Source organism: Mycolicibacterium sp. CBM1 (assembly GCF_054073305.1).
Genome location: NZ_JBSXPP010000009.1, coordinates 57,672 through 115,342 on the forward strand (window position 1 = coordinate 57,672; position 57,671 = coordinate 115,342).

The 57,671-nt window shown below is 68.3% G+C and carries 49 protein-coding genes (2 of these 49 cut by a window edge); 23 read left to right on the plus strand and 26 right to left on the minus strand.

Annotation, left to right across the window (positions count from 1 at the left end):
- Window positions 1-417: the final stretch of an amidohydrolase family protein gene (locus ACXDF8_RS13995; RefSeq protein ID WP_457223866.1), read on the plus strand. The gene continues 882 nt to the left of window position 1, outside the view; 417 of the gene's 1,299 nt are visible here — the last part of the coding sequence; the start codon falls outside the window, past its left edge; its stop codon occupies window positions 415-417.
- A gap of 68 nt (window positions 418-485) precedes the next feature.
- Here the strand turns inward: ACXDF8_RS13995 and ACXDF8_RS14000 are convergent, their stop codons facing one another.
- The 4 genes from ACXDF8_RS14000 to ACXDF8_RS14015 form a co-directional block, all read right to left on the minus strand.
- Complete coding sequence (locus ACXDF8_RS14000; RefSeq protein ID WP_457223867.1) at window positions 486-1,388, minus strand: hypothetical protein; 903 nt, start codon at window positions 1,386-1,388, stop codon at window positions 486-488.
- Window positions 1,389-1,853: 465 nt separating this feature from the next.
- Complete coding sequence (locus ACXDF8_RS14005; protein ID WP_457223868.1) at window positions 1,854-3,020, minus strand: acyl-CoA dehydrogenase family protein; 1,167 nt, start codon at window positions 3,018-3,020, stop codon at window positions 1,854-1,856.
- The gene (locus ACXDF8_RS14010) at window positions 3,014-4,114 is read right to left on the minus strand and encodes an acyl-CoA dehydrogenase family protein (protein WP_457223869.1); all 1,101 of its coding nucleotides are present in this window, start codon (window positions 4,112-4,114) and stop codon (window positions 3,014-3,016) included. Before ACXDF8_RS14010 ends, ACXDF8_RS14005 begins: the two co-directional genes overlap by 7 nt.
- A gap of 6 nt (window positions 4,115-4,120) precedes the next feature.
- Window positions 4,121-5,011 (minus strand): alpha/beta hydrolase, encoded by an 891-nt coding sequence (locus tag ACXDF8_RS14015; protein WP_457223965.1) that lies wholly within the window; start codon window positions 5,009-5,011, stop codon window positions 4,121-4,123.
- A gap of 137 nt (window positions 5,012-5,148) precedes the next feature.
- Between ACXDF8_RS14015 and ACXDF8_RS14020 the strand changes: the two genes are divergently transcribed.
- Genes ACXDF8_RS14020 through ACXDF8_RS14035 form a run of 4 tightly spaced genes read left to right on the plus strand, consistent with a single transcriptional unit; the run spans window position 5,149 to window position 10,875 of the window.
- Window positions 5,149-7,092, plus strand: coding sequence for a flavin-containing monooxygenase (locus ACXDF8_RS14020; RefSeq protein WP_457223870.1), 1,944 nt, complete (start codon window positions 5,149-5,151; stop codon window positions 7,090-7,092).
- A 10-nt stretch (window positions 7,093-7,102) separates the two neighbouring features.
- Window positions 7,103-8,128, plus strand: coding sequence for an alcohol dehydrogenase catalytic domain-containing protein (locus ACXDF8_RS14025; protein WP_457223871.1), 1,026 nt, complete (start codon window positions 7,103-7,105; stop codon window positions 8,126-8,128).
- A 41-nt stretch (window positions 8,129-8,169) separates the two neighbouring features.
- The gene (locus ACXDF8_RS14030; protein WP_457223872.1) at window positions 8,170-9,393 is read left to right on the plus strand and encodes an alpha/beta hydrolase fold domain-containing protein; all 1,224 of its coding nucleotides are present in this window, start codon (window positions 8,170-8,172) and stop codon (window positions 9,391-9,393) included.
- 57 nt (window positions 9,394-9,450) lie between these two features.
- Window positions 9,451-10,875: a WS/DGAT/MGAT family O-acyltransferase gene (locus ACXDF8_RS14035; protein WP_457223873.1), complete on the plus strand. Its 1,425-nt coding sequence runs from the start codon at window positions 9,451-9,453 to the stop codon at window positions 10,873-10,875.
- Here the strand turns inward: ACXDF8_RS14035 and ACXDF8_RS14040 are convergent.
- Genes ACXDF8_RS14040 through ACXDF8_RS14055 form a run of 4 tightly spaced genes read right to left on the minus strand, consistent with a single transcriptional unit; the run spans window position 10,872 to window position 15,402 of the window.
- Window positions 10,872-11,768: a DUF8686 domain-containing protein gene (locus ACXDF8_RS14040; RefSeq protein ID WP_457223874.1), complete on the minus strand. Its 897-nt coding sequence runs from the start codon at window positions 11,766-11,768 to the stop codon at window positions 10,872-10,874. The two genes, ACXDF8_RS14035 and ACXDF8_RS14040, sit on opposite strands and share 4 nt — an antisense overlap.
- Window positions 11,761-13,056, minus strand: a complete 1,296-nt coding sequence (locus ACXDF8_RS14045; RefSeq protein ID WP_457223875.1) for an alpha/beta hydrolase — start codon at window positions 13,054-13,056, stop codon at window positions 11,761-11,763. Before ACXDF8_RS14045 ends, ACXDF8_RS14040 begins: the two co-directional genes overlap by 8 nt.
- Complete coding sequence (gene fadD12, locus ACXDF8_RS14050; protein ID WP_457223876.1) at window positions 13,025-14,662, minus strand: acyl-CoA ligase FadD12; 1,638 nt, start codon at window positions 14,660-14,662, stop codon at window positions 13,025-13,027. The genes ACXDF8_RS14045 and fadD12 overlap by 32 nt, the downstream gene beginning before the upstream one ends.
- The gene (locus tag ACXDF8_RS14055; protein WP_457223966.1) at window positions 14,662-15,402 is read right to left on the minus strand and encodes a 1-acyl-sn-glycerol-3-phosphate acyltransferase; all 741 of its coding nucleotides are present in this window, start codon (window positions 15,400-15,402) and stop codon (window positions 14,662-14,664) included. Before ACXDF8_RS14055 ends, fadD12 begins: the two co-directional genes overlap by 1 nt.
- 154 nt (window positions 15,403-15,556) lie before the next feature.
- Between ACXDF8_RS14055 and ACXDF8_RS14060 the strand changes: the two genes are divergently transcribed.
- Window positions 15,557-16,339: a crotonase/enoyl-CoA hydratase family protein gene (locus ACXDF8_RS14060; RefSeq protein WP_457223877.1), complete on the plus strand. Its 783-nt coding sequence runs from the start codon at window positions 15,557-15,559 to the stop codon at window positions 16,337-16,339.
- A gap of 39 nt (window positions 16,340-16,378) precedes the next feature.
- On the opposite strand, the gene ACXDF8_RS14065 is transcribed toward ACXDF8_RS14060, so the two are convergent.
- From ACXDF8_RS14065 to ACXDF8_RS14075, 3 genes are read right to left on the minus strand one after another with little or no spacing between them, the layout of a single operon-like run.
- Window positions 16,379-17,437, minus strand: a complete 1,059-nt coding sequence (locus tag ACXDF8_RS14065; protein WP_457223878.1) for an acyl-CoA dehydrogenase family protein — start codon at window positions 17,435-17,437, stop codon at window positions 16,379-16,381.
- Window positions 17,437-18,612: an acyl-CoA dehydrogenase family protein gene (locus ACXDF8_RS14070; protein WP_457223967.1), complete on the minus strand. Its 1,176-nt coding sequence runs from the start codon at window positions 18,610-18,612 to the stop codon at window positions 17,437-17,439. The genes ACXDF8_RS14065 and ACXDF8_RS14070 overlap by 1 nt, the downstream gene beginning before the upstream one ends.
- Before the next feature lie 5 nt (window positions 18,613-18,617).
- Window positions 18,618-19,454, minus strand: a complete 837-nt coding sequence (locus ACXDF8_RS14075; RefSeq protein ID WP_457223879.1) for a PaaI family thioesterase — start codon at window positions 19,452-19,454, stop codon at window positions 18,618-18,620.
- A gap of 67 nt (window positions 19,455-19,521) precedes the next feature.
- On the opposite strand from ACXDF8_RS14075, the gene ACXDF8_RS14080 reads away from it, so the two are divergent.
- Entirely contained in the window at window positions 19,522-20,046 is a 525-nt protein-coding gene (locus ACXDF8_RS14080; RefSeq protein ID WP_457223880.1) for a dihydrofolate reductase family protein, read from the plus strand.
- Here ACXDF8_RS14080 and ACXDF8_RS14085 read toward each other — a convergent pair.
- The gene (locus ACXDF8_RS14085; protein ID WP_457223881.1) at window positions 20,036-20,668 is read right to left on the minus strand and encodes a TetR/AcrR family transcriptional regulator; all 633 of its coding nucleotides are present in this window, start codon (window positions 20,666-20,668) and stop codon (window positions 20,036-20,038) included. The genes ACXDF8_RS14080 and ACXDF8_RS14085 overlap by 11 nt on opposite strands.
- The gene (locus ACXDF8_RS14090; RefSeq protein ID WP_457223882.1) at window positions 20,669-20,806 is read right to left on the minus strand and encodes a hypothetical protein; all 138 of its coding nucleotides are present in this window, start codon (window positions 20,804-20,806) and stop codon (window positions 20,669-20,671) included.
- Between the two features lie 259 nt (window positions 20,807-21,065).
- Here ACXDF8_RS14090 and ACXDF8_RS14095 point away from each other — a divergent pair, with 259 nt between their 5' ends.
- From ACXDF8_RS14095 to ACXDF8_RS14115, 5 genes are all read left to right on the plus strand, one after another.
- Complete coding sequence (locus ACXDF8_RS14095; protein ID WP_457223883.1) at window positions 21,066-22,895, plus strand: acyl-CoA dehydrogenase; 1,830 nt, start codon at window positions 21,066-21,068, stop codon at window positions 22,893-22,895.
- A 53-nt stretch (window positions 22,896-22,948) separates the two neighbouring features.
- Entirely contained in the window at window positions 22,949-23,407 is a 459-nt protein-coding gene (locus ACXDF8_RS14100; RefSeq protein WP_457223884.1) for a MaoC family dehydratase, read from the plus strand.
- Between the two features lie 61 nt (window positions 23,408-23,468).
- The gene (locus ACXDF8_RS14105) at window positions 23,469-26,192 is read left to right on the plus strand and encodes a type I restriction endonuclease subunit R (protein ID WP_457223885.1); all 2,724 of its coding nucleotides are present in this window, start codon (window positions 23,469-23,471) and stop codon (window positions 26,190-26,192) included.
- Window positions 26,189-27,421, plus strand: a complete 1,233-nt coding sequence (locus ACXDF8_RS14110) for a restriction endonuclease subunit S (RefSeq protein ID WP_457223886.1) — start codon at window positions 26,189-26,191, stop codon at window positions 27,419-27,421. The genes ACXDF8_RS14105 and ACXDF8_RS14110 overlap by 4 nt, the downstream gene beginning before the upstream one ends.
- An 83-nt stretch (window positions 27,422-27,504) precedes the next feature.
- Entirely contained in the window at window positions 27,505-28,317 is an 813-nt protein-coding gene (locus tag ACXDF8_RS14115) for a GIY-YIG nuclease family protein (protein ID WP_457223887.1), read from the plus strand.
- A 105-nt stretch (window positions 28,318-28,422) separates the two neighbouring features.
- Here the strand turns inward: ACXDF8_RS14115 and ACXDF8_RS14120 are convergent, their stop codons facing one another.
- Together ACXDF8_RS14120 and ACXDF8_RS14125 are read right to left on the minus strand one after the other, a co-directional pair.
- Window positions 28,423-28,890, minus strand: coding sequence for a hypothetical protein (locus ACXDF8_RS14120; protein ID WP_457223888.1), 468 nt, complete (start codon window positions 28,888-28,890; stop codon window positions 28,423-28,425).
- A complete protein-coding gene (locus ACXDF8_RS14125) occupies window positions 28,874-29,908 on the minus strand; it encodes a WXG100 family type VII secretion target (RefSeq protein ID WP_457223889.1) in 1,035 nt (344 codons plus the stop codon). The genes ACXDF8_RS14120 and ACXDF8_RS14125 overlap by 17 nt, the downstream gene beginning before the upstream one ends.
- A gap of 449 nt (window positions 29,909-30,357) precedes the next feature.
- Here ACXDF8_RS14125 and ACXDF8_RS14130 point away from each other — a divergent pair, with 449 nt between their 5' ends.
- The 3 genes from ACXDF8_RS14130 to ACXDF8_RS14140 are packed head-to-tail and all read left to right on the plus strand — an operon-like array spanning window position 30,358 to window position 32,726.
- Window positions 30,358-31,029, plus strand: a complete 672-nt coding sequence (locus ACXDF8_RS14130) for a hypothetical protein (protein ID WP_457223890.1) — start codon at window positions 30,358-30,360, stop codon at window positions 31,027-31,029.
- Window positions 31,026-31,226, plus strand: coding sequence for a PIN domain-containing protein (locus ACXDF8_RS14135; RefSeq protein ID WP_457223891.1), 201 nt, complete (start codon window positions 31,026-31,028; stop codon window positions 31,224-31,226). Before ACXDF8_RS14130 ends, ACXDF8_RS14135 begins: the two co-directional genes overlap by 4 nt.
- A 15-nt stretch (window positions 31,227-31,241) precedes the next feature.
- Window positions 31,242-32,726, plus strand: coding sequence for a type I restriction-modification system subunit M (locus ACXDF8_RS14140; protein WP_457223892.1), 1,485 nt, complete (start codon window positions 31,242-31,244; stop codon window positions 32,724-32,726).
- Between the two features lie 82 nt (window positions 32,727-32,808).
- Here ACXDF8_RS14140 and ACXDF8_RS14145 read toward each other — a convergent pair whose 3' ends face one another.
- Both ACXDF8_RS14145 and ACXDF8_RS14150 read right to left on the minus strand, forming a co-directional pair.
- Window positions 32,809-34,293, minus strand: coding sequence for an aldehyde dehydrogenase (locus ACXDF8_RS14145; RefSeq protein WP_457223893.1), 1,485 nt, complete (start codon window positions 34,291-34,293; stop codon window positions 32,809-32,811).
- A gap of 41 nt (window positions 34,294-34,334) precedes the next feature.
- The gene (locus tag ACXDF8_RS14150; protein ID WP_457223894.1) at window positions 34,335-35,114 is read right to left on the minus strand and encodes a class I SAM-dependent methyltransferase; all 780 of its coding nucleotides are present in this window, start codon (window positions 35,112-35,114) and stop codon (window positions 34,335-34,337) included.
- Between the two features lie 149 nt (window positions 35,115-35,263).
- Here ACXDF8_RS14150 and ACXDF8_RS14155 point away from each other — a divergent pair, with 149 nt between their 5' ends.
- Both ACXDF8_RS14155 and ACXDF8_RS14160 read left to right on the plus strand, forming a co-directional pair.
- The gene (locus ACXDF8_RS14155; protein WP_457223895.1) at window positions 35,264-36,421 is read left to right on the plus strand and encodes a glycosyltransferase family 4 protein; all 1,158 of its coding nucleotides are present in this window, start codon (window positions 35,264-35,266) and stop codon (window positions 36,419-36,421) included.
- 16 nt (window positions 36,422-36,437) lie between these two features.
- The gene (locus ACXDF8_RS14160) at window positions 36,438-36,839 is read left to right on the plus strand and encodes a DUF5313 domain-containing protein (protein WP_457223896.1); all 402 of its coding nucleotides are present in this window, start codon (window positions 36,438-36,440) and stop codon (window positions 36,837-36,839) included.
- An 18-nt stretch (window positions 36,840-36,857) separates the two neighbouring features.
- Here the strand turns inward: ACXDF8_RS14160 and ACXDF8_RS14165 are convergent, their stop codons facing one another.
- From ACXDF8_RS14165 to ACXDF8_RS14185, 5 genes are all read right to left on the minus strand, one after another.
- Window positions 36,858-38,552: a diol dehydratase reactivase ATPase-like domain-containing protein gene (locus ACXDF8_RS14165; RefSeq protein ID WP_457223968.1), complete on the minus strand. Its 1,695-nt coding sequence runs from the start codon at window positions 38,550-38,552 to the stop codon at window positions 36,858-36,860.
- Window positions 38,553-38,554: 2 nt separating this feature from the next.
- On the minus strand, window positions 38,555-38,890 hold the full coding sequence (locus tag ACXDF8_RS14170) for a diol dehydratase small subunit (protein WP_457223897.1): 336 nt from the start codon (window positions 38,888-38,890) through the stop codon (window positions 38,555-38,557).
- Window positions 38,887-41,106, minus strand: coding sequence for a propanediol/glycerol family dehydratase large subunit (locus tag ACXDF8_RS14175; RefSeq protein ID WP_457223969.1), 2,220 nt, complete (start codon window positions 41,104-41,106; stop codon window positions 38,887-38,889). The genes ACXDF8_RS14170 and ACXDF8_RS14175 overlap by 4 nt, the downstream gene beginning before the upstream one ends.
- 161 nt (window positions 41,107-41,267) lie before the next feature.
- Window positions 41,268-42,971 carry an MmpA family trehalose lipid delivery protein gene (locus tag ACXDF8_RS14180; protein ID WP_457223970.1) on the minus strand — a complete coding sequence of 568 codons (1,704 nt, stop codon included), beginning with the start codon at window positions 42,969-42,971 and terminating at the stop codon, window positions 41,268-41,270.
- A gap of 28 nt (window positions 42,972-42,999) precedes the next feature.
- The gene (locus tag ACXDF8_RS14185) at window positions 43,000-44,199 is read right to left on the minus strand and encodes a cell envelope lipid trafficking protein PgfA (protein ID WP_457223898.1); all 1,200 of its coding nucleotides are present in this window, start codon (window positions 44,197-44,199) and stop codon (window positions 43,000-43,002) included.
- A 168-nt stretch (window positions 44,200-44,367) separates the two neighbouring features.
- On the opposite strand from ACXDF8_RS14185, the gene ACXDF8_RS14190 reads away from it, so the two are divergent.
- From ACXDF8_RS14190 to ACXDF8_RS14205, 4 genes are all read left to right on the plus strand, one after another.
- Complete coding sequence (locus ACXDF8_RS14190; RefSeq protein WP_457223899.1) at window positions 44,368-45,558, plus strand: acyltransferase family protein; 1,191 nt, start codon at window positions 44,368-44,370, stop codon at window positions 45,556-45,558.
- A 76-nt stretch (window positions 45,559-45,634) separates the two neighbouring features.
- Window positions 45,635-46,954, plus strand: coding sequence for a glycosyltransferase (locus ACXDF8_RS14195; RefSeq protein WP_457223900.1), 1,320 nt, complete (start codon window positions 45,635-45,637; stop codon window positions 46,952-46,954).
- Window positions 46,951-48,156, plus strand: coding sequence for a glucosamine kinase (locus ACXDF8_RS14200; protein ID WP_457223901.1), 1,206 nt, complete (start codon window positions 46,951-46,953; stop codon window positions 48,154-48,156). Before ACXDF8_RS14195 ends, ACXDF8_RS14200 begins: the two co-directional genes overlap by 4 nt.
- Complete coding sequence (locus ACXDF8_RS14205; protein WP_457223902.1) at window positions 48,146-49,108, plus strand: SIS domain-containing protein; 963 nt, start codon at window positions 48,146-48,148, stop codon at window positions 49,106-49,108. Before ACXDF8_RS14200 ends, ACXDF8_RS14205 begins: the two co-directional genes overlap by 11 nt.
- 37 nt (window positions 49,109-49,145) lie before the next feature.
- On the opposite strand, the gene ACXDF8_RS14210 is transcribed toward ACXDF8_RS14205, so the two are convergent.
- The 4 genes from ACXDF8_RS14210 to ACXDF8_RS14225 all read right to left on the minus strand — a co-directional run bounded on the left by ACXDF8_RS14210 (window position 49,146) and on the right by ACXDF8_RS14225 (window position 56,135).
- Window positions 49,146-50,615: an AMP-binding protein gene (locus ACXDF8_RS14210; RefSeq protein WP_457223903.1), complete on the minus strand. Its 1,470-nt coding sequence runs from the start codon at window positions 50,613-50,615 to the stop codon at window positions 49,146-49,148.
- Window positions 50,608-51,624, minus strand: coding sequence for a phosphotriesterase family protein (locus ACXDF8_RS14215; RefSeq protein WP_457223904.1), 1,017 nt, complete (start codon window positions 51,622-51,624; stop codon window positions 50,608-50,610). The genes ACXDF8_RS14210 and ACXDF8_RS14215 overlap by 8 nt, the downstream gene beginning before the upstream one ends.
- A 10-nt stretch (window positions 51,625-51,634) precedes the next feature.
- Window positions 51,635-55,831 (minus strand): alpha-(1->3)-arabinofuranosyltransferase, encoded by a 4,197-nt coding sequence (locus ACXDF8_RS14220; RefSeq protein ID WP_457223905.1) that lies wholly within the window; start codon window positions 55,829-55,831, stop codon window positions 51,635-51,637.
- Between the two features lie 130 nt (window positions 55,832-55,961).
- Window positions 55,962-56,135 (minus strand): DUF2613 domain-containing protein, encoded by a 174-nt coding sequence (locus tag ACXDF8_RS14225; RefSeq protein WP_457223906.1) that lies wholly within the window; start codon window positions 56,133-56,135, stop codon window positions 55,962-55,964.
- Between the two features lie 122 nt (window positions 56,136-56,257).
- Between ACXDF8_RS14225 and ACXDF8_RS14230 the strand changes: the two genes are divergently transcribed.
- Both ACXDF8_RS14230 and ACXDF8_RS14235 read left to right on the plus strand, forming a co-directional pair.
- Complete coding sequence (locus ACXDF8_RS14230; protein ID WP_457223907.1) at window positions 56,258-57,469, plus strand: glycoside hydrolase family 3 N-terminal domain-containing protein; 1,212 nt, start codon at window positions 56,258-56,260, stop codon at window positions 57,467-57,469.
- 54 nt (window positions 57,470-57,523) lie between these two features.
- Window positions 57,524-57,671, plus strand: the 5' portion of a protein-coding gene (locus ACXDF8_RS14235) for a TetR/AcrR family transcriptional regulator (RefSeq protein WP_457223908.1). Its footprint extends 476 nt past the window's final position; only the first 148 of its 624 coding nucleotides appear in the window; its start codon is at window positions 57,524-57,526; the stop codon falls past the right edge of the window.

The window sequence follows — 57,671 nt, forward strand, 5'->3', positions numbered from 1 at the left end:
GTGACCCAGCCGAACTTCGTCGCGGAGCGCGGCGATCAATATCTCTGCGACGTCGAACCCGAGGATCTGCCGGCCCTGTGGCGGCTGGCGTCGTTGCGGCAGGCCGGTGTTCGGGTGGCTCTCTCGACCGACTTCCCGTTCGGCGGTTCCGATCCGTGGGCAGCGATGCGCGCGGCCGTCCACCGGACCACGGGGAGCGGCGCGGTCCTCAACACCGGTGAACGAGTCTCGGCCACAACGGCTCTGGCGATGTTCACCGGCAGCGCCGAGCACCCCGACCTGCCACGAACGGTGGCGGCCGGCCAGCCTGGTCACCTGTGTGTCCTGGCTGCTCCACCGGCCGACGTGCTCGATGCCCTCGACGCCGAGTTGGTGCGCGCCGCCATCGTCGATGGGCATCTTCACCTCAGGAACTGATGGCCGGCGGCCACGGAGCCCCCCGTGCCTACGCACGAGGGGCTCCGCGGTGGTCGGCAAGCGCCGGATCAGGGCTTGTGCACGACCTTGCCGTTCCCGACCGCCCGAACCTTGTTGCTATTACCGGGACCCGCGGTGGCGGAGTTGAGATTGCCGACCGCGGTTGCGGTGTTGTGGCTGGACACCGGGCCCGTGCCGCTCTCATCGCCGGCGTTTGCGGTGTTCTGGTAGCCGATCGCGGTGGCGTGGTTGCCGTCACCGTGGTTGGCGTAAACCAGATTGCCGGTGCCGAGACCAACCGCACGGTTGTGGTTGCCGGTCACGGCAGTTGCGCTGGTGCCGGCGCCGGCGGCCAAGGCCTGGTTGGAATTGCCGTCGGATGCGTCCGCCTCGGCGTTGGTTCCCGTGGCGACTGCGACGTTGCCGTTTCCACCCGAGGCGGTCGATGACGGTTCGTCGCCGCCGGCGAAGCCGAGGATCGCCAGGTTGTGATTGCCTTGAACCGCATATGTATACGGTTCATAGCCGCCGGTGAGGAATTGCAGCGCCGCGTTGCCGTTGCCGTTGCTAGCCTGCGCCTCGCTGTAGCTGCCAAGACTCAGGAGATTGAGCGCGAAGTTGCCGCTGCCCGAGGAGGCCTGGGATCCGGTTACGTCGCCAGCGGTGAGTGCGTTGATGGCCACGTTGTGGGTGCCGTCGTAGGCGTTGGCCGAGCTCTGGTAGCCGCCGATGGCGGTGGCTCGGTTGAAGTTGCCGTCATAGGCTGATGCCGAGTCACCCGCGCCGATTGCGCTGGCCAAGTTGAAGTTTCCGGTCGTACTGGGGGAGTTCGTGTCGGCGGTGCTGGCGTCGGTGCCATTGCCGAGAGCCAGGGCCACGTCGGCGATGCCGCTCTCGGCATCGGCCTTGCTGTTCACCCCGACGGCCAAGGCCAGGTCCCCGTTGCCTGCCGCGGTCGCGACACTTCCCACGCCCCAGGCCACCGCGAGGGACAACGTACCCGTAGCGGTGCAGTGCGAATTCCCCGAGTGAAGGTTTATCGTTCCGAGGGCCACGCACCCATCCGCTTTGGCCGGCGCCGAGGACCCCATCGCCATGACGCCAAACGCGGCCGCCCCGAGAGCACATAATCCCGCACGCAGCACCAATTGGCTGGTGCCAACGGATTCCAGCTTTCTTCCGTTATGTCTCAACACAGCATCCACTCCTAGGCCGTGAACTCTTCAGGTATCAGCACGGAGGTAAGCTGAATGCAGACTTAGAACAGCATAAGTTTCAACTAAGTAATTCCGTATGGATTGCTGTGAGATTCCTGGTGCACTGTGGTGCAACGGAACATCGCCGAACCGGGTAGCTCAACCAGTCCGAACCCGCACGGTATGCGCCCGATTGAGTTATGTCGTTGACATTTGCGAAATTTGGCGTCCCGCTTTCAATCAGGAACTGGTCGGTAGCTCGCGGAATGGCGTATTGCGGTACGGCTCAGGCTCTTTCGGAAGACCCAGGACACGTTCTCCGACGATGTTGCGCTGGATCTGGTCGGTGCCGCCGCCGATCGAGGTGAAATAGGCATTCAGCGTCCGGAAGGTCACCGCGTCGCCGACCGGGTTGTCCGGACCGCACAGCATCGCCTCCGCACCGATGATCTCGGTCTGCACCCTGGCCGTCTCGTGCAGGATCCGCGACATCGCAATCTTGCCCAACGCCAGCAGCGTGGCGGCCTCTGTTCGGTCAGGAGTCGCCTTGGCCCGCTGGGTGTTCCACCGGTTCACCGCCGCGTACGCCTCGACGCGAGCGATCTCCTGGCGGACGAATCCATCGCCGAGAGTTCCCGCGGCGCGGGCCATTCCGACCATGCTGTCGGAATCCTTCTGCGGTTTACGCGCCGCGCGCGATGTGCGAGCCAGATCGCCCATCAACCGCCGCTCGTAGGCCAGCGCCACCTGCAACACCGACCAGCCACCGCCCGGCTCACCGACGAGGTTGGTGTCGGGAACCCGGGCGTCGGAGATGAACACCTCGTTGAACTCCGACTCACCGGTGATCTGGTGGATCGGGCGCACCTCGACCCCGGCCTGGCGCATGGGGAACATGAAGAAGCTGATCCCGTTGTGCTTGGGCACATCCCAATCGGTCCGCGCTACCAGCAGGCCGTAGTCCGCCGTCTTGGCGAACGAGGTCCACACCTTCTGCCCGTTGATCACCCAGTCGTCGCCGTCGCGATCGGCACGGGTGCGCAGCCCAGCCAGATCGGAGCCGGCACCGGGCTCGGAATACAGCAGGCACCATTTGGTCTCGCCGCGGATCGACGGCGGGATCAGGCGCCGCTTCTGCTCGTCGGTCCCCAGGTCGTGCAGGGTGCAGGCGAACAGGTTGGCCCGGTCATGGCCGGTTCCCGGGGCCCCCGCTGCGGCGAATTCGGCTGCCACAATGCGTGATTGAGCGTCGCTGCAGCCCCGTCCCCACCACTGCGGCTCCCAACTGGGCACCGCCCAGCCGGCGTCGAACACCAGCTGTGCCCAAGTGGACCGGTCCATGGCGGGATCCCAGTTGGCGGACAGCCAGCTGCGGACCTCGTCGCGCAACGAGTCGTCGTTCAGCACTGCGCCTCCCGGAGTTGCACGTAGCGTTCCCGGTGCCAGGCCGGATCGCCGAACAGTTGGGCGTCGGTGCGGGCGCGCCGCAGGTACAGGTGCGCCGGGTGTTCCCAGGTGAAGCCGATGCCGCCGTGCACCTGGATCATGGTGGCCGCCACCGTCACGAACGCTTCGGAGCAGAACGCCTGCGCCAGAGCGAGATCCATCACGCGGTCGGGTTCACCGGCGTCGAAGGCGGCGGCGACGTGACGCGCCGCCGACAGTGCCGACTCGGCCTCGAGCAGCATGTCGGCGCACATGTGCTTGACCGCCTGGAAGCTGCCGATCGCGCGGCCGAACTGCAGGCGGGTCTTGGCGTAGTCGACGGCCATCCGCATCGCGTGCATCGCGCCGCCGGCCTGCTCGCCGAGCAGGGCGACCGAGGTTCGGTCCAGTGCGTCCTCGAGCGCTGTGCGCGCAGCGCCGACGGAGCCCACCAGCTTGGCCGGGGTGTCGGCCAGCGTGAGGCGGCCCTGCTTGCGGGTCTGGTCGACGGTGTTGAGCGCGGTGACCTCGAGGCCGGGAGCGTCGGATTCGACCGCGAACACACCGTCGGCGGCGGTCACGTAGAACCGCTGGGCGATCCCCGCGTCCAGCACATGGGCCTTGGTGCCGGACAACAGCCACCGCTGTCCGTCGGCGCATGCGGCGGTGGCCACCGTGGCGGGCCGAATCGCGCCCGGTTCCGCATGGGCGACGGTGGCAATCAGCTCGCCGGCGGCGATACGTGGCAGGGCCTCGGCTTGTTCGGCCGGATCATCGAGTGCCAGAAGCAGATTCGTGCTGAATAGCGTCGACAGGTATGGGGCGCACAGCAGTGACCGTCCCATCGCCTCCATCACCACTGCGGCTTCGGTCAATCCGGCGCCCGAACCGCCGAGCTCGTCGGGGATCAGCAGCCCGACGACGCCCATCGCCGCGAGTTCGGCCCACACCGCCGGGTCGTAACCGGTGTCGCCGGCCATCAGCCGGCGCACCTCGGCCTCCGGCGAGCGCTTGGCCAGCAGGTCGGCGACGGCGCCGGCCAGATCGCGCTGCTGGGTGGTCAGGACCGCGGACATCGCTGATCAGCTCCTGAACAGATGCGGGCGCAGGCTTGCGCACTGACTGTCGAAGAACGCCGTCGAGACGTCGGCCTTCGGGGCGATGCCGTCGAAGCCGTGGAACGCTCCCGGCACCACGTGTACCTCGCACGGCACGGCGGCTTCCTGAAGCCGGGCGGCGTACGCGAGGTCTTCGTCGTGGAAGAGGTCCAGGGTGCCGACGCCGAGCCAGGCCGGCGGCAACCCCGCCAGATCGCTGCGCCGCGCCGGCACCGCCAGCGCCGGGTCGGCACCGCCGAGATAGGACGTCCAGCCGAACCGGTTGCTGGTGGCGTTCCATAACCGGTGGCCGGGATCGTCGAGATGGCGGCCCACACTGCGGTCGTCGAGCATGGGATACACCAGCACCTGGAACACCGGTTGCACCTCGCCGCGGTCGCGGGCCAGCAGCGCCAGCGCAGCGGCCAGGCCGCCGCCGGCGCTGGCCCCGCCGATCGCGACCCGATCCCCGTCGACCCCCGGCAGGCCGGCCAGCCACCGCAGCACCGTGTAGCAGTCCTCCAGCGGAGCCGGGTACGGGTGCTCGGGTGCCAGCCGGTAGTCGACGGAGGCCACCGTGATCTGGAGCCGCTCGACGAACCGGCGGCACAGCGCGTCGTCCTGGGCCGCGGTTCCCAACACGTATCCGCCGCCGTGGATCCACACCAGGCCAGGGGTAGGTCCGCTCGCTCCGGCGGGGCGGTACAGGCGCACCCCGACCCCGCTCGGCAGGGTCAGCACCTCGACCCCGTCGGATTTGGCCCGGGCCAGCGCGGTCAGCCGACGCAGCATCGGCAGCGTCCATGCCGAGATCAGTGCGCGAGGGACGAATCGGGCGGCTTTGCGCAGTTCGGGATGGATGTCGGTCGCGGCCACGTGGCCCAGTATGCCCAGCTGTAGTCCCGGCCAGTGCCGCGGGGCCTTGCTCGGCAACGGCACCGTCAGTATCGTAAGGTCCGCTATTACGGAACGATGCGTAGCGTAATTATCGGTCCGCGGAGAGGAAAGCACCTGTGACGCCCAATCCCTATGTGGGCCGGCCGTTCACGTCTTCCGACGAGGAGATCGCCACCGCGCTGGAACAGGTCAGCATCCCGACCCTGCTGCTCTCGCTGGTGCACATCACCGGCGATCCGCGCTTCATCCGCGAATTCCGCCAAAACGGCGTGTTCCTCAACGAGGTGCAGGGCTTCATGTCCGAGGAGGACAAGGCCAAGGCCCGCGCCGCCGCACTTCCGGTGATCGCCGACTACCGCGACCGCGGCTGCCTGGGACCTGTCGCGCTGAGCCCGGAGCTGATCGCGGAGATGCTCGACTGGGCGGCGTGTGAGCCCGTCGACGACGAATACCGGCCCATGGTGCTCGAAGAGATGGATCTCGAGGGCGTCGACCCACGCCGCCCGACCGCCCTGGATCCCGACGCGGCCGCGGATTTCCCCGTCGTCGTCATCGGGTGCGGCGAATCCGGGCTGCTTGCCGGAATCCGACTCAAGCAGGCCAATATTCCGTTCACCATCATCGAGAAGAACGCCGGACCAGGCGGAACATGGTGGGAGAATAGCTATCCCGGCGCCCGGGTCGACGTCGCCAATCACTTCTACTGCTACAGCTTCGAACCCAGCAACAACTGGTCGCACTACTTCGCCGAGCAGCCCGAGCTGCGCACCTACTTCGAGTCCGTCCTGGCCAAACATGAACTCGGCGAGGACGTCCGGTGGCGCACCGAGGTGATCGCCGCGCAATGGAGCGACGACGACAGCGCGTGGCAGGTGCGGGTGCGTGCCTCCGACGGCGCCGAGTCGACCATCCGCGCCAGGGCGGTCATCACCGCCGTCGGTCAGCTGAACCGGCCCGCCATTCCCGATATCCCCGGTGCTGCGGAGTTCACCGGGCCGGCGTTTCACTCCGCCGCCTGGGACCACTCCGTGGACCTGACCGGCAAGCGGGTCGCCCTGATCGGCGCGGGCGCCAGCGGTTTCCAGATCGCCCCCGCCATCGCCGACCGCGTGGCGCACCTGACCGTGTTCCAGCGCACCGCGCAGTGGATGTTCCCCAACCCGATGTACCACGACAGCGTTCCCGACGGGGTGCGCTGGGCGATGGACCACCTGCCGTATTACGGCAGGTGGTACCGCTTCCTGGTGATGTGGCCGGGCGCCGACAAGGGTCTGGAAGCGGCCCGCGTCGACCCGGATTACGCCCACCCCGACGATCCGAACTATGCGGTCAGCGAGATCAACGCCATCGCCCGGATCATGTTCACCGACTGGATCACCACCCAGGTCGGTGACGATCAGGAGCTGCTGGACAAGGTGCTCCCGGACTATCCCGCGACGGGCAAACGCACGTTGCAGGACAACGGAACCTGGCTGAAGACACTGCGTCGCGACGATGTCGAGCTGGTCCGCACCCCGATCGAACGCATTACCGAGCACGCGGTCGTCACCGCCGACGGCACCAGCCATGAGGTGGACGTCATCGTCTACGCGACCGGTTTCCGCGCCACCGAGGTGCTCTTCCCGATGGCGATCACCGGCCGCGACGGCGCGGACCTGCGCGCGATGTGGGGACAGCGGCCGGCGGCCCACCTGGGTATCACCGTGCCCGGATTCCCGAATTTCTTCATGCTCTACGGGCCCGGTAACCACCTGGCCCATGGCGGCAGCCTGATCTTCAACTCCGAGTTGCAGATGCGCTACATCAACTCCTGCCTGGCCGAGCTGGTCGCCAACGACTGGTCGGCGATCGAGCCGACCGCCGAGGCCACCGCGCACTGGCACCGGCGCCATCAGGCCGAGATCGCCACCATGGTGTGGTCGCACCCGTCGATCGAGCATTCGTACTTCAAGAACGCCGACGGCGAGATCCACACCGTCAGCCCGTGGCGGCTGCCGGTGTACTGGAACCTGGTGCGCGAACCGGACTGGTCCGATTTCGTTGTGACCAAAGGGGAGTGAGGGCGGGCGTATGCGTGCGGTGCTGATCGACACACCAGGGACGGTGCGGGTCGACAACTGGCCCGACCCGGTGCTGCCCGGACCGGACGGGGCGATCGTCGCGGTGACCGCGGCCGCGATCTGCGGTTCGGACCTGCACTTCTACGACGGCGACTACCCGCTGTTCGCACCGGTGTCGCTGGGCCACGAGGCCATCGGCACCGTGGTCGAGGCGGGACCGCAGGTGCACACCGTCGAGGTGGGCGACCAAGTGCTGGTCTCTTCGGTGGCCGGCTGCGGCTCCTGTGCTGGCTGCGCCACCCACGACCCCATCCGGTGCACGTCGGGGCCGCAGATCTTCGGTTCGGGGGTGCTGGGCGGGGCGCAGGCCGAACTGTTGGCCGTCCCGGCCGCGGATTTCCAGCTGCTGAAGATGCCGGAGAACATCGGCACCGAAGCGGCCCTGCTGCTGACCGACAATCTGGCTACCGGGTGGGCGGCCGCCAAACGCGCCGACATTCCGGTCGGCGGCACCGCGGTGGTCATCGGACTGGGCGCGGTGGGACTGTGCGCGCTGCGCAGCGCGCTGTTCCTCGGTGCGGCAAGGGTATTCGCCGTCGACCCCGTCGCGGCCCGCCGGGATCGTGCGGCCGGGTTCGGTGGCACCCCGATCGATGCGCCTGCGGCGCAGGCGGTCATGGAGGCGACTGGTGGCGTTGGCGCCGACGCGGTGATCGACGCGGTCGGCAACGACACCTCGCTGAACGACTCGCTGGCTACCGTGCGGGCGGGCGGCACCGTCTCGGTGGTCGGGGTGCACAACCTCGACCCGTACCCGTTCCCCGCGCTGACGGCGCTGCTTCGCAGCCTCACCCTGCGCATGACGACCGCGCCGGTGCAGCAGACCTGGCCGGAACTGATCCCGCTGCTGCAGAACGGCCGTCTCGACATGTCGGGCATCTTCACCACCACGCTGCCGCTCGCGCAGGCCGCCGACGGGTACGCCGCCGTCGCCTCGCGATCGGGTGAACACGTGAAAGTTCTGCTCACACCGTGAATTTGCGTCACACCGACCCGTCTCGGGGGTACGCTCGCGCAATGACGGCCCGACCGGATGTCCGGTACCCCGGACCCACCATGTGGACACGCGCCCGCTGGTTGCTGGAGGCCACGCCCGCCGACTATCTGCTCGCGGTGAGTGTGGCCACCGCCCAGTTGCCCGTCATCGGGCGGCACCTGGAGCCGCTTGGTGCGGCCACTGCCATGAGCGTGTGGGGAACGCGACACCTGCCCGACTTCGTCGGTGCGGCCGCCCGGTCTCTACTGCAGCCCGGCTCCGGTGAGATCCGCAAGACTCAACGCGAGAGCACCAACGCGGTGTCCGAGGCCGCGCTGCGCGGGGTCGTCGCGCCGGAGGATCTCGACATCGAGTGGCCTGCCCCGGACCGGACGCCGCCGGTGTGGAAAGCCCTCGAACACCGCAAGAACCTGTATCGGGGCTCGGTCCGCTACGGCGACCACCCGACCCAGCAGCTCGACGTCTGGCGACGCAAGGATCTGCCTGCCGAGCCGGCGCCGGTGCTGCTGTTCGTCCCGGGCGGGGCGTGGGTGCACGGCAGCAGGATCCTGCAGGGGTACGCGCTGATGTCGCACCTGGCCGACATGGGTTGGGTCTGCCTGTCGATCGATTACCGGGTCGCCCCACACCACCGCTGGCCGCGCCACATCCACGACGTCAAGGCGGCCATCGCCTGGGCCCGCGCCAACGTCGACCGGTTCGGCGGCGACCGTAATTTCGTTGCGGTGGCCGGCTGTTCGGCCGGTGGCCACCTGGCCGCGCTGGCCGGACTGACCATCGACGACCCGGAGTACCAAGCGCACCTTCCGGAGGGCTCGGACACCTCCATCGACGCCGTGGTGGGCATCTACGGCCGCTACGACTGGGAAGACCGCTCGACCACCGAACGCGCCCGCTTCGTCGACTTCCTCGAACGCGTCGTGGTCAACAAGCGCCAGGATCGCCACGGTGAGGTGTTCCGCAAGGCGTCCCCAATCGCGCGCATCCACCCCGATGCGCCGCCGTTCCTGGTGGTGCACGGCTCCGGTGACAGCGTCATCCCGGTCGAACAGGCCCGCAGTTTCGTCGACCAGCTGAGTTCGGTATCCCGATCACCCGTCAGCTACGCCGAATTACCCGGTGCCGGGCACGGTTTCGACATGATCGACGGTGCGCGCACCGGGTCGGTGGCCACCGCGATCGGATTGTTCCTCACCCAGATCCACCGCGACCGGGCCGTGTCGTCGGCCAAAGAGGTCATCTGAGTCCAGGCCGGCTGTAGGGTCCCGATAGGGAGGTGCCGCCGTGAAAAGGGTTCGACGGTGAAGAGGCTCAGGGGCTGGGACGCGGTGTTGCTGTACACCGAGGCGCCCAACGTGCACATGCACACCCTCAAGGTGGCGGTCATCGAACTGGAGGACCTCGCCGGGCGAAGTTTCGGCGTCGGGGAGTTCCGGCAGGTGATCAGGGGCCGGCTCTACAAGCTGGATCCGTTCCGCTATCAGCTGGTCAACATTCCGTTCCAGTTCCACCACCCGATGTGGCGGGAGAACTGCGACGTCGACCTCGACTACCACATCCGGCCGTGGCGGGTGGCCGAACCGGGTGGGCGCCGCGAACTCGACGAGGCCATCGGGCAGATCGCCAGCACCCCACTGGACCGCAGCCGGCCGTTGTGGGAGATGTACTTCGTCGAAGGGCTTGCCGGCGGCCGAATCGCCGTGGTCGGCAAGATCCACCACGCGCTTGCCGACGGGGTTGCCTCGGGCAACCTGATGGCCCGCGGAATGGACCTGCAGAGCGGCCCCGACCCCGACCAGGAATTCCCTACCGATCCCGCACCGACCCGTGGTGAGCTGGTGCGATCGGCCTTCGTCGACCACCTTCGCCAGATCGCCAGGCTGCCTGGCGTGCTCAAGTACACCGCCGCAGGCCTGAACCGGGTGCGCCGCAGCGACCGTAAGCTCTCTCCGGAGCTGACCATGCCGTTCACGCCGCCGCCCAGCTTCCTCAACCACATGCTCACCCCTGAAAGGCGTTTTGCCACAGCAACATTGGCCTTGGCTGACATCAAGGTGACCAGCAAGCACCTCGGCGTGACGATCAATGACCTGGTGCTGGCGATCGCCGCGGGTGCGCTGCGGACCTTGCTGCTGCGTTACGACGGCGTCGCCGATCACCCGCTGCTCGCCTCGGTGCCGGTCAGCTTCAACTTCGACCCGGACCGGGTGTCGGGCAACTACTTCACCGGCATGATGGTGGCGCTTCCCGTCGAGGTGGCCGACCCGCTGGAGCGGGTGCGCCAGACGCACGACGCGGCGGTGACGGCCAAGGAGGGCCACCACTTGGTCGGCCCAGAACTGATCAGCCGCTGGTCGGCCTACCTGCCACCGGCCCCGGCGCAGAAGTTGTTCACCTGGCTGTCCACCAAGGACGGCCAGAACAAGGTGCTGAACCTGCCGATCTCCAACGTCCCCGGACCGCGGCAACCGGGCCGGGTCGGCGGGGCTCTGGTCACCGAGATCTATTCGGTGGGACCGCTGACCACCGGCAGCGGGTTGAACATCACCGTGTGGAGTTATGTCGACCAGCTCAACATCTCGGTGCTCACCGACGGCGCCACCGTCACCGATCCGCACGAGGTCACCGCGGCAATGCTGGCAGCGTTCGCCGAGATCCGTATGGCGGCAGGACTTCCCGCGGAACTCACGGTTGTCGAGACCGCAATGCCGCAGGTGGCGACCTAGGGTTCTTCGGCGCTGTCGTCCTCGCGCTCGATGGCCAACTGATGCCGGAAGCCCAGCAACACACCGGAGATGAGTGAGATCGAGATGACGGCCTCGGCGATGAAGAACGAACCGAAGTCGATGATCGAGCCGATCGGCGGGTTGCCCGGCACCGCGTTGCGCAGCGGGATCAACGCGAACAAGATGGCCGCCATCATCGAGCAGGCCGGGAAGATCAGTCCGCGCTTCCAGTGCAGCACGTAGTAGCCGGCCACGACGGCGGCTGCCGCCAGGCCGAGCATCAGCACCATGATGAACACCGCGAAGACCAATGTCGGTGTGCTGCGGTGGATGTCGAGACCCACCACGGTGCCGGTGCCGTCGGGTGAGCGCAGCTGCGTGGGGGAGACCTGGAAGAACGGGTCGGTGTTGTACAACGTCAGCGCGACGGGCAGTTCGGTGCCGTCGGGGCGGGTGAGGTGCACCTCGAGGTCGGTCAGGTAGTGGTCGAAGGGATAGTTGGTGAAGGCGCCGTTCATCTGGATGCGCTGCTCGGCATCGGGCGCGGCCTCACCGGCCTTGATCGTCGTCTGCCAGTTGCCCACCGCATTGGTCAGCATCGCCGCGTCGTCGGCGAAGCTGCTGCCATTGCCGACGGCCAGCGCCCCGTATGGGCGCACGTGCACCAGTGTCACCGACAACGCCTGCGTCGAGGAGTCCACTTTGGTGATCCAGGCGGTCACCTCCACCCGGTCCGGGTTGTCGAAATCCCCGAAGTAGCTCTGCTGGTTGGTGGTCTGCCTGCTGGCGATGTAGCCGCTGAGGCTCGCGACGATCCCGATGACCAGTACGACGGCGACCGACACCAGCCGTCGCACGCCGATCGCGCGAACCCGCTCGACGTGATTACGCATCAGGAGTCGTCTCTTCCTTGGGCATCTTGCTGGCATACACCCACGACAAGAACTGCCCTACCGCCTCGGCCGAATGGTGTGCCCGCGGTGAGGAGAAGATGTCGAACGCGTGTTGGGCGCCGGGCAGTTCGGCGTAGAGCACCGGTGCCTGCGACACCGCGCGCAGCTCGGCGACGAAGTCGCGGGCCTCACCGACCGGGATCAGCGAGTCGTTCACGCCGTGCAGCACGAAGAACGGCGGCGCGTCCGGGCGCAGCCGGCGGAGCGGGGAGGCATCGGTGTAGATCTTGCGGAACCGGCTGAACTGCCGCTTGACGACCAGACGTTCCAGGTAGCCGATGAACTCGCGACGGCCGTTGCCGTGGGTGGTGTACCAGTCGTAACGGCCGTACACCGGGACCGCGGCAACCACCGAGGTGTCGGCGTCGGGAAAACCGGGCTGGTACTGGGGATCTCCAGCGGTGAGCGCCGCCAGCGCCGCCAGGTGGCCGCCGGCCGAACCGCCGGTGATGGCCACGAAATCGGGATCGCCACCGTAGTCGGCGATGTTCTCCTTGACCCACTTCAGCGCCCGTTTGACGTCGACGATGTGGTCGGGCCAGGTGTGGGCGGGGCTGACCCGGTAGTTCATCGCCACGCAGATCCAGCCCCGGTCGGCGAGGTGGCTCATCAGGGGATAGGCCTGGGGCCGTCGCCAGCCGATCGCCCACGCCCCGCCTGGCACCTCGAGCAGCACCGGTGCCTTGCCGTCGCGGGGCAGGTCGCGGCGGCGCCACACATCGGCCAGGTTCGCCCTGCCGTGCGGGCCGTAGCTGATGATGTTGGTCTTCTCGACGTAGCGCCGGCGCGACCAGGTGGTGCGCCAGGCGGTGGGCCGGCCCGACGGCGATGGTGCACTGGGCAAGGTGTCGAGGACGTCGGCGAAATCCTCACCGAGTCCGTCCACGAGTGCGGCGCGCAACACCGGGCGTGGTGTGGTCATGCCGCGGCGCTGGATCGCACCGAGGATCAGCCATGACAACCCCGTCAGGACCAGCGCCGCGATCCCGCGCCGACTGCGGAAGTCGCCGCGCAGGCCGCGGCGCGCGGCGTCCAGCATCGAGGCGGTCAGGTAGAGCATCGGTACTTCCGAGGTCGGCCAGCCGACCCAGAACACCGCGAGTGTCTTGTAGCCCTTTCGGCCCAGGGGTTTAAAGCCGTTGGCGGCGTTGAGGAATTCGAGGATGGCGCGCACCAGGGGACGCGGGCGCCGTGCCTTAGCCGTCAGACGGGCGAGCGATGAGTTCATTGCGCAGGATCTTGCCAGTGCTGCCGCGCGGCAGCTCGCTCAGGATGGTGATCTCGCGGGGCACCTTGTAGTTGGCCAGGTTCTGGCGGACGTGGTCCCTGAGGTCGTCGGGGGTGGCGGCCGACGTGTCGGCAAGTACCACGAACGCGGCCAGCCGCTGGCCGTACTGCTCGTCGTCCACGCCGAGCACCGTCGCCTCGGCGACGCCGGGGTGGGCTGCCAGCGTCTTTTCCACCTCGATCGGGTAGACGTTCTCGCCGCCGGAGACGATCATCTCGTCGTCACGGCCGACCACGAACAGCCGGCCCGCGTCGTCGAGGCGGCCGATATCGCCCGAGGACATGTACCCGTCGTGGAAGTCCTTGGTGTTACCCGCAGAACCCGATGAGGTGTAGCCGTCGAACTGGGTGGAGTTCTTGACGTAGATCCGCCCGACCTCGCCGGTGGGGACGTCGTTGAATTCGTCGTCGTAGATCCGGATCTCGGTGCCGACCGCCGGCTTGCCCGCGGTGTCGGGTGCCGCGCGAAGGTCCGCCGGGGTGGCGGTGGCGATCATCCCGGCCTCGGTCGCGTTGTAGTTGTTGTAGATGACGTCGCCGAACTCGTCCATGAACCGGGTGACGACGTCGGGGCGCATCCGCGATCCGGAGCATGCCGCGAAACGCAGGGAATCGCAGCTGTAGCGGTGGCGCACCTCGTCGGGCAGGTCCATGATGCGGTCGAACATCACCGGCACTACACACAAACCGGTGGCTTTGTGCTTGTCGACCAGGGCGAGCGTCGCCTCCGGGTCGAACTTGCGCCGGGTCACCACCGTGCACGCCATCGCTGAGGCGAACACCAGCTGGGAGAAGCCCCAGGCGTGGAACATCGGGGCGACGACGACGGTGGTCTCACCGATCCGCCACGGGGTGCGCGCCAGGATGGCGACGAGGTTGCCGGCCCCACCACCGGAATGCTTGGCGCCCTTCGGCGTTCCGGTGGTGCCCGAGGTCAGCAGGATGAGCCGGCTGGTGCGACCGGACTTCGTGGCGCGCTGCCCGGCGTGCTCGGTGATCAGCTTCTCGACGGTGGCGGCCTCGGTGGGGGAGTCCGTCCACGCCAGGATCCGGCTGGCCTGCGGTCGGTCGGCCAGCGCCCGGTCCACCGACGCGGCGAACTCCTCGTCGTAGATGATGACGTCGGCGCGTTCCCGGTTGACCACCTCGGCCAGCGCCGGCCCGGCGAAGGCGGTGTTGAGCAGCAGCACGTCGGCGCCGATGCGGGTGGCGGCGATCAGCGACTCGACGAAGCCGCGGTGGTTGCGGGCCATGATGCCGACTGTTTGGGGGGCACCGGACGGCAACCGTTGCAGGGCGGCGGCCAGGGCGTTGGCGCGCGCGTCGAGTTCCCGCCAGGTCAGCGAGCCCAGCTCGTCGATCAGGCCGGGGCTGTCCGGGCGGCGGGCGGCGGCGGTGGCGAAGCCGGTGGCGATCGACAGCCCCTCGGCGCGGGCGGCGGCCACCATCGCGACGATCCGGTCCGGGCGCATGGGCGTCAGAAAGCCAGCCCTGGCCAAGGTGACGACGGCGTCGCCGACGGAGGTGAGCCGGGACAGCAGATCCATCAGCCGATGACCGGAAGACGGCGGTGGGCGGCCAGGTCGTCGAGCGCGGTCTGCATGACCGCGCGCACGTGCGCGTCGACGGCGTCGATATCGGGATTCTCGCCGAACATCTCGGTGATGTGGATCGGTTCGAGCACCTGCATGACGATCTTGGTGGGCAGCGGCAGGTTCACGGGCAGGACCGCGCTCAGCCCGAACGGGAAACCGAATGAGATGGGCAGGATCTTGGACCGCAGCAGCTTGTCCAGTCGCAGCAGCTTGGCCAGGCCGGTGCCGCGGGACAGGTAGAGCTGGCTCTCCTGGCCGCCGATCGCCACCGTTGGCACGATCGGGACACCGGCGTTGATGGCGGCCTTGACGTAGCCGGTGCGCCCGTCGAAGTCGATCTTGTTCTCCGCGAACGTCGGTCGGTACACGTCGTAGTCGCCGCCGGGGAAGACCACCACCACACCGCCGGAGCGCAACGCTTCGTCGGCGTTGGCGGGGTTGGCGCGGATGAAGCCGGTACGGATGAAGTAGTCGGCCGTCGGACCGACCATGAGCAGGTCGTGGCTCAGGGTGTAGATCGGCCGGTCATAACCGAACGTGTCGTAGAAGTCCAGCGCGAACACCGGTACGTCCATCGGGAACAGGCCGCCGGAGTGGTTGGACACCACCAGCGCGCCACCCGGCGGGAAGTTCTGCAGCCCGCGGACCTCGCTGCGGTGGTAGAGCTTCAGGAACGGGCGCAGCACGCCCATGGTGCGCTCCACCAGGTGCGGATCCCACTTCGCCGTTTCGGCGCGGGTTGCCTCGGTTGCGCTCACACAGCCCCCTGCAGATTGAAACGTGTTCTAGTTTTCGATCGTACCGGTCTGCCCACGGCAGCCATACCGCGATCTATACGATTCGGACGTGAGCGAAAACGCCGTTACCGAAGAGCCCGCCGTCCTCACCGAGCAGCGTGGCCGCATCCTGATCATCACTATCAACCGGCCGAAGGCCAAGAACGCCGTCAACGCCGCCGTCAGCAATGGCCTGGCTGCCGCGATGGACCGGCTCGACGACGAGGCCGGCCTGTCGGTGGGCATCGTCACCGGTGCCGGCGGCTCGTTCTGCGCCGGAATGGACCTCAAAGCCTTCGCCCGCGGCGAGAACGTGGTGGCCGAGGGCCGGGGGCTGGGCTTCACCGAGCGTCCCCCGGCCAAGCCGCTGATCGCCGCCGTCGAGGGCTACGCGCTGGCCGGCGGAACCGAGCTGGCGCTGGCCACCGATCTGATCGTGGCCGCCAAGGACTCCGCCTTCGGTATCCCCGAGGTCAAGCGCGGCCTGGTGGCCGGTGGTGGCGGCCTGCTGCGCCTACCGCAGCGCATCCCCTACCAGATCGCCATGGAGCTGGCCCTGACCGGCGACAACCTGCCCGCCGAACGGGCCCACGAGTTGGGCCTGGTCAACGTCCTGGCCGAGCCGGGTCATGCACTGGAGGCGGCGATCGAGCTGGCCGAGCGAATCACCGCCAACGGCCCGCTGGCGGTGGCCGCCACCAAGCGGATTATCACCGAGTCGCGCGCCTGGAGTCCCGAGGAGCAGTGGGACAAGCAAGGCAGGATTCTGATGCCGGTGTTCACCTCCAACGACGCCAAGGAAGGTGCCATCGCCTTCGCCGAGAAGCGGGCGCCGAACTGGACCGGCAGCTGAGGTAGCTCCCCGACTCAGACCCCTGCCCGACGGTCTGACTCAGACCCCTGCGCCCACGACGAAGTCCCACGGGTCGCCGTCGCGGGCCGCGGCCAGTGCGAGCCGGCCCAGCCGGCGGGCGTGCAGCGCGGTGTCGCCGAATTCGTCGACCCAGCTGCGCGCCCGCATCGTGGCCAGCCACAGCCGGTGCTCGATCGTCACGCCGATCGCGCCGTGCAGCTGGTGGGCGGCGGTGATCACAGCCGGCACCACGCGGCCCAGTGTCACTTTCGCTACCGTGACGGCGTAGTGGGTCCGGGGGCTGTCGAAGCCGTAGTCGACGGCGGCGGCGACCGCGAGCTCGGTGGCCGCGCGGGCGCGCTCCACCTCACCGGCCATCCCGGCCAGGGTGTGCTGCACCGACTGGAACGCACTCAGCGGCCGGCCGAACTGTTCCCGTTCGCGGGTGTGGGCCACGGAGAACTCGACGGCGGCGTCGAGAGCCCCCACCGCCTGGACGCATCGCGCCCACGCACCGCGCCGGTCCAGCTCACTGCCGGCGTCCACGGTGACCAGCGCGGTGTCCGGCACGCTCACTGTGTCGCGCGGTTCGCCACCCAGGTTGTGCCCGGTGGTGATCGTCAGCGCGGCCGGCTCGGCGACGCCGACCCGCAACCGGTCTGCGTCGCGCAGCGCGAACACCACCGCGGCGGCATCCGCCGCATACGGCACCCCGGACACCGTCGGCGAACCTGCCTCGCTCAGCGCCAACGTCAACGGCCCCTGTTCGGGAACGCCGACTCCGGCCCGGGCGGCCAACCAGCTGGCCAGGACGTCGGTTTCGGCCAGCGGCACCGTGACCGCGTGGCGGGCCAGAGCCCGCAAGACCACTGCCAATTCATGTGCACCGCCGCCCGATTCGGGGTCACTGGTCAGGCGGGTCAGCCCGGCGTCCTGTAGATGCCCCCAGGCGGTGGCGTCGAATTCGTCGGGCAAGCCGCGCCGACCGATCCGCGAGTCGAACGACCGGGCGCCGATGTCGTTCACCAGTTGCCGCAGATCGGTGAAATCGTCTGGCCCGCTTGATGTTGCGAACACGCCGCCGCTCAGTGCCGGCATTACCGCAACCCCATTCCGCGTGCCACCACACCACGCAGCACTTCGTTGGTGCCGCCGCGCAGCGTGAACAACGGCGAATGCAGCCGTGCGGTCGCCAGCAGCGCGGCGACTCGATCGCGGTCGACGGATCCGGTTGCGGCGTAGGAGAACAAGTCCGCCGCCAATTCCACCGACTCCTGCTCGAAGCGGGTGCCCAGATCCTTGACCAGTGCGGCCTCGTTCACCGGTGACTGGCCGGCCGCGAGCGCTCTGGCCACCGACACCGACAGCTGCCGCAGCGAGATGACCCTGGCCAGCAGATCGCCGACGGCCGCGGCGGCATGGTCGTCGAGGTCGGCGGGCTGTTCCTGGGCGGCCAGCAGGCGCACCAGTGCGGTCAGCAACGGGGCCGTGGACAGGATGCGTTCGGGGCCACTGCGTTCGAACGACAGCTCCGCGGTGACCTGATGCCAGCCGGCCCCGATTTCGCCGAGCACATTGGCGTCGGAGACGAAGACCTCGTCGAAGGTCACCTCGTTGAAATGGTGCTCGCCGGACATCAGCACGATTGGGCTGATCGTGATGGACTCCGAAGGGTGCGTGGGCGCGATGAACTGGCTGAATCCGGCGTGCCGCCGCTGCGGGTCGACCGGGCTGGTGCGGGCCAGCACGACGATCTGATGGGCCAGGTGCGCGCCGCTGGTCCACACCTTGGTGCCCGACAGCAGCCAGCCGCCGTCGGTCTTGGTGGCGCGGGCCGCCGACGCCGCGAGGTCGGAACCCGCCTGCGGCTCACTCATGCCGATCGCCGAGAAGTACCGGCCGGCAGCGATGTCGGGCAACAGCCGCCGACGCTGCTCCTCGCTGCCGTACGCCATGAGCCCGGGCGCGACCTGCCGGTCGGCGATCCAGTGCGCGGCCACCGGCGCCCCAGCGGCCAGCAGTTCCTCGGTCACCACGTAGCGGTGCAGGTGACCGCGGCCCTGTCCGCCGTACTCGCGCGGGATGGTCATGCCGAGGAACCCGGCGGCGCCGAGGCGTGCGCTGAACTCCTCGTCCCAGCTGGACAGCCAGGCGTCGAGGGTTGGGGCCCAACCGAATTCGGCCCGGTCGGCGGCGAGGAACGCCCTGATCGAGGCGCGTAGCGCCGCCAGCTCGGGTTCGTCGGCGCACAGTGCGGCGTAGCTGTCGGCCACGGTGGTCACCGATACGCCGTGACGCGGGCGATGATCGCCGTTTTGCCGTCGTCGCCGACGGCCCGGGCGTCGCCGATCGCGGAGTTGCGGCCCACCCGCAGCGCCGTTCCCTCGTAACGGGATCGGCTGCCGGCGAAGAACGGCCGCAGGAAGTTGACCCGCAGTGAGGCGGTGCGCAGTGGCTCGTCCTGGCCGTGGTTGATCGCCGCCGAGGCCACCAGCTCCAGACCGGTGCTGCTGACGCCGCCGTGCACGATGCCGATCAGGTTGTTGACGATCGGATCGGGGCGCTGTGCCAGCAGGTGGGTGTCGGTATCGCGGGGCAGCGGTTCGGCCGCCATCAACTCCGCCAGCGAGGTGTGCGCTGTACGTACCAGGCTGTCGGCGCCACGGTCGACCGGTCCGTCCGGACCGCTGCTGATGGCCACGGTTCGCACCGTGCCGCCGCCGATGGTGTTGCCGCGGTGACTCAAGGTGCAGATCGCCAGCAGGGTGGCGCCGTGCGGGCCGAGCGGACGGCTGGTCGCCACCACCGGCTCGTCGGGAGCGGCCGAGAGGCTGTCGATGCCGTCCGGGCTCAGCTCGACCGCCAGCTCGCTGGACACCGTCCACTGACCCGAGCCGCGGCGGTGGAAGTTGGCCCGGCCGCCCACATCGTCGACCAGGATCGCCAGGGGCGCGACGGTCGGCAGGCCGGTGAACGGGTTGACCAGGTGGCCGACCGGCATCGATGCGCTCACCGTGGCCTCGGCGAAGTTCTCCTCGATGGTCCGGATTCCGAACCGGGTCAGGACACTTTCCGGGGTTTCCGGATCCTGCCGATCGGTCGATGTGTCGGGCATCGTCACGCTCCGTATTCCAGCATCAGCGGCCAAGTCGCTGTCGGACTGGGCGACCATACTCACCGGCATGGCCACCGTGTACTTCACCGCGTCCAGCCTGGACGGGTTCATCGTCGACGACCACGACAGCCTGGATTGGCTGACCTCCCGCGATATCGACGTCAACGGCCCCTTCGGCTATCAGGCGTTCAACGAGGGCGTCGGGGCGCTGGTGATGGGATCGGCGACCTACCTGTGGTTGCGCGACAACCAGCCGGGCGAGTGGATGTACGACCAGCCCACGTGGGTGCTCACCCACCGGCCGCGGATCATCGCCGCGGACCACCCGGTCACGGTGTTCAGCGGCGAGGTCACCGACCTGCATCCGCGTCTCGTGGCCGCCGCCGGGGCGCGTGACGTCTGGGTGGTCGGTGGCGGCGAGGTGGCCGCGCAGTTCGTGGCCGCCGGCCTGGTCGACGAGCTGATCGTGTCCTACGCGCCGTGCAGCCTGGGCTCGGGGTCGCCGGCGCTGCCGGTGCGATCCGAGTGGCGGCTGGCCGAGACCGGTGTCAACGGCGATTTTGTCTGTGCCCGTTGGCAATTCAGCCATTGAAGGACGGAACGCCGAATTTGGTGACGAATTCCTTGGCCTTGATCAGGAACTCCAGCTGGGCGGCGACGTCGTGCAGCGGCTTCAGGCTGCGCGCGGAGCGGCACAACACCACGGCGCCTTCCATTGCGGCGATGGTGGTGTCGGCCAGGGCGGCGGCGTCGGCGGCCTCGAAGCCTTCGCGGAGGTAGGCCTGGGTGGACGCTTCGCGCCAGCGCGCGAAGATGTCACCGGCGACCGCGGTCAGCGCCTCGTCCTCACCCGCGCCGACGGCGGCAGCCAGCACCGGGCATCCGGCCGTGTAGTCGCTGGTGACCAGGGCGTCCTCCCACAGCTCGACGAACCGGCGCAGCAGCACCGCGGCGTTCTCGCCGGCCGCCTCGTCGATGCTGCTGGTGATGGAGACGCCGGCGTAGTTCAGTGCCTCGCGCAGGATCTGGCTGCGGCCTTCGGGAAAGTGGTGATACACCGAGCCGCGCGGTGCGCCGCTACGGGCCAGCACCTCGTCGATGGTCAACCCGGCGGCACCGCGTTCGCGCAACACCTGGGCGGCGCTGATCAGCATTTTGGTGCGAGTGGAACTCCGGGTCCGGCGACCGGGCCCGGACGGCGTCGACTGAGGCATTCAGGCGGCGGGAGTCTGGCGGACCTGGTTACCCCGCCAGGGCAATGCGCGAGCGCCCCGGCCGAACAGCTGCCGACGCGAGTCCGGCAGCTGCCGGGTGAACCGGTGGCCGGCGATGTTCAGCTCGATCAGCCACATCGGTCTCTCCTTGCCCGTGGTACGGAGACCAGCTCCATAACTATGCTTATGACCATAAGATGAGAAAGCCTTAAGCGCAACGGGCGAGATGTCGCTGCGGTGAACGCCAGAAGAACGCAGTCGGCGACCTGCGAGGAAGTGAACTATTCGCCCTTGTTTATGGCGTAAATCATAGTTTTCGGCGGGTGTGCATCGGCCTGATCGGACGCGCAGAACGGGTTAGGCTCGGCTCGATCGGTCTGCGAGAAGGGCGAAAGCGATGGGTCACTACAAGAGCAACGTCCGCGACCTCGAGTTCAACCTCTTCGAGCTGCTCGATGTGGAGAAAGCCCTCGAGGACTATCCCGATCTGGATGGCGACTCGGTGCGCGAGATGCTGGCCGAGGCCGCCCGGCTTGCCGAGGGGCCGGTCGCCGACTCGTTCGCCGAGACCGACCGCCACCCGCCGACCTTCGATCCGACCACCCACACGGTGTCGTTGCCCGAGCCGTTCAAGGCCTCGATGCGGGCCTGGCAGCAGGGGGAGTGGTTCCGGATCGGGCTCGTCGAGGACGTCGGCGGGGTGCCGGCGCCGGCGATGGTCGGCTGGGCGATCAACGAATTGGTGCTGGGCGCCAACCCGGCCGTGTTCATGTACATGGCGGGCCCGATCATGGCCAACATCCTGTTCCACATCGGCAACGACCAGCAGAAGCACTGGGCGACGCTCGCCGCCGAGCGCAACTGGTGCGCCACCATGGTGCTCACCGAACCCGACGCCGGATCCGACGTCGGCGCGGGGCGCACCAAGGCGGTCGACGCCGGCGACGGGACCTGGCACATCGAGGGCGTCAAGCGGTTCATCACCAACGGCGACGCCGACGATTTCTTCGAGAACATCCTGCATCTCGTCCTGGCTCGACCGGAGGGCGCCGGACCGGGCACCAAGGGGCTGAGTCTGTTCCTGGTGCCGAAGTTCCTGCCCGACCCCGAGTCCGGCGAACCGGGCGAGCGCAATGGCGTCTTCGTCACCAACCTCGAACACAAGATGGGTCTGAAGGCCTCGGCCACCACCGAGCTGAGCCTGGGCCTGCACGGCACACCCGCGATCGGATGGCTGGTCGGCGACATCCACGACGGAATCGCCCAGATGTTCAAGGTCATCGAATATGCCCGAATGTTCGTCGGTACCAAGGCGATCGCCACGTTGTCGACGGGTTACCTCAACGCTCTCGACTATGCCAAGACCCGCGTGCAGGGCGCGGACCTGACCCAGATGGCGGACAAGACCGCGCCGCGGGTGACGATCATCCACCACCCCGATGTGCGTCGCGCGCTGATGACGCAGAAGGCCTACGCCGAAGGCTTGCGCGCGCTCTACCTCTACACCGCGGCCCACCAGGATCCGGCGGTGGCGCAGGTGGTCTCCGGTGCCGACGCCGCGCTGGCCGAACGGATCAACGACCTGCTGCTGCCGATCGTCAAGGGCGTGGGATCCGAGCGCGCCTACCAGTGCCTGACCGAGTCGCTGCAAACCTTCGGCGGATCGGGGTTCCTGCAGGACTACCCGATCGAGCAGTACATCCGCGACGCCAAGATCGACTCCCTCTACGAGGGCACCACCGCAATCCAGGCCCAGGACTTCTTCTTCCGCAAGATCGCCCGCGATCGTGGGGTCGCGCTGGGGCATGTGGTCGCGCAGATCGAGGCGTTCATCGACAGCCCCGACGCCCGCGCTGAGCTGGCGGGCAGCCGCACGCTGCTGGGCGACGCGCTGGACAACATGCGCGCGATGGTGGCCGCGCTCACCGGCTTCCTGATGGGCGCACAAGAGGATCCGCACGAGTTGTACCGCGTCGGGCTGGACTCGGTCGCGTTCCTGCTGTCAGTCGGCGACCTGCTCATCGGCTGGCTGCTGCTGCGGCAGGCCGAGATCGCGCTGCACGCCCTCGACGGCGACCCCGATCCGCGGGAGCAGGCGTTCTACCGCGGGAAGGTGGCGGTGGCCCAGTTCTTCGCCCGCAACGTGCTGCCCAGGCTGGCCGCCGAGCGCCGCATCGCCGAGGCGACCGAACTCACCATCATGGACCTGGCCGAAGACGCGTTCTGAGCGTCGGCCAAGATGGCGGGGACAACCGGCGGGACTAACGAGGGAGCGCCCCCATGAAGGTGATCACGTCCATCGACGACGCGGTGTCGGCGGTCGGCCAGGAACTCGGCGTCAGTGAGTGGCTGCAGATCGATCAGAAGCGCATCAACGACTTCGCCGACGCGACCGGCGACCACCAGTGGATCCACGTCGACGTCGAGCGCGCCAAGACCGAAAGTCCTTATGGCGCACCGATTGCGCACGGTTTCCTCACGCTGTCGCTGATCCCGGCGCTGTCCAAGGACACCTACCGCGTCGAAAACGCCAAGATGGCCATCAACTACGGGCTCAACAAGGTGCGCTTCGTGGCCGCGGTGCCGGTGGACAGCAGCGTTCGAGTGCGCTCGGAGCTGGTCGATGCCACCAAGGTCGACGACAACACCGTCAACCTCACCGTCAAGCACACCATCGAGATCGACGGGGTGGACAAGCCGGCCGCGGTGGCCGAGATGATCGTGCGCGCGCTGTTCTGAGCGATTTCGGGGCTGTTATCACCGCCCGGGAATGGGTAGGCCAGATACGCTCTGCAGCAGTATGAACAGCGGGGATGACCAGGAACGAGTAGCGGCGGAGGCGCGCGCCCGCAAACTCATCGACCAGCAGCTCACCCAAGCCGGCTGGCTCGTCCAGGACAAGAAGGATCTCAACCTGTTCGCCGGCCAGGGCGTCGCGGTCCGCGAGATCGTGATGAAGCCTGGCCACGGCAGGGTGGACTACCTCCTCTACGTCGACAAGGCGGTGGTCGGCGTCATCGAGGCCAAGCCCACCGGTACGCCGCTGTCCGGCGTCGAGTGGCAGTCGGCGATGTACGCCGAGGGACTGCCGCCGGATGTGCGCCTGGCGGCCAAGACGCGCGACGGCAGGCTGCCGTTCGTGTTCGAGGCCTCCGGCATCGAGACGCACTTCACCAACGGCTACGACCCCGACCCGCGGGCTCGCCTGGTCTTCAACGTTCCGCGCCCGGAGACACTGGCGCGCATCTTGCGCGACGCCGAGGCTGACCCGGACTATCCGACCTGGCGCGCCAAAGTTCGCAACTTGCCGGAGTTGGACACCGCCGCGCTGCGGCCAGCGCAGATCGAGGCTGTCAAGGGCGTGGAGCACAGTCTTGCCGAGCAGCATGTCGACCGGTCGTTGGTGCAGATGGCCACCGGGGCCGGCAAGACCTACACCGCGGTCACCCAGGCCTACCGGCTGCTCCGTCACGGTGGATTCAACCGCATCCTGTTCCTCGTCGACCGGATCAACCTCGCGGATCAGACGATGGGCGAGTTCCAGAACTACCGCGCACCCGATGACGGCCGGCGGTTCACCGAGTTGTACAACGTCGCCAAGCTGTCCAGTGCGGGGATGCTCGACTCCACCAACGTCGCCATCTCCACGATCCAGCGGGTGTTCGCGTTCATCAAGAACGGTGAAACCAACGCGGACGACGACGAAGGCATAGACGGCTACGTCCCCGATGCTCCGGTGACCGTCGCCTACAGTGCGGCGCTCCCACCGGAGACGTTCGATCTGGTGATCGTGGACGAGGCGCATCGCAGTATCTACGGGGTGTGGCGCGGGGTGCTGGAGTATTTCGACGCCCACATCGTGGGCTTGACGGCCACCCCGGGCAAGCAGACCTTCGGCTTCTTCAAGCAGAACCTGGTGTCGGACTACACATATCCCGAATCCGTGGCCGACGGCGTCAACGTCGACTTCGATATCTACCGGATCCGAACCAAGATCAGCCAAGAGGGCTCGCGCATTGAGGCGGGGACCATCGTGCCGAAGGTGGACCGGCGTACCCGCGAGCAGCGGCTGGAAGCCCTTGACGACGACTTGGACTACACGCCAGGCCAACTCGACCGCGCAGTGACGGCCACCGACCAGATCCGCACCGTTCTCGAGACGTTCCGGGACCGGCTGTTCACCGAGATCTTCCCGGGAAGGTCCACCGTCCCCAAAACGTTGATCTTCGCCAAGGACGACAACCACGCCGAAGAGATCGTCACCCAAGTCCGGGAGGTGTTCGGCAAGGGCAATGACTTCGCCGCCAAGATCACCTACAGCGCCCGAAACGCGAAGGAGCAGCTGAAGGCTTTTCGTACTAGCCCGGCGCTGCGCATCGCGGTGACCGTCGACATGATCGCGACCGGGACCGACGTCAAACCACTGGAGTGCGTGTTCTTCATGCGCGATGTGCGTTCGGCGCAGTACTTCGAGCAGATGAAAGGGCGTGGCGCTCGCACCATTTCGCCGGCAGACTTCCAGGCCGTCACGCCGGACGCCGAGACGAAGACCCGGTTTGTCATTGTCGACGCCGTCGGTGTGACGGAGCACGACTTCGTGGAGCCGCCGCTGAACCGGCAGAAGTCGGTGTCGTTGAAGAAGCTGCTCGACAAGACAGCGAACCTGACCCTGACCGAGGACGAAGCGGCGACGTTGGCCTCCCGGCTAGCCAAACTGGAACTGGACTTGACCGAGGATGAGCGCGCCGAGTTGGACGAGGTTGCCGGACAGCCGGTTCGAGAGATCGTCCGCCAGCTCGTCGATGCGGTCGAGCCCGCTACCAGTACGCCCGAGCTGATCGAAGCCGCGACACGGCCGATCGCCGCCAACCCGGAGCTGCGCCATCGGATCCTGGAACTACGGGCCGCCCACGACCGCGTTATCGATGAGGTGAGCGCAGACGAACTGATCGAAGCCGGCGGGGTGGTCGATACCGATCGCGCGCGGTCAATCGTCGAATCATGGCGTGCGTACTTGGAAGAGCACCGCGACGAGATCACGGCGGTGCAGTTGGGTTACGAGGCTGGGGAGCGGCGTATCGACTTCGGGTTCATCCAAGGCCTCGCCGCGCGGATCTCCCGGCCGCCGCACAATTGGACACCCGAGGTCATCTGGGATGCCTACGCGGCAGTAGATTCGGCGAAGGTGCATCCGTGTCCCAAACACACTCTGACCGACTTGGTTTCGTTGATTCGCTATGCGACCGGGGTGGACGACGAGCTGGTGCCCTATGCCGAGCGGGTGCGGGAGCGGTATGCGGGATGGTTGGCCCAACAGGAGCAGGCGGGGGTTGTGTTCACCGATGTGGAGCGGTGGTGGATGGACCGGATGGTGTCGGTGATCGCGAATTCGGCGGGCATTCGGGTGGAGGACCTCGACGAGGCGCCCTTTATTGAGCGTGGTGGAACCGATGGTGCGATAAGGGATTTAGGGGATCGGGCCGGTGACTTGGTGGAGCAGCTGAATGCGGAGTTGACGGCGTGAGCTGGGCGGTCGTGCCGTTGGGGGATTTGATCGAGGACATCGCTGCCGGCAGGTCGTTTGGTGCTTTGAACGCACCTGCAGTGGAGGGGCATTGGGGCATCATCAAAGTAAGCGCGATGACGTCAGGCAAATTCAGGCCAGACGAAAACAAAGCCGTACCTGCCAAACTGGCAGACCCGAGGTTTGAGATTCGACAAGGAGACTTGCTCGTAAGTAGAGCGAACACATCTGAGTACGTCGGAGCCAGCGTGCTTGTCCGTTCCGTTCGTCCTAAACTGCTTCTCAGCGATAAGAGCCTTCGGCTCACCGTCAAGCCCGCTGTAGACCCCGAGTGGCTCTGGTACATGCTGCAGGCCCCCTCCGTTCGCAGTCAGATTCGTGAATTGGCTACCGGTACAAAAGATTCTATGCGGAATATTTCACAGGCTGCCTTGCGTCGAATCCAGATCCCCTCGATGCCGACCGACGAACAGCGCCGCATCGTCAAGATCCTCGAAGACCACCTTTCGCGACTCGATGCTGCCGGCGATTACCTCTCCGCTTCGGCTCGGCGCCTTGAGGCAATGGTGACTGCGATCCTGCTCAAACTGATTCCTAATCCCGACGAGTATCCATCGAATTGGCGAGCGTCGACTGTCGCTGAAGCAGGCCGTGTTGAACTTGGAAGGCAGCGGCATCCCGATTGGCATTCAGGTCCTAACATGCGGCCATATCTGCGCGTAGCCAATGTCTTCGAGGATCGGATCGATACCCGAGATGTCATGGAAATGCATTGGCCAGAAGGTGTATTTGACCGCTTTAAGCTGCAACCAGGTGATGTCCTCCTGAACGAGGGACAGACTCCAGAACTCCTGGGACGGCCTGCCCTCTATCGTGGAGACCCACCTGATGTTGCGTTCACCAACAGCATCCTGCGGTTTAAGGCGGGGGATGCCGTCATGCCTGAGTTTGCAGTGCTGGTTTTCCGACGACATATGAGGGCGGGACGGTTCAAGCGCGAATCCCGAATTACCACCAACATCGCGCATCTCTCGGCGGCACGTCTCAAACCCATCGAATTTCCGATTCCACCGTTGAGGGAGCAGAAGGCAATCGTCAATACGGCTGCGGCCGAATTGGAGGCCGTTGCGCGCCTTCGTTCTGAGATTGAAGCAGCGAGGGCGAAGCGCCTTCAACTGCGGAGGTCACTGCTGACGAAGGCGTTCAATGGCTGGTTGGTATCTCCTTGAGCGGCAAGCAAATCAAGCTCTTTCTGACTGACGGCACACCCGGTGGCCCGACCACGGCCGAGATCACGAACTGGACTGGGCACGTGCTCTCAGCGCGTCGGTCAGATCTGGCGGAGCTGCTCAAACGGGACGAGGCACAACGGACGGGCGCTTACCTGTTGCTCGGTGAGGATGAGACCGCTGTGGAGAACACCCGGTGCTACATTGGCGAAGCCGACGTAGTCGCCGAGCGGCTGCGATATCACCAGCGGGACAAGGATTTCTGGGATCGTGTTGTCGTCATCACTTCCAAGGATGCCAATCTGACCAAGGCGCATGGGCGGTATCTGGAATCCAAGCTGATCGCGTTGGCAACCTCGGCCGGACGCGTCACTGTCGAGAACAGCACGGCCCCTGGCGTTCCGGCACTACCGGAGGCCGATGCATCCGACATGGACTACTTCCTCTCCCAACTGCAGATCGTGCTACCGGTGCTCGGCGTCAACGCCATCCGAGTGCCTACGCCCACGGCACCGGGCAAAGTGGAGCATCCGACGGGTTCCCCGGTCTTCCACCTGCGACAAGCGAAACTCGGCGTCGATGCCAGTGCACAGCAGATCGATGGTGAGTTCACCATGTTGGCAGGCTCAACGGTGGTGCCGTCCTGGCACGGTGTCGGCAAGGCCGACAGCACCAGGAAGGCCTACGACACGTACCGCTCCCACCATCAGCACCTCGTCGACACCGGCGCGATCGCTGCCACCGACGGTATCGGCCGGTTGACCCGCAGTGTGGTGTTCTCCTCGCCGTCGACCGCAGGAGCGGTGGCACTGGGACGGGCGTGCAACGGCCGGCGGGAATGGATCTCCGACGATGGTGTGCTCTTCGGCGATTGGGAGGGCCGCGGCGTCGACTGAGTCCTCCGGGTCTGACCCCGCCGCACCGAAGTGGACTGTCACGTTCGGCTCAGCTAAACCGCGTGTTGAGAATCGCACACCGACGAACCGCGCTGCACCGCCCTATCACTCGCCCGGACGGTGGACCTCTGGCGGTAGAGGGCTGGCCGGATCGACGTACCGATACTGGTTGGGAATATCTGTAGGGCGTTGGGGGAGACCCTCACAGGAGTCTTCGGTGTATACCTGATCACCGTGCCACAGAATGACTTCGGGATCATCGCCCGGATGGGGGAGAGAGATGACGCGATTCTCGAGGAGGTCCAGCTGGTAGTAGTAGTACACCGCTTCCTCGAGAGAAGGCCAAGGCGCAGGGTCGATGATTGATTCTCGGGTGTCACGGACCAGTCCCCATGTGATGGGCGACGGCGGCGTCTGGTAGACCAGATACATCGTCGGGCCATTGGTCCAGGCGTGTGACACCACGAAAGTGGCGGCTCTTTCGGTGTTCTCATCGGTAATGTGCACCAATAGATTTCGCAGGACCTCGGTCGCGAACTCGCTGCCGCGTTTGGGTTCAGTTGATGGGGACATTGCCACTCACCCACGGCGGAGCCATCGTCCAGTTCGGCTGTACTACAACGACACCATCGCCGCCTTCAAGGGGGTACATGGTGATGACTCCTTTCTGTCCGCCGTCGGGCACGTCCCAACGATTCTCGGTGGTGTCGACCAGAATTTTCATGTCCAGGCTTTCGCCGGTGTCTTCGCAGTCGTATATCGGGCCAAATAGCTGTGAACAGCGTGTTCGGTCGACTTCTACCTGGTATTCGAGTCTCCCGTTCTTGTTGCTGATCGGCCGACTATGCGATATCAGGTCGGTGAAGACGTTGGGATTAGTTATCCCGTGCTTGTGAAAGATCTTGTCCCACCCGAAACCTTGCTTTCCATCGTAGTACCCGCGCCTGAGTACGACATGGTTGCCGTCGAGGTCGGTGGCTTCGGCGATGACGTCGTTGACCGGGTATGAGGGGTCCGGTGGCGGTGCGAGCGGGACGTCCAACGCCTGGACCGTTTCGGGTGACTCACTGAACCCGCGCCCGTTCAGTTCCGTTGTAGCAGTGACGATCTTAGCGGCGACGTCCTTATCGGCAGCACTCAGTGCGGCGGCGCGGGTAGCGATGGTGGTCGCAAACTGACGCATTGCGGCAATACGCAGTCCGCTGTACTTGCTGGTGTCGGTGACGGAGAGGTCCTCGCTCACGGTGAAGCCCGCTTCACGGGCCTCCTCGATGGCGTCGATGGCTTGGCGTTTAAGGTAGTCGAGCTGGTCGGCCCCGCGGCGGGCAACCGTCGCGGAGTTGGTCAGGATGTCGGCCAAGCCGCGAACCTTCACCAGATCGGCGAAGGCGCGTTCCTGGGCGGCGTCGGCGGCCTCGCCTTCCCATACGGTGCTCCCCGGCGCCAGCATGCCGCGGTGCACGCTCTCGAAAGTGTCTTCCCAGTGCTCGGCAGTAGCACTCCAGTCAGCGGAGGCACGGGTCAGGTGCTCGGTGTCCCAGCCCATGATCTGAGAAAGACTCGGCAGCGCGCCACCGATGGCGGCGGGCATCTATCCGCGCCCCACGCCGCCAACCAAAACCAGATAGCTGCTGGCTAGAGTTCTCCTCGGCATGTACGTACTGGCTCGCTGATGTGGTGAGCTTGCTTGCTGTGGTCTGAATTCTGGCCGCCAGCACCGTCACGGTCTCAGCGAGTGCGGCATAGGTGCTGCTCACCGCGACCACCGTCGCCTGCCCAGTAGGGCCAGCGGGAGGCGCGGGAACGCGGTCAGCAACCTGCATCGCCATGGTGGTGCAGTGCTCAGCTAGCGCGTTCAACCCCTCGCCGCAAACCCTGAGAGTCTCCACCCGGTTAGTCTAATCGGTAGGAAGGAAAGGTTCACTTCACCGATTCGCCTGCCGCCATTCTCGCTCGCGGAAGCTGATTCTGTCGGTTGTGAGGCACATAAGCGCGGCGCAACCTACCGTTGGCTATACCGGTCGCTCTGCAAGGGAGGTGATGATCGTTAGCACGGAATTCGAACTCAAGCTCGTTGATGCGCCCGTGCCCAGCGGCGAGGTCGCCGCAAAGGATCTCGCCGCTCTCGCGGCCTCCCTTCAAGAGCTGACCACGCGGATCGGGCGAGACGTCGCAGGATCCGCCGGGCCCGGCAGATCCAAGCAACATACGGAGAAGTCTGCTCGGCTACGGCTTCGTTCAGTCACGCCTGGCAGCACAGTGTTGAAGTTCGTCAAGGGTCCGACTGACAAGCTCGATATCGATCTCGCGCATGAAAGATTGGCCGACGATCGGTTCTGGGATGTCATAGCGGGCATTGGCCAGAATCACAAACCGGAGTGGATGACAGATCTTGTGGCGGAGAGTGCGGGCAAGCTGGTCGCCGCGCTGCGGTCGGCGGCGCCGCGGGCCGTCTTCTCGGCGCCAGCTCGCCCGACCATCGACTTCGATCCGACAACTGTCAGCGTCGAGAGCTGGCTTTCGCAGGGCCGTGTTGTGTCGCTCGATAACGCGGCGGTCCACGAAGTCGTGGATCCTGGCGCGCCGTACATCGGACCATACGTGGTGTCCGTCAACGAAATTCTGGCGAGCGCACCCGGTGCCGATATGGATGGCGGCCTGAGCCTCACCGACGAGGAGTTCGACGAGTTCTTGAGGGCCGCTCGTTCGTGACCACGGCGTCCATCGTTGACACCGACGTGTTCAGACTCGTCTATGTCAATCGACGTGGGAGTGATGTGCGGGCGGAGCGCTGGCGGGAGCATTCCGGCGACCGCTGGATCGCGGCGTGTGCCATCGCCAAGAACTTCGAGTTGGTCGCCGGTGACGGGATCTACCGTGACGCGCCCAACCTGTCCGTGGTCCTGTGATCCAGAATGGAAGCCGTGTCTGACTCACGTCGCCTCGTTGACAAGCTGTGGTCGTACTGCAACGTGCTGCGCGATGACGGTGTGGGCGTCATCGAGTACACCGAGCAGTTGACCTACCTGCTGTTCTTGAAGATGGCTCATGAGCGATCTACTCGAAAACTCAACCCGCAGAAGATTGTTCCGGACGAATACTCCTGGCAGCGCCTGCTGGACAAAGACGGCACGGCGCTGGAGGTCCAGTACACCGAGATCCTCGTCGGCCTCGCGCAACGCCCCGGAACCCTCGGCACCATCTTCCGCAAGGCGCAGAACAGGATTCAGGACCCCGCCAAACTGAAGCGCCTCATCGTCGACCTGATCGACAAGGAGAACTGGTCGGCCTCGGGCACCGACCTCAAGGGCGACGCCTACGAGGAACTGTTGTCCAAGGGCGCATCCGACAAGGGTTCCGGAGCCGGCCAGTATTTCACACCACGTGACCTCATCCGTGCCATCGTCGACGTCATCGATCCCACCCCTGCTGACACCGTCGTCGACCCGGCCTGCGGAACCGGTGGATTCTTGCTCGTTGCGCACGAACACGCTGCCGCTGGAGCCGAGAACCTCACGCCGACACAACGTAAGCACCTGCGCGACAAGTTCGTCACCGGCTACGAACTGGTCGACGGCACCGCGCGGCTGGCCGCCATGAATCTGCTTTTGCACGGCATCGGTACGCCCGACGGCGACTCGCTCATCGAGGTCAAGGACGCGCTGATCGCCGATCCAGGCCCCCGGTGGAAAGTGGTGCTGTCTAACCCGCCGTTCGGCCGCAAGTCTTCACTGACGATGGTCGGCGCCGACGGTAGAGAAGCCCGCGAAGACGTCGAGATCGAACGGCAAGATTTCGTCGTCACCACCAGTAACAAGCAACTCAACTTCCTGCAGCACATCATGACGATCCTCGACATTAACGGCCGAGCCGCGGTCGTCTTGCCGGACAATGTGCTCTTCGAGGGCGGCGCAGGAGAAACGCTGCGACGAAAACTGTTGGCGGACTTCGAGCTGCATACCATGCTGCGTCTGCCGACGGGGCTTTTCTACGCCCAGGGGGTGAAGGCCAACGTCCTGTTCTTCGACAAGAAGCCAGCCGCCGAGCAACCGTGGACCACCAAGCTCTGGGTCTACGACTTACGCACCAACCAGCACTTCACCCTCAAACAGAATCCTTTGCGTCGCCACCACCTCGACGAGTTCGTCGATTCGTATCTGAGCGGAAAGCCGCGCGACGAGCGGGTGGAATCGGAGCGCTGGAAATCGTTCGACTACGACGACCTCGTGGCCCGTGACAAGGCCAATCTCGACGTCACCTGGTTGCGGGACGAGTCGCTCGAAGACGCCGACAACCTGCCGGCCCCCGAGATCATCGCGCGGGAGATCGTCGAAGATCTAACTGCGGCGTTGGCCGAATTCGAAGCCGTCGCCGCCGCGCTGGAGGCAGCAGCAGGCGGCGGCACATAGAGTTCCCATTTGCCCGCGAGCGAGCAGACGCGAAAGCCCCCGACACGCCGTGCGCGCGGGGGCTTCACGTCTGCTCGGCGGGTTACTCCGGCTTGTAGCCGAACGGCAGCAGCACGCTCTTGGCTTGGGTGTACTGCTCGATGCCTTCGGGGCCGTTCTCCCGGCCGATGCCGGAGTTCTTGTATCCGCCGAACGGCGCACCCGGATCGAAGGCGTACATGTTCACCGCGTAGGTACCGGTGCGGATCTGCGCGGCGATCTTCATGGCCTTGTCGTTGTCGGTGGTGTACACCGAGCCGGCCAGTCCGTAGACGGAGTCGTTGGCGATCCGCACGGCGTCGGCTTCGGTGTCGTACGGAATCACCGCCAGCACCGGACCGAAGATCTCTTCCTGGGCGATGGTCATCGAGTTGTCGACGTCGGCGAACACCGTCGGCTGTACGAAGTACCCGCTGTCCAGCCCCTCCGGGCGGCCACCGCCGGTGACGATCCGGGCGCCCTCTTCGACGCCCTTCTTGATGTATCCCTCGACGCGCTCGCGCTGGCGCTCGCTGATCAGCGGGCCGATCATGGCACCGGCGTTGTCCGGCAGGCCGATTGGCATATTTCGGACAGCTTCACCCAATTTTTCGACGACCTCGTCGTAGCGCGAGCGCGGCGCCAGGATGCGGGTCTGGCCGACACAGGCCTGACCGCAGTTCATCAGGCCGGAGAACACCAGCATCGGCAGCGTGGAATCCAGGTCGGCGTCCTCGAGGATGATCGCCGCCGACTTGCCACCCAGTTCGAGCGTGCACGGCTTGAGCTTCTCGGCGGCGATCTTGGCGATTTCCTTGCCGACGGCGCTGGACCCGGTGAACGTGAACTTGTCGATCTCGGGATTGGCGGTCAGCGCGCGGCCGGTCTCCGGACCGCCGGGCACCACCGACAGCACGCCCTCGGGCAGCCCGGCCTCGGCGAAGATCTCGGCCATCGCGAACAGCGACAGCGGGGTCTCGGCGGCGGGTTTGACGACGATGGTGCAGCCGGCCAGCAGCGCGGGGCCGAGCTTGTTGGCGGCCAGGAAGAATGGCACGTTCCACGCCGTGACGGCGGCGACGACGCCGATCGGCTCGCGCAGCACCATGGTGGTGCCGTAGACGCCGTCGCGGAAGTCGCGCCAGGTGAACTTGTCGGCGGCACCGGCGAAGTACTGGAACGACGACATCGCGGCGCCGTACTGCATCATGTCGACGATCGTCGGCGGCTGACCGGTCTCGGCGGCCAACAGGAACTTCAGTTCCTCGGCGCGCTCTTCGAGGATCTTCACCGCGCGGGTGAGGATCTCGCCACGCTCGGTGGGCGACATGTGCGGCCAGGGGCCCTCGTCGAAGGCCTTGCGGGCGGCGGCGCAGGCGGCGTCGACGTCGGCGGCGGCAGCCAGCGGCACCTTGCCGACCAGCTCGCCGGTGGCTGGCGAGTGCACCTCGATGACCTCGGTCGTCGAGGGCTGCACCCACTTGCCGCCGATGAACAGCTTGTCCCATTCGGTTTTGAACGCGATGCCCGGAATCGTGCTGTGTGTCATGCCCGTCACAGTACCGACTGAAGACAAAAACTAGAACCTGTTCATTCCGCGCGAATTGGCGGGCGCAGCACCAGCACCAGATTGCTCACCAGGAACTCCCGTACACCCGGAACCGACGTCAGCCACCACGCCCATCGCGGGTGGTAGCGCGGGAAAGCCGCGACCAGCGCGCCCGTACTCGAGGCCCACCGCAGTCCGTCGGCCGCCGACACCGCGAACAGCGACGACCCGTAGTTGTTCTTGGGCGGATGGCCGTGCTTGCGGGTGTAGCGGGCGGCCGCCCGGGCTCCGCCGAGGTAGTGGGTCAGACCCATCTCGTGGCCGCCGAACGGGCCCAGCCAGACGGTGTAGGACAGGATCGCGAGCCCGCCGGGGCGGGTCACTCGCAGCATCTCCGCGCCGAGCTGCCAGGGCCGCGCGACGTGTTCGGCCACATTGGAGGACAGGCAGACGTCGACGCTGCCGTCGGCAAAGGGCAGCGCCAGCCCGGAGGCCCGCACGAACGAGCCCGGCGCCGCCTGCCGCACGGGTTCGGCGGCGTGCATCTCGCTGGGGTCCGGTTCGACGCCGACGTAGTGCCAGCCCGCCTCGGTGAACGCCGTTGCGAAGTACCCCGGCCCGCCGCCGACGTCGACGAGGGTGTGACCGGCCGGGGTGGCGGCGGTGCCGGCCTGCCACAGGTCGGTGACCATGGCGGCGGTGTCGGCGGCCAGGGCACCGTAGAAGCGGGCGGGATCGGGCTGTTCGTAGCGGAATTCGCTCAGCAGCCGCATCGAACGGCCGAGCGTCGCGCGCCGGGCGAACAGGTCGGTGACGGCCACCGGCCTCACCCTAGTGATCGCCTTCTCCGCAACGCGGTATCACCGGTGATACCGCGTTCCGGAGACACCGCTGGGGAGGGGACAGCGGTAGGGACTCTCACAGCGACATCGGCGTGGCCGGGCACCGCCGGCCGTCTAGGCTGATCTGGATGTCTGCCAACGTTCGCTCCGTCCTGCTGCTGTGCTGGCGGGATACCGGCCACCCTCAGGGCGGCGGCAGCGAAACGTATCTTCAGCGCATCGGTGCGCTGCTCGCCGAGTCGGGTATCGACGTGACGCTGCGCACCGCCCGCTACCGCGGCGCGCCGCGCCGCGAGCGTGTCGACGGGGTGACGATCAGCCGTGGCGGTGGCCCCTACAGCGTCTACATCTGGGCCGGGCTGGCGATGGTCCTGGCCCGCGTCGGACTGGGCCCCCTGCGGCGGGTCCGCCCCGACGTCGTCGTCGACACCCAGAACGGGGTGCCGTTCCTGGCCCGGCTGGCGTTCGGGCGGCGAGTGGCGGTCCTGGTCCACCACTGCCACCGCGAACAGTGGCCGGTCGCCGGTCGCGTCGTCGGCCGGCTGGGCTGGCTGGTCGAATCGTGGCTGTCCCCGCGCATGCACCGCCGCAACCAGTACGTCACCGTCTCGCTGCCGTCCGCGCGCGACCTGTCCGACCTGGGCGTCGACAGCCGGCGCATCGCGGTGGTGCGCAATGGACTGGACGAGGCGCCGACGGACACCCTGACCGCCCCGCGCTCGCCGAACCCGCGGGTGGTGGTGTTGTCGCGGCTGGTGCCGCACAAGCAGATCGAGGACGCCCTGGAGGCTGTCGCCGCGCTGCGCCTGCGTGTCGCCGACCTCCATCTGGACATCGTCGGCGGTGGCTGGTGGCACGACCGCCTCGTCGAGCGGGCTGAGCGCCTCGGCATCTCCGACGCGGTCACCTTCCACGGCCACGTCGACGACGCGACGAAACACGCTGTCGTGCAACGGTGCTGGGTGCATGTGCTGCCGTCGCGCAAGGAGGGCTGGGGGCTGGCCGTCATCGAAGCGGCCCAGCACGGCGTGCCCACCATCGGCTACCGGTCATCGGGCGGCCTGACCGACTCCGTCGTCGACGGCGTCACCGGTGTTCTGGTCGACGACCACGACGAGCTGGTCGACCGCCTCGAACGCCTACTCACCGACCACGTGCTGCGCGACGAGCTCGGCACCAAGGCCGAAGCCCGCAGCCGCGAATTCTCGTGGCACCAGAGCGCCGCGGCCATGCGCACCGTGTTGGAGTCGGTGCGCGCCGGAACCCCTCTCAGCGGCGTCATTTAGGAGCGCGAAAACGACCATGACCGGCAACACGAAACCCAGCCCGCTGCAGTACATCGCCTACAGCTACGGCAAGGTTCTGCCCGACTCGATGCACGACTGGGTGCGAAACGACCTGACCAGCAAGGGCGCCCAGCGACGGACCTTCTTCCGCGTCGCGATTCCGGCGCTGCTGATCCTGGCGCCGCTGTGGCTCATCCCCACGACCTTCGCCATGCATCTGGCGATGACGGGACTGCTGTTCGTGCCGTGCCTGTACTTCACCCACGCGCTGGACAAGATCTACCGCGCGCACCGGCTGCGCCAACACGGCCTGGACGACAGCCTGGTCAACGAGCGTGCCCGTGAGCGCGACGCGCGTATCGCCGACGACTATCGCAAGCGCTACGGCCACGACTCCGGGGCCGACACCGAGGGCTGAGCCCGGGTCTGAGCCCGCTCAGAGCGTGTCGGCGTACAGGTGCACCAGCCCGGAGGCCACCGCGTAGCGCGGTCCGTGCACCCCGTCGACGTCGGCCCGCCCGACGGCGACCGGAACCGCACGCAACGACTCACCGACCGTGCGGAGCAACTCGTCGTCCAGCGCCCCGCCGCCGGCCAGCACCAGCGCCACCGGCGGCGAATCGAAAGCCTTGAGGCAGCGGGCGATGTTCGCCGCCACCGTCTGCTGCTTGACCGCCAGCCGCAGGCTGCGCCACTCCTCGGCAGCCAACCGGTTGGAGAACGGCACCAGCCCCGCGCTGCCGCGGGTGCACAGCCGCCCGATCGCCTCCGCCGGGGCCGGTGAGTCCAGGAACACCCGCCGGCCGTCCTCCTCGTGTGCGATGTGCGGACCCTCGACGCGAATCGCCGGCGACCGCTTCACCTGCTCGGCCAGCGCCCGCGGCACACCCAGGGTCGCGGCGACGGCAGTGGTGATGGCCTCACCCGCCCCCGCGGCGACCACCTCCTGCCCGGGTCCGATCAGGTCGATGGTGCCGCCGCCGATGTCGCAGACCAGCGACCCGGGCGGCAGATGTGGGGTGGTGTGCGCCCCGCGCGCCGCCGCCCGCGGCTCCGAGGCGATGGTCCGCGCCGGGCGTCCGCACAGCTGCTGCAGCGTCGCCGCCGCGTCGGCCACCTCGTCGGCGGCCAGCAGCGCGACGACGGTGCCGGTGGTCTCCACCACGCCGCGGCGCAGCCACGCCCCGTCGTCGATGGCCCGGAGATTGGTGAAATAGGCGTCGTCGACGGCGATTCCCTGCACGGCCGACGCCACCGCGGCCAGGCGCACACCCACCACCGTGCCGGGCGCGCGCACTCGCAGCAGGCTCTCTGCTTCGGCGGGCGAATAGCGCCGCACCGCCCCCTCGACGCGGCAGTCGGCATAGTCGTCGTCATCCGCGGGCGCGGCGGGGTCACCGTCGCGCAGCGTCACCGCGATCGCGGGCGAATCCGCCAATTCCCTTGTGAATTCGGCGATCCGGTGAATGTGCTCATGGCCCACCCCGAGCGCAGCCGACAGTGCGATCGGGTCGGCCAGCGCCCGGTATGAACGGCCCTGCCTCACCACCTCGATCGCGACCGGGGCGCCGGCCGGCAGGCCGGTCAGTTCCACCTCGTCGACCACCGGGATGCCGGCGGGAATGCGGTTGGCGATCAGGACCGCCTCGTCGCGTTCGGCGATCACCCCGGCGACCTGCCAGCCCCGCTCGACCGCTTCTGCGATCTGGCGCGCAGCGTCTTCGAAATCGACTGTGCCGCAGACTGACACGATCGCCGGGCCAGGCTGCGCAGCGCCGGAGGTGTCGGCCAGCGGGACGTGGGCGCCGACGGCGGTACCTGCACCGGCCGGCGTGCTCGCGCTGGGCCGGCGCAGGCTGCGCACCGGGCAGTGCGGCGGCGTGGGCGGTGGCAGCGGGGCCGTCGCGGTGTCGACCGGGCGCAGCGCGGACAGCACGATCTCGTCGACGGTCAGCTGCGCCTGGACCTCGAGCTTGCGCAGCAGCGCCGCCGCCCCGGCCAGCGAATCCGGGGAGCCCTTACGCCCCCGGGTCGGGGCCTGGCCGTGGCAGATCGGTTCGACCGAACCCGCCTTCACCCGGGCGACGACGATCTCGGTGGTGTGGTTCCCGACGTCGATACCGGCGACCACACTCAACGCAGCAGCCCCCGCCGCTGGTAGACGGTCGCGGCGTGGCGCACCAGTTCTGCGCAGCGAGTCGCGCCGCGCGCGTCGAGGGTGTCCACCAGCGTCTGCAGTTCCTGCGCGGTCGAGCGGTGTGGGCGCAGCGCCTCGTATAGGCCCATCACCTCGTCGTCGCCCATGACCGCCAATTCGGCTGCGCGCAGGAAGTTCTCGGCCAGCTGCGGATTACCACCCGCCGCCGCGACCGACGCCTGATGCGCCAGCGTCGCCGGATCCATCCGCAGATCGGCCAGGCTCAGCTTGCCGTCGACGGCGGCAGCCACGGTGAAACGATCGTCGGTCATGCGCGTGTCGCCTCGACTGTCAGTGGGGGTTCGCCGGGTTCGCAGGCCTCGCGTTCGAGGGCCACCAACGCGACCGCGCGGGCGTGGTAGCGCGCCGAGATCGACTCGTCGGTACCGCCGGTGAAGATCGGCACCGGCGCCATGCCCTTCGCGTGGCGCGCGGCATTCTTGCCCAGCTGCCGGTACATGTCGGCGTCGAGCAGCGGGGCGACGCTGAACAGCTCCAGATTGGCCAGCGGCGCCAGGTCGCGCCGGTGGATCAACGCAGTTCCTTTGCCCTGCAGACCGATTCCGATCCCTGAACCGGACAGCTTGGCTGCCGTGAGGCCGATCAGGCCGACGTCGATGGTGGAGCGGACCCGGACCAGGCGGGCCACGCAGCCCTCCTCCTCCAGCCCGGCGCTGATCTGCCGGAGCACCTCGCCGACGGTCAGCCCGCACAGCGTGAGCCACACGCTGCGGCCCAGTGCCGGCGAGAGCCCGATGCACACCTCGCGGGGATCGCTGCCCTGCCGGGCGTCCTCGACCGGTGTCAGCGTGACGTGTCCGTAATGGTCGGCCTGGTCGGCGGTCAGCTCCGCCGACGTCTTGGCCTGCCGGATGCCGTCGATCTCGGCGCGCCGATGCGCCGAGATCGCGTAACCCGTTCCGGGACCGGCATAGTCGTTGGGATCGGTGAGCTTGGACAGCACGGTGAAGTTCTCGTCGAAGATCGCCGAAGTCTGCAACTGGTCGCCGCGCAACCGCTCGGCGGTAAGCCGCATGATCGCCGCCGCCTCGGGCTCGTAGCCGGTGCGGTGCAGCGCGGCGACGACGTCGAACACCGTCAGTTGGCGCGCTTCGATCGCGGCGGCCGCCTCGGCCACCATCTTGGGGTGACCCGGGGGCAGATCGCGAGAACCGTTGGCCACCACGACCTCGTCGACGCGGGCGTCGTCGTAGTCGGCCAGGCCGAGATCGGAGTAGACGGCCTGCACCGCCTTGGCGGCGCGGCGGCGCACCCGGGCCAGGTGCTCGGCGGACACCGTCCGCAGCCCCCCGTCGGCACCCCAGTCGCGCTGCAGCACCAGGAAGTCGTCCATGTCGTCGGAGTTGAAGTTCGACAGTGCGAATGCGTTGTCGTACCGCGGAATCGAGCCGAACCCGGAGAAGATGAAATCCGCACCGGCCAGTAGCACCGGTAGCGTGTGTGCGCTGCGCCGGATGTCCGATTCGGAGATCAGGTTGTCGTTGCCGGCGCACGACTCCAGATCGCGCAGCATCACCATGAGGTTCTCGGCCAGCAGCTCTTTCATGCCCTCCGGCACCGAGGCCACCACACCGACCCCGTCGATACCGCCGTTCTGCACACCCTGGGAACCCAGCGCGCGTGCCAGTGACACGCAGCGCGACTCCAGGTACAGGATCGAACACTTCTCGGCGGCACCCATCAGCACCTCGGCGCCGCCACCGCTGGTGACCCTCATCTTCAAGCCCCGCGAGGCGTAGGCAGAGGTGAGAATCGCCTTGGAGAACGGGGTGTCGTCGCCGTCGACGAACACCTGCTCGGTGCCGTAGATCGAGATGGTCTCGGCATAGCTGGTCAGCCCGCGCAGACCCAACCGCAGCTCGAGGGCCTCCTCGATCGAGCACTGCGCCAACGCGCCCGGCACGCCCACCTGGCTTCCGATCAACAGCGCCACCGCATTCGACGGCGCGTCACCTAACACCGGGACCGTCGTCTCGACCTCCCGGAAGCCGTAGGCGACGGCGCTGGCGGCATCGGCGGCGATCAGCAGCGGGTCGTCGAGTTGGTTGGTGACGTGTGCCTGGTTGCTCGGCGTGCGGCGGGCCCGCATCTTCGCCATCGCCATCTGCATCTCCACCGGCGTCAGCACCGCCACGACCCGGGCCAGCTTGGCCGGGGTGGTGCCCCCGATGAGGCGGACCACCTCCGCACGGGGCACGTTGATGTCGACGGCCATCCGCGCCAGCACGGCGTCGTCGAGGGCCATCGCCTCCTCGGCCACGTCGAGGTCGATGCCGTGGCGGGCGATGAACTCGTCGATCACGTCGAAGTCGGCGGCCGCCTTGCCGTCGAGCTCGACGACGACGCCGTCGCGGACCACCAATGAGGGCGCGGGGTCGTGTGGGCTGTGCATCGCGGCCAGGCCGAGCGCCGGGTCGGCCACGCTGAAGCCGTCGAGGTTGACCGGCTTGGCGTCCAGGACCCGCATCCGGCCCTGGTCGAGATCGCCCGGGTGGGGTGGGGCCGCATCACCGACTGCATCGCCAGCGGTGGGCACAGCCATACTGTCCGGCATCCTCGGTCCTCGATCCAGGGGAGTGCTTGCTGCGAATCGTGCTGTCGTCGAACACGATACGTGCCCGGCGGTGATCAGGGAGGTGGGTCGGGCGAAACGCGTCGCCTGCGCGACCCCAGCGCCAGCGCGACGCCGGAGGCCAGCAGCAGCGACAGCCACACCAGGTGCGCCGCCACCACGGCGACCCGCTTGCCGTGCGCCGCGCCGGGAGTGGTGCCGCCCACGCGATACAAGGTGAGGTCCTGGTCGCGGTAGACGACCGGAAGGTGTTGCAGGGTTTGTTGCGCGTCGCCCGTCGTCCCCGCACTGCCCGCCTCGACGACCACCCAGCCGACGCCGGCACCGGCCAGGGTCTCGGGGCGCCCGCCGGCCAGCAGCATGCGCTGCACCGCCCGCGCCCGGCCGCCCTCACCGCGGACCGTCTGGTTCGAGATCGTGAGGTCGCCGGTCACCAGCACGTCGGCACGCAACCAGCGGGGCAGTGGGTCGAGCACCGGTGCGGGCCCCGACCAGCTGAACTGGCGCATGGTGTCGGCGGGCAGTACGGCCACGGTCGCGGGCTCGGCATTGACGATCCTCGCCACCGTCGTCCACCCGGCCGGGTAGCGCACCGAGACGACCTTGCCGCCGACCCCCCAGGCCAGGTCGGGCAACACCGCGATCACCGCGACGACACACAGCAGCGCCGCGGCGGCGGGCCGCAGCCTGCCCCGTAGCGTCACCACCGCCGCGGCCGCGGCCGTCGCGTAACCCGGCATCGCCAGCGCCACCCACTTCTGTCCGTCGCGCAAGACCCCCAGCCCGGGCGCCGCATCGACCAGGGCGTGCAACTGGGTCAGCCCCGGACCGGTCGCCATCGCGGCCGGCAACACCACGCCGAGCGCCGCCAAGACCAGCAGGGGGACCGCGGCCCGGCGGCGGATCAGCGCCGGCAACCCGATTGCCACCACCGCGACCAGTACCACGGTGGCCGGTAAGGCGAAAAGTGTTGTGCGCGAATCAGGCACGGCCTCGGCGTTCCAGATTCCGCCGAGCCCGGCGAGGCTGCCGAGAGTGCCGAGGCCGGGCTCGGCACGGGCGGCGAAGGCCAGCAGACCCGACGGCGGCGCCCCGAGTGCGTCACCGAGCGCCGCCGCGGCCAGCCACGGCAGTGCGGTCAGCGCCGAGCCGGTGAGAATGCCTGCCGCACAACGCAGCCGGGACACTCCCGCGCCGGGAGCACAGACACATGCCAACGCGACACCGGCCGCCAACAACAACCCGGTCGGCGTCAATCCGGCCACCGCGATCCAGAAGAGCACCGCCGCCCACCGGACCCACCCCGGCGGGGCGTCGTCGCGGCGCAGCCGGAGCACGGCCGTCGCCACCCACGGTAGGCAGCCGTACCCGACCAGGAGACTCCAGTGGCCCTGCAGCATCCGCTCGCCGACATAGGGATTCCACACCGCCACCGTGGTGGCCACGCACTGGCCTGCCAGCCCGGCGTCGGGCACCAATAGCGCCGCCAGCCGCGCCGCTCCCCAGCCGGCCAGGAAGATGCCGGCCAGCAACGCCGCCTTGACCAGCACCCCGCCGTCGATCACCGCGGACAGCCACGCTACGAGCAGATCCTGTGGCACCGCCCGCGGCGCCGACTCACTGAGCCCCAACGCGGCGTCCGACAGGTAGGACCGGGGGGTGGAGACGGCGTCGCGCAGCAGTAGATAGCCAGGGGCCAGCAGCGGTGCGGTCACCGCGAGGGTGAGCAGGAAGGCATATCCCGGCACCACCCACACCAGGGTCCGGCGTGGCTGGTTCATTCCGGACTCACCGCTGCGGAGGTGGAGGCTCCAGATCCGGTCGCGCCGCGGGAAGCTTCTCGGTGGCGGCCTCGGCGGCGGGCATCGGCCCGGTCTCGTCCTTGCCGAAGAACCCGTGGTCGACGGTGTCCAGGCCCGGGTCGATCAGTGCCGCCTCGGCGCGAATGCTGAAGGTTCCGAGCAGGACGCCGCCGACGAGGGCGACCAGACCCGCTGCGGTGAAGCTGATCGGCAGCACCCGTGACCACAAGCCGATGCGGTCGCGCTCGTCGCGGGCCGAGGCCACCTGCGACTCGATGGTCTCCTCGCTGGAGGTGACCTTGTAGTCGGCCAGTTCCATCTCGGGCCGGACCGCGTCGCGGGCGTAGTAGTGGTTGGCGTGCTCCTGTGTCTTGACGATGGTGCCCGTCACCGGGTCCACCCAGAACGTGCGCTGGGCCGCGTAGTAGCGGGTCATCGTGACCGGCTCTTCCGGCGGCCCGGGCAGACCCCACAGGGCCGCGCGCGCGGTCACCTCGCCGTCCTCGTTGCTGTCGTAGAGCGAGGCGTACTTGATCGGGTCCACCAGCTTGCCGTCGGCGTCGTAGCCGACGTTCTGGGTGAACCGGTAGGTGGTCAGCCCGTTGACGTCGTCTTCGCCGTCGTAGTTGGCGTCGTAGGCCTTCTGCGCGATCGGGTCGAAGAACGGGTAGGTCTTCTTCTCGGTGTTGAACGGGAAGCGGTAGGACAACCCCTCGTGCGGCAGCGCGATGTTGGTCGGCGGCTTGTCGTCCTCGATGGTGCGCGGCTTCTGGACCGACCCACCTGGATGGGTGTCGTCGGAGACGGCCATCGCGGTGGACCGGTTGAGCGTCACGGTGTCGACCATGGCCAGCAGTAGGCCGTTGTCCTGCTGCTTGTCGCTGCGTCGCACACTCGTGCCGACCTGCAGCGTCACCACGTCGGCGTTGGCCGGCGACTCGACGGTGACCTGCTGCTGGGACACCAGCGGAACGTTCTTGTCGACGATGAAGCGCTCGCCCAGCAGCGACGCCGGATCCAGTGCCGATCCCGTTCCGTCGCTGACGAGCGTCTCGTCGATGCTCAACGGGATCTTCTTGATCTTGCTGGAGGTGTAGGTCGACAGCAGCAGCGCGGCAATCAACAGGGCGGCTCCGAGCCCGATGACGCCGTATGCCCCGATACGCAACATGCCCGCGCGGTTCACGCTGCCATGGCCTCCTCACTCACGATCGGCTTTCGCCCCGCCTGAAGACGAAGCAAACCTGTTCGACCCTAACAGCAGAGACCGGGGCACCGGCTCATTAGGAGGTCACACCGCCGCTGTGGGTGTACCCACTTTCGTGGGGCCCCAGTGCACCGGCAGACTGGCTGCATGACAGCCGATGCGGAGCAGGTCGGGGGCACCCGCGCCTTTCTGCCCGCCGTCGAGGGAATGCGCGCCTGCGCGGCGATGGGGGTCGTCCTGACCCACGTCGCGTTCCAGACCGGGACGACCACTCCGGTCCTTGGCCGGCTGCTGCACCGTTTCGACCTGGCCGTCGCGGTGTTCTTCGCGCTGTCCGGCTTCCTGCTGTGGCGGGGGCACGCCGCGGCCGCACGCGGGCTGCGCCACCGCCCCGCCACGGGCCACTACCTGCGCTCCCGGCTGGTGCGGATTCTGCCCGGCTACCTGGTCGCCGTCGTGATCATCCTGACCCTGCTGCCGGAGGCCAACCACGCCAACCTGACCGTCTGGCTGGCCAACCTCACCCTGACCCAGGTCTACGTGCCGTTGACCCTGACCGCCGGGCTGACCCAGATGTGGAGCCTGTCGGTCGAGGTGAGCTTCTACCTGGCCCTGCCGGTGCTGGCGTTGCTGGCCCGCCGGCTACCGGTGCGGGCACGGATACCGGTGATCGGGGCCGTCGCGCTGGCCAGCCTGGGCTGGGGTCTGCTGCCCATCCACACCGCGCAGGGGGTGAACTTCCTGAACTGGCCGCCGGCCTACGCGTCCTGGTTCGCCGCCGGCATGCTGCTCGCCGAACTGACGGTCAGCCCGGTGGGCCGGATGCACAGGCTGGCCCGCAACCGGTGGGCGATCTTCGGCGTCGGCCTGGTGGCCTACCTGATTTCGGCGTCGCCGCTGGCCGGTCCCAAGGATCTCGTCCCGGCCACGCTGGGGCAGTTCGTGATCCGTACCGCGATGGGGGCCATCGTCGCTGGCGCGCTGCTGGCGCCGCTGGTGCTCGATGCGCCCGACACGAGTCATCGCATCCTGGGCAGCCCGGTGATGGTGACGCTCGGCCGCTGGTCCTACGGATTGTTCGTCTGGCACCTCGCGGCGCTGGTGATGGTGTTCCCGATGGTCGGCAAGTTCATGTTCAACGGGAACCTGATCGTCATCCTGTGCCTGACGCTGGTGTTGGGTTTCGCGATGGCCGCCGTCAGCTACGCGCTGATCGAATCGCCGTGCCGCAATGCATTGCGGCGCTGGGAATACCAGGCGGGCCGGGGGCGGACGGGCGCGGTCCCGCCGCTGGACAGTTCCGTCACCGACGAGCCGGAGCCCGTCATCGCCCGTTGAGCAAGCACCCGCACAGGATGTTGCGCGATGATCTGTGCCGGAGTCGTCCGCATCGCACGGGGTCGGAAGGATCGCCATGGCAACTGAGGCATTGACCATCATGTTCTGGCCGGAATCGGCGTACGGACCGACCAACCAGTGCATCGGGCTTGCTGCCATCCTGCGTGACCGCGGTCACCGCATCGTGTTCGCGGCGGAGAGCTCCTGGGCCGGCAAACTGGCGCCGCTCGGCTTTGTCGAGGAACTCGTCGACCTTGCCGAGCCGGCCGAGGGCGCCGCCGACGAGGACCCCGGCAAGTTCTGGACCGACTTCATCGCCGAGACCTCCCCGGAATTCCGCAAACCGACCATCGCGCAACTCGAGACCTTCGTCCAGCCGACCTATCAAGCCCTGATAGACGGGGCCAAGTACTGCGAGCCGCGGCTGCGCGCGATCGTCGCCGAGCACCGCCCCGACGTCATCGTCGAGGACAACGTGGTGCTGTTCCCGGCGCTGGTCAGCTCCGGGGCACCATTCGTGCGGATCGTGTCGTGCAGTCCGCTGGAGATCCCCGGCCCGGACGTGCCGCCGCCGTTCTCCGGCCTGCCCAGCGCCGACCGCTCCCAGTGGGACGTCTACCGGGCCGAGTTCGACCGGACCCACCGGGCCATGTGGGCGGAGTTCAACGACTGGGTGCAGGCCCAGGGCGCCGCATCGTTGCCTGAACTGGAGTTCATGCCGCGCGGCGGCGCGGGCAGCCCGGCGGCCAACCTGTACGTCTATCCGGCCGAGGCGGACTACACCGACGTCCGGCCGCTGGATGGCAGCTGGACCCGGATGGATTCCAGCGTGCGCGAGACCGACACCGAGTACGTGCTGCCCGACGCCGTCGCCGACCGGCCCGCGGACTCCGCGCTGATCTACCTCTCGCTGGGCTCGCTGGGCGGCGCCGACGTGGCCCTGATGCAGCGCCTGGTCGACGTGCTGTCCACCACCCGGCATCGCTACATCGTCAGCAAGGGTCCGCAGGCCGACCGAATCGCGCTGCCCGACAATATGGTCGGCGAACAGATGCTGCCGCAGACCACCATCATCCCGCAGGTCGACCTGGTCATCTCGCACGGCGGCAACAACACCGTCACCGAGACGCTGCACTTCGGCAAGCCGCTGATCGTGCTGCCATTGTTCTGGGACCAGTACGAAAATGCCCAGCGCATCGACGAACTCGGCTTCGGCGTACGACTGAACACCTACGGCTTCGCCGACGCCGAACTCACCGGCGCGGTGGACCGCATCCTCGCCGACACCGCGCTGCGCGCCCGGCTCGCCGACATGGGTGCGGCGATCCAGGCGCGCGACGGGCTGCGGGTCGGTGCCGACGTCATCGAGCAGGTGGGCAGGCAGCGGGACCGGTGAGCCGCGAACTGGACTCGCTGGAGCTGTCCGACGGCGCCCGCCTCGCGGTCGTCGCCGGCTCCGAGGGTCTGGCGGTGCTGCCGCTGGTGCGCCAACCCGGCGGGACCTGGCGGCGCGCCCGGCCCGGCGACGGCGCCGCGGAGGCACTCGTCGCGCTGCTCGCCGACCGGCCCGGAGTGTGGACCACGGGCAGGTTCGGCGTCCACGCGTGGCCGTCCCGGCCGGTGACCGGTGAGCGGGCCGTCACCGTCGACCAGACCAACGAGTCGGTGATCGTCGGTGACACCGCCGTGGTCAAATGGGCCACCCATCTGCAGGAGGGGCCACACCCCGCTCCGCACCGAATAGAAATGTTGCGCGCCAACGACTTCCGATCTATGCCCCGGGCGTGGGGATTGGTCACCTGGCTGCCCGCCGGCGGCGAGCCGACGCTGGTGGCCAACGTCGACGAGTACCTGCCCGGCGCGGTCGACGGCTGGACCTGGGCGGTGGATCTGATGGTCGCCGCGGCGCTCGAGCGGCGCACCCTCGCGGTGGAGGCGGCAGCCGCCGCCGTCGGCACGGTGATCGCCGACATGCACGCCGCCCTGGCCGGCACCGCAACGACGGCGAGCGCCGCCGACGCGCAGCGATGGCGGGACACGGCGCTGGCGACCCTGGATGAGGCTCGGACACTGAGTGTTTCGCCGACCACCGCCGTGCTGTCGGACTCGCGGGTCGAGGCGATCCTGGCCGAGCTGGGCGCCCTGGCCGGCACCCCGGTCCTCGACGGCCACGGTGATCTGCACGTCGGCCAGGTGCTGCACCACCCGGGGGGATACGTGGTCACCGACTTCGACGGCAATCCGGTGCTGCCCGCGGCCGAGCGGGCATTGCCGATCCCCGCGGCACTCGACGTGGCCGGCATGGCCCAATCGCTGGCCCACGCCGCCATCGTCGCCCGCCGCCACAACGAGCTCGACGAAGTAGCATTGGACATCGCGAATCAAGCTGCGCAGCAAGCATTCCTGCGCGCCTATGCGGATCGGCTGGCCGCGCTTGGTCACGCTGGACTCTACGATCCCGCCCCGCTGCGTGCCTTCCGGATCCAGCAGGTGCTGCGCGAGATCATCTACGCGGCACGGCATCTGCCACGCTGGATGTATGTGCCCGACGCGGCACTGCCCGCGCTGCTCGATGAGAGGACACCTGGTGGAGCCTGATGGATTCGCCGCGGACCTGGCCCGCAAACCGGAGGTGCTGAGCCGCCTGGCCGCTTCCCTGGCCGCCGGCAATCCGTGGGCAGCGGTGGTGCCACCCGACACCGAGCGGGTAGTGCTGCTCGGCATGGGCTCGTCGGCCTACGCCGGTGGTGTCGCCGCGGCGCGGATGCGTGCGCGGGGGCTGACCGTGGTCTCGGAGCTGGCCTCTTCGCGGCTGTTGCCGAACTGGGGCCCCGGTACCCTGGTCGTCGCCACATCGGCGACCGGCGGGTCGGCGGAAACGCTGGCCGCGCTCGACCGGCTGCCGGCCGGGGTGCACACCGTGGCGCTGACCAACAACGTGGACTCCGCGATCGCCCGGCGTTGCGCGGCCGTCGTGGAGCTGGCCGCCGAACCCGAGGTCGGCGGCGTCGCCTGCCGCAGCTACCAGCACACCCTGGCGTTGCTGATCGCTCTGGAGGCACACCTGGCCGGGGCGGACACCGCAGGGCTGGTGGCGACGGTGGTGGCGGCGGCCGAGGCTAGTCGGCATCTGCTCGACACCGAATCACACTGGCGCCCAAGGGTCGGCGAGTTGCTGCTGGGTCCGGCTGGCACTCACCTGGCCGCGCCGGCACACCGGTTCAGCTCCGCCCAGCAGGGTGCGCTGATGCTGCGGGAAGGGCCGCGCCGCGCCGCCGTCGGGTGCGAGACGGGGGACTGGAGCCACGTCGACGTCTACCTGACCAAGACCACCGATTACCGACTGCTGGTGTTCGCCGGCTCCGAATGGGAAGAGCAGATGGCGCAGTGGACCACGCTGCGCGGCACCACCGTTGTCGCGGTCGGCGGCCCGGTACCCGGTGCCGGCGTGGAGGTGCGCTACCCCGGCGACGACGACGATGAGGTCCGGTTACTCACCGAGGTGCTCGTGCCCGAGTTGGTAGCCGTCCGGGCCTGGCAGAGCGGCTAGCATCCGCGCGCACCTCAACCGCGCATCCGCGCGCACCTCAACCGCGCATCCGCGCGATGACCTTCTCGCGCACCGCCGACCGGCGCGCCTTGCCGGCGTCGTCGCGCAGCGGAGTGTCCACGAACTCCACCCCGTGCGGCACCTTGTAGTCGGCCAGCCGCTCGGCGACGAAGGCCCGCACGCCTCGCTCGTCGAGACCGTCGGGGTTGTCGAGGTGCACCAACGCGTGCGGCACCTGGCCCAGATCGTCGTGCGGTACACCGACTACCAGGCAGGACAACACCGCCGGATGTTCGGCCAGGGCGTTCTCGATCTCGGCGGGGTACACGTTGCGCCCGCCGACGGTGAACATGTCCACCCGGCGGTCGGCGAGGTACAGGTATCCGTCCTCGTCGAACCAGCCCAGATCGCCTAGCGAGTCCCAGCCGTCGCGGGTCTTGGCGGTGCTGCCGATGTAGCGGTAGGTCGGCGCGCTGCCCGGGGCGCGCCGCAGGTAGATTTCGCCGACCACGCCGGGCGGGCACTGGTTGCCGTCGTCGTCGAGCACCGTCATCTCCCCGGCGACCACCCGGCCGACGGACCCGCGGTGGGACAACCATTCGCTGCCGCTGATGAACGTCAGTGCCTGAAGTTCGGTGCCACCGTACAGTTCCCACACCGCGTCCGGCCCGAGCAGATCGATCCACGCCTGCTTGACGTTCGGCGGACACGGCGCCGCGAGATGCCACAGCCTGCGCAGCGACGACAGGTCGTAGGCATCGGGGTCGGCGTGGTAGACCGGCAGCAGCCGCTGCATGATCGTAGGCACGGTGGCCAGGTAGTTCACCCGGTGGTCGGCAATCAGCCTAAGGAACTCCTTCGGGTCGAAGCGCCGCATCAGCACCAGGTGCTGACCGGTCAGCAGGGCAATGGTCGCCGAGGTGAATCCGGTGTTGTGGCTCAGCGGTACCGGCACCAGTTGGGTGTCGGTGGGCTCGTTACCCATCGACATCGCCAGCAGTTCGGCGGGGATGCGGCCCTCTCCGCCCGCCTCGATCAGCTTCGGCCGCCCGGTGCTGCCCCCGGAGGCCATCGACTTCCACACCGGCGAAACCACCTCGGGCAGCGGCGCATCGGACAACTCGGGACTACCGGTGAAGTCCGCCCCCACCCACGGTGCGACCCCGCGCGGGTCGGGCCGGCCGACGAGAAGCGCGCGCGGCTTGAGGTCCAGCAGCCCCGCATACTCGGCGTCGGGCAGCCGCGACGACAGCGGCTGCGGTATCGCGCCGAGTTTCCACACCGCCACGGTCGCGCGCACCCATTCGATGGAGTTCGGCACGGCGATGGTCACGTAATCGCCCTGGCGGACCCCGAGTTCGGCGTAGGCGCGCGCCAGCCGGTTGGACATCGACTCCAGCTCAGCGCGGGTGACGGTGCGGCCGTCGCAGGTCACCGCCGCTCGCTGCGGGGCCTCGGCGGCCAGCTGGCTCAACCGAGTACCGATCGGGGCGATCACGTCACTCATGGCCGCCCTGCCTGGAGAAGATGCTGCGCGGGTTGTCCACCAGCATGGTGGTGATCTGGTCCTCGGTGACGCCGAGGTCGCGCAGGGCCGGCAGCACGTCGTTGTGGATGTGCAGGTAATGCCAGTTCGGCAGGACCACCGGCAGCGCCGCCTCCGGAAGCCAGTCGATGTGGCAGGACGCGTCGTGCGCCAGCACCATCCTGTCGGCATGGCCGCGCGCGCACATCTTTGCCACGGTGTCGACGCGGTCTTCGAAGCTCAGGATGTTGTCCAGCCCGAAGCGGTCCATGCCGAGGTAGGAGCCGCCCGCGATCAGCTGTTCGAGATAGTCCAGGTCGGTGGTGTCCCCGCTGTGCCCGATGATCACCCGGCTCAGGTCGACGCCTTCCTCGGCGAAGATCCGCTGCTGGTCCAACCCGCGCCGGGTGCCGGCGTGGGTGTGGGTGGTGATCGGCACGCCGGTCTGGAGATGGGCCTGCGCCACCGCCCGCAGCACCCGCTCGACACCGGGCGTCACTCCAGGTTCGTCGGTGGCGCACTTGAGGATTGCGGCTTTGACCCCGGTGCCGGCGATCCCCTCGGTGATGTCCTGGACGAACATCTCGGTCATGGTCTCGGGCCCGTTCAGGGCCGTACCCGGACCGGTGAAGTGGAAGTACATCGGAACGTCGTTGTAGGTGTACACCCCGGTGGCCACCACGATCTGCAGGTCCGTCTGGGCGGCGACCCGTTGAATGCGCGGAAGGTAGCGGCCCAGGCCGATCACCGTGGGGTCGACGATGGTGTCCACGCCGATGGCTTTGAGCGCGTTGAGCTTCGCCACCGCATCGGCCTCGCGAGCCGCCTCGTCTCCCCACCCCTGCGGGTAGTTCGCCATGATCTCCGGGGACAGCACGAAGACGTGTTCGTGCATGAGCACCACCCCGAGGTCGGTGGTGGCCACCGGTCCCCGCACGGTCTCGGTCTGCGACGTCTGTGTCGGGTCAGGCAGCGTGTCCGGCTGGGCCATGTCAAGGACACTAACGGGAAACGGTTGTCTCCTCGCCGGTTTCGCTGCCGGTTTCGCTGCCGGTTTCGCTGTCGGATTCGCCGGCACCCGGGCGCGACGATCGCCAGACCGCGGAGGCAGCCAGCGCACCCAGCGCCATCAGGGCCGGCAACTGCACCCAGGGCGAATGTCCGATGTAGCCGTCGACCGACCGCCAGGGGTAGCGGGCGAGCAGCGCGCCGGCCACAATCAGGCCGCAGGAGGCGATCCCCAGTGTGGCGCGGTCGCGCAACCGGACCCGGCGGCGCAGGCCGTAGCCGGCCAGCAGCGCCGCTCCGAACACCACCAGGCCACCGACCCCGGCGATCAGGCCGCCGGCGGCCAGCATCCCGGACGTCGCGAGCAGGGGCGAGGCCCACGTTCGCACCGGAGCCCAGGTCACCGGTCGTCGGCGCGGTGGCACCAGGGCCAGCAGCGCCAGCAGGGGCAGCAGCGACAGTCCCGCCGCCAAGCCGATCTGGTACCAGCGGTTGGACGGAAAGCTCAACGTGATGGTGCCGTGCTCCCCGGCGGGTACCACCCAGCCCTGTTGCCAGCCGTTGACGATCACCGGGGTCAGCGTGACGCCGTCGGGCAGGTGGGCCACCCAGCCGGGATTGACACTTTCGGGGACCACCAGCACCCGCGCGACGGCCGACCGGTCGACCTCGATCTCGCGCCGGTCCGGCCCCCACCGGTGCACGTCGGCGGTCGTCGTCGACGCCGTGGGGATCTGCGCCGCCGCCGGGCCGGTGAGCTGGGCGCCGTCCACCACGAATGCCGAGCCCGGGCTGATCAGCAGCTCCTGACGGCCGGCGGGCAGGGCGATCGGTGTCGGGTCGCAGGCGCGCGCCGGTACGGGGTCGCCGTCGAGCAGTGCGCCCACCGTGGTGGTCACCGAGGTCTGGACGAACCGGCCCGACACCGCGACGATGGGTCCCTCGCCGCACGGGATGTCGATGGTGCGGGCGCGATTGCGCGCCGCGTCGGCCGCCGCGACCGGCTTGCCGTCCGGTCCCAGTACCGCGACCTCGGCCAGCCCCGGCGGTTTGAGCTGGTCGAATCCGAGTGCGGTGCGGTCGATCACGTCTTCCCAGTCCAGCAGGCTGATCCGCACGGTGTCGGTGACCCGGGCCCGCAGCGGCACCGTCTGCGCACCCGTGCGGTGGGGGTCGAGGCGGCGCACCTGCGGCCCGTCGCCGAGGTCGACGGCCACCATCGTCGGGTGGGTGGGCAGCGGCGAGGCGCTCGCCGTCAATGCCAGCGCGGTCACCTCGGTGGGCTTGGGCAGCGTCACCGTCAGGGTGGGTGCGCTGCGGTGCTGCACCACGTTCTGCGGTGCCGTCCAGGAGGTGCGGGGATCGCCGTCGGTGGCCGCGTACGCCGAACCGTCGACATCGATCAGATCGGCGTCGGCGCGCGAACGGGTTGTTCCCGGCTGGGCGATCAGGTCGGCGAGGTGCGGGCCTTGGCGAGCGCGCACCCACACGACGGGGCTGACCTGGATCGGTGTGGGCACGGTCAGGGTGCGACTCAGGGTGACCGGTTCTTCGGGAGCCTGCGCCATCGACGCCGCGCAGTGCACGCCGTCCGGGGAGTCGGCGCAGCCCTGCCGCCCGAGCAGCTCCGAACCGAGGTCCCAGGCCGCGATCGTCGACCCGGCGGGCGGGCCCGGCACCACCAGGGTGTGGCGCAGGTCGACAGGGTGGGCGAAGCCGGACGCGTCGTACTGGGTCACCGACAGGTCGGTGATGCCGAACTGGACGCCTGAGGACCCGTCATCGGTTCCCACCGCGGTGATCCGCACCCAGGGCGCCTCGCCGTAGGGCAGTGCGATCGTCAGCGGTTTGCCCGGTTCGTCGAAACGAACTGTGGTGGTTCCGTTTTCGGTCGACACCTGGATGCGGCGCACCTGGGCGCCGACTGCGGTGGCGCTCGGGGTGAGAGTCAGCGTCGCGTTGGTGACCGGCCGGTCGAAATCGATCTGCAGCCACTGCCCGACGGCCGACTGCAGCGAATTGGACACCCACGCCGTGGCGGGGTCGCCGTCGATGGCTGCGGCCGGGCCGCTGGCCGGTGCGACGGTCGGCAGCGCGGTGGAATCCGACGACGAACTCGACGCCGACAGCCGGCCGCCGGTCCAGGCGCCCTGCGCCAGTTTGGCGCCCGGCACCGGATAGTCGGGCACCCGGTTGAAGGTGTTGCGCCGGTCGCCCGCCGCCCTGGCCGCCGACGAGTGGTCGTCCACCCGGCCGTAGTCGGTCTCCCGGTCGACCGGGGTGTCGGTGACCGTGACCAGCGGAACCGGGAGTCCGGCGCGCTGCGCGTCGGAGGTGAGCAGCATCGGGCCCAGTGGTGGCTGGCCGAGCAGCCTGCGCCGTTCGTCGATGCGCAGCAGCGACTCCGGGCCGCCGTCGACCCTGGCCATCCGCGCGGCATCGGTCAGGTAGGGGGCGCCTGGGTCGCCCGCCGCGTCGACCCGGTAGATCTCGACCGCCGGGTAGCGCGGCCGCAACCCGCTGTCGCTGATGAAGCCGTCCAGGGTGCCCGGGCCCACCGGCTCGCCGAACTGTGCCACCTTCTGTAGGCCCGGTGAACCGTCGATGGCCCGGTGCACCAGCAGCGGGCGCGCGGATCGCGAGTTGTCCGGATCCAGGTCGTTGCGGACCACGACGTACGAGATGCCCTGGCGGGTCAGGGTGTCGGCCAACCCGGCAGACGGCCGCCCTGCGGCGAACAGCCGCTGCACCGAGTCCAGCGCACGGATGGTCTGCGGCGGTGTCAGTGGGATGGAATCGCGGACTCCCCAAGGGCTTTCGCCGAGGACCTGCAGCGGCTCGTCGTGGCTGTTGCCCCACACCTGGGTGGCGAACGGCGCCCCCGGCGCGACCAGCACCCGCCCCGGAGTCGGGCTGCCGGTGTTGTGTTCGGTCAGCCAGTCGGCGGCCTGATGCCAGTAGTCCGGAATCGCGCTGAACGCCCCCGGTGGGGTGAGTCGTCCGGTCCAGGCCATCGACGTGGCCACCGTCAGCGCGGCCAGCACCACGATGCCCACCGCCACCCGCTTGTCGTCCTCGGGATGGGCGAACGCGCGGATCCACACCGGCCGGGGCGCACTGCCCGGCAACGGAATCCGGCTCAGCAGGTGGGCCAGCCCCAGGACCAGCGGCAGCCGGATCACCGGCTCCAGCTTGTGCACGTTGCGCAGTGGGGCGCCGGCGGCGTCGAGGAAGGTCTGCACCTGGTGGGCGATCGGCGACCCCAGACCGCCGGAATAGCCGACGCCGAGCAGCACCACCCCGACCAGCAGCATGGTGATCAATCGGCCCCGTGACGGCATCGACCGCAGCGCCAGCCCGGCGAGCCCGCCCGCGGCCACCAGCGTCGTGGCCAGCACCATCGCCGGCTGGGTCACCAGTTCGGCGGCCGCGGTGGCGTTCGGCGAGACGAACGGTGTCCAGCTGTCGGTGCCGCGCAACACCTCCGTCAACGACGTCCACTGGGTGGTGACACCGGAGGACTCGATGAAATCCAGGAACGGCGGGCTGATCCGGCCCAGCAGCAGCAACGCGACCACCCACCAGGTCACCGCCAACGCCGAGGCCAGCGCCCACCACGCGGTGAACCGCCACCACACCCGCCCGGGCCGGTGACACAGCCACCAGATGACCGCGGGCAGGCACCCGGTGATGGTGGCCACCGCGTTCACCGCGCCCATCAGGGCCAGCGCGATGCCGGCGCGCGCGGCCAGCACCCGCAGGGAGCGCCGGTCGGCTCCGGACCCGTTGAGCGCCAGGATCACCGGCAGCAACACCCAAGGGGCCAGCATCATCGGCAGCGTCTCCGAGGAGATCGACCCGAGCGTCGTCAGCACCCTCGGCGACAGGGCGAACGCGACAGCGCCGATGATCCGGCTCGGCGTCGTGCCGATACCGAGCGCTTCGGCCACCCGCAGCAGACCCCAGAACCCCGCGGTGAGCAGCAGCGCCCACCACAGCCGCTGGGTGACCCAGCCGGGCAGTCCCAGGGTGTCACCGAGCAGGAAGAACGCCCCGTGCGGGAACAGGTAGCCGTAGGCCTGGTTCTGCGCCTGGCCGAACGGCAGGTCGCTGTTCCACAGATTGGCCGCGCGGGCCAGGAACCGCAGGGGATTGGCGGTGAGGTCGAGCTTGGTGTCCGGCGAGGTCATGCCGGGCGACTGTGCGAAGCACAGCACCAGCGCCACGACGAACGCGCCGCCGAGCCAGCGCCGGGCGAGCGGCGGGGTGATGACGGGCGCCTCGGTGACCGCGGGGGAGGCGGTGGTGAGCGTGCTCAGGCTAGCCGCGGTTGCCGTACTCGACGCGGTTCAGCACCGACGATGCGGGATCACCGGCTGACAGCGGCGGCTTGGTGTCCTGCTGGATCATCAACGTGACGCCGAAGACCGCGGCGGCCCCGAGCAGCAGGCCGACCAAGACACTGGCGGCGGCAGGGACCACGAACCGGGTCATGAACGGTTCTCCTTGCTCAGGGTGCTGGGGCGAATGACTTGCTCGGGGTAATACCCGCTGGCCAACCTAGCACGCGTGTGAGCGCGGTTGGTCGGCGGCGGCGGCCGTGACAGCATGTCCGGATGGCCACACGCCTGCTCTCCTTTCGCGGCTTTGCGGCGCTGACGGCGCTGCCGCTGCTGGTCCTGGGATGTTCATCGCCCACGTCGCACCCGGCGTCCCCTTCGCCGTCGCGGTCCGCCGCGTCGTCGCCGGACTCCCCGGTTCCGCTGGCCGGTCCGGCGCCCACGCCGGGTACGCCGGCCCAGCCGGCCTGCGGCGACGGCCCGGAGCTGCTGGGGGCGATCTCCACCCGCGACAAGCTGGCCCAGCTGCTGATGGTCGGCGTCAAGAACGCCGCCGACGCCCGCAGTGTGGTCGACAACTACCACGTCGGAGGCATCTTCGTCGGCAGCTGGACCGACCTGACGATGCTCACCGACGGCTCGCTGCCGGACTACGCCAACGCCGGACCGCTGCCGCTGGCCGTCAGCGTCGACGAGGAGGGCGGCCGGGTGTCGCGGCTGACCTCGTTGATCGGGGACGCCCCGTCGGCGCGGGTGCTAGCCCAGACGAAATCGCCCGACGAGGTCTACCAGCTGGCCCTCGACCGCGGACGGCAGATGCGCGGGCTGGGCATCACCGTCGACTTCGCGCCCGTCGTCGACGTCACCGACGCGCCGGACGACACCGTCATCGGCGACCGGTCGTTCTCCAACGACCCGGCTGTGGTGACCGCCTATGCCGGCGCATACGCCCGCGGACTGCGCGACGCCGGGCTGCTGCCGGTGCTCAAGCACTTTCCCGGCCATGGCCACGGCTCGGGTGACTCGCACACCGCCGGCGCGGTGACCACCCCACCGCTGGCGGATCTGCAGAACGACGACCTGATCCCGTACCGCACGCTGGCCGCGGACGCCCCGGTCGCCGTCATGGTCGGCCACCTGGAGGTGCCCGGCCTGACCGGCACGACCCCGGCCAGTCTGAGCGCCGCGGCGGTGGGCCTGCTGCGCAGCGGCGGATACGGCGGCCCCGGCTTCGACGGGCCGGTGTTCAGCGACGACCTGTCGAGCATGGCGGCGATCGCCGACCGCTACGGAGTGGCCGAGGCGGTGCTGCGCAGCCTGCAGGCCGGGGTCGACGTGGCGCTGTGGGTGACCACCGACGAGGTGCCCGAGGTGCTCGACCGACTGGAGAAGGCCGTCAACGCCGGTGAGCTGTCGATGCCCGCCGTGGAGGCCTCGCTGCTGCGAATGGCCCGGATCAAGGGGCCGAGCCCGCGATGCGGCGGTTAGCCTAGGAACGCGATAGGCAACGCGGGGGGTGAACCCGAGGCGAAAGGCAGCGAGATGGCAGGTGGCACCAAGCGGCTGCCCCGCGCCGTGCGCGAGCAGCAGATGCTCGATGCCGCCGTGCAGATGTTCTCGGTCAATGGCTATCACGAGACGTCGATGGACGTCATCGCCGCCGAGGCGCAGATCTCCAAGCCGATGCTGT

Excerpts from the sequence above, each read along its gene's own strand:
- ACXDF8_RS14010 (WP_457223869.1), bottom strand. The coding sequence starts at position 4,114 with ATGTCCGCGGTCCTGACCACCCAGCAGCGCGATCTGGCCGGCGCCGTC.
- ACXDF8_RS14025 (WP_457223871.1), top strand. The coding sequence starts at position 7,103 with ATGCGTGCGGTGCTGATCGACACACCAGGGACGGTGCGGGTCGACAAC.
- ACXDF8_RS14030 (WP_457223872.1), top strand. The coding sequence starts at position 8,170 with ATGACGGCCCGACCGGATGTCCGGTACCCCGGACCCACCATGTGGACA.
- ACXDF8_RS14040 (WP_457223874.1), bottom strand. The coding sequence starts at position 11,768 with ATGCGTAATCACGTCGAGCGGGTTCGCGCGATCGGCGTGCGACGGCTG.
- ACXDF8_RS14045 (WP_457223875.1), bottom strand. The coding sequence starts at position 13,056 with ATGAACTCATCGCTCGCCCGTCTGACGGCTAAGGCACGGCGCCCGCGT.
- fadD12 (WP_457223876.1), bottom strand. The coding sequence starts at position 14,662 with ATGGATCTGCTGTCCCGGCTCACCTCCGTCGGCGACGCCGTCGTCACC.
- ACXDF8_RS14055 (WP_457223966.1), bottom strand. The coding sequence starts at position 15,402 with ATGGGCGTGCTGCGCCCGTTCCTGAAGCTCTACCACCGCAGCGAGGTC.
- ACXDF8_RS14065 (WP_457223878.1), bottom strand. The coding sequence starts at position 17,437 with ATGCCGGCACTGAGCGGCGGCGTGTTCGCAACATCAAGCGGGCCAGAC.
- ACXDF8_RS14075 (WP_457223879.1), bottom strand. The coding sequence starts at position 19,454 with ATGCCCGACACATCGACCGATCGGCAGGATCCGGAAACCCCGGAAAGT.
- ACXDF8_RS14080 (WP_457223880.1), top strand. The coding sequence starts at position 19,522 with ATGGCCACCGTGTACTTCACCGCGTCCAGCCTGGACGGGTTCATCGTC.
- ACXDF8_RS14085 (WP_457223881.1), bottom strand. The coding sequence starts at position 20,668 with ATGCCTCAGTCGACGCCGTCCGGGCCCGGTCGCCGGACCCGGAGTTCC.
- ACXDF8_RS14090 (WP_457223882.1), bottom strand. The coding sequence starts at position 20,806 with ATGTGGCTGATCGAGCTGAACATCGCCGGCCACCGGTTCACCCGGCAG.
- ACXDF8_RS14095 (WP_457223883.1), top strand. The coding sequence starts at position 21,066 with ATGGGTCACTACAAGAGCAACGTCCGCGACCTCGAGTTCAACCTCTTC.
- ACXDF8_RS14100 (WP_457223884.1), top strand. The coding sequence starts at position 22,949 with ATGAAGGTGATCACGTCCATCGACGACGCGGTGTCGGCGGTCGGCCAG.
- ACXDF8_RS14105 (WP_457223885.1), top strand. The coding sequence starts at position 23,469 with ATGAACAGCGGGGATGACCAGGAACGAGTAGCGGCGGAGGCGCGCGCC.
- ACXDF8_RS14120 (WP_457223888.1), bottom strand. The coding sequence starts at position 28,890 with ATGTCCCCATCAACTGAACCCAAACGCGGCAGCGAGTTCGCGACCGAG.
- ACXDF8_RS14125 (WP_457223889.1), bottom strand. The coding sequence starts at position 29,908 with ATGCCCGCCGCCATCGGTGGCGCGCTGCCGAGTCTTTCTCAGATCATG.
- ACXDF8_RS14130 (WP_457223890.1), top strand. The coding sequence starts at position 30,358 with ATGATCGTTAGCACGGAATTCGAACTCAAGCTCGTTGATGCGCCCGTG.
- ACXDF8_RS14145 (WP_457223893.1), bottom strand. The coding sequence starts at position 34,293 with ATGACACACAGCACGATTCCGGGCATCGCGTTCAAAACCGAATGGGAC.
- ACXDF8_RS14155 (WP_457223895.1), top strand. The coding sequence starts at position 35,264 with ATGTCTGCCAACGTTCGCTCCGTCCTGCTGCTGTGCTGGCGGGATACC.
- ACXDF8_RS14160 (WP_457223896.1), top strand. The coding sequence starts at position 36,438 with ATGACCGGCAACACGAAACCCAGCCCGCTGCAGTACATCGCCTACAGC.
- ACXDF8_RS14170 (WP_457223897.1), bottom strand. The coding sequence starts at position 38,890 with ATGACCGACGATCGTTTCACCGTGGCTGCCGCCGTCGACGGCAAGCTG.
- ACXDF8_RS14175 (WP_457223969.1), bottom strand. The coding sequence starts at position 41,106 with ATGCGGGTCCTGGACGCCAAGCCGGTCAACCTCGACGGCTTCAGCGTG.
- ACXDF8_RS14190 (WP_457223899.1), top strand. The coding sequence starts at position 44,368 with ATGACAGCCGATGCGGAGCAGGTCGGGGGCACCCGCGCCTTTCTGCCC.
- ACXDF8_RS14195 (WP_457223900.1), top strand. The coding sequence starts at position 45,635 with ATGGCAACTGAGGCATTGACCATCATGTTCTGGCCGGAATCGGCGTAC.
- ACXDF8_RS14210 (WP_457223903.1), bottom strand. The coding sequence starts at position 50,615 with ATGAGTGACGTGATCGCCCCGATCGGTACTCGGTTGAGCCAGCTGGCC.
- ACXDF8_RS14215 (WP_457223904.1), bottom strand. The coding sequence starts at position 51,624 with ATGGCCCAGCCGGACACGCTGCCTGACCCGACACAGACGTCGCAGACC.
- ACXDF8_RS14220 (WP_457223905.1), bottom strand. The coding sequence starts at position 55,831 with ATGACCTCGCCGGACACCAAGCTCGACCTCACCGCCAATCCCCTGCGG.
- ACXDF8_RS14225 (WP_457223906.1), bottom strand. The coding sequence starts at position 56,135 with ATGACCCGGTTCGTGGTCCCTGCCGCCGCCAGTGTCTTGGTCGGCCTG.
- ACXDF8_RS14230 (WP_457223907.1), top strand. The coding sequence starts at position 56,258 with ATGGCCACACGCCTGCTCTCCTTTCGCGGCTTTGCGGCGCTGACGGCG.